The sequence below is a fragment of the Methylobacterium sp. J-030 genome (assembly GCF_022829545.1).
GTDB lineage: Bacteria > Pseudomonadota > Alphaproteobacteria > Rhizobiales > Beijerinckiaceae > Methylobacterium.
Genome location: NZ_JAKSYM010000371.1, coordinates 54,543 through 110,786 on the forward strand (window position 1 = coordinate 54,543; position 56,244 = coordinate 110,786).

The window sequence follows — 56,244 nt, forward strand, 5'->3', positions numbered from 1 at the left end:
CAGCGGGTGCTCGGAGCGGGTCTCCAGGCCGGCGGCGAGCGCCAGCAGCTCGTTCTCGGCGAGGCCGGGCCGGGCGACGAGATCGGTGAGGCGGGGGCGGCCCTCGGTCAGGGTGCCGGTCTTGTCGAGGGCGACGACCCGCACGTCGCGCAGGCGCTGGAGGGCGGCCCCGTCGCGGAACAGCACGCCCCGTGCCGCCGCCCGGCCGGTGCCGACCATGATGGCGGTCGGGGTGGCGAGGCCCATCGCGCAGGGGCAGGCGATGATCAGAACCGCCACGGCGTTGACGAGCGCCGTCCCCAGGGCGGGCGCCGGCCCCAGCAGCAGCCATCCGACGAAGGTCAGAGCGGCGAGCCCGATCACCGCCGGCACGAAGCGGCCGGTCACGCGGTCGACCAGCGCCTGGATCGGCAGCTTGCCGCCCTGGGCCCGCTCCACCAGGGCGGTGATCTGGGCGAGCACGGTGGCGCCGCCCACGGCATCGACCTTCAGGTCGAAGCTGCCGCGGCCGTTGAGGGTGCCGCCGACCGTCCGGTCGCCTGCGGCCTTGCGCACCGGGGCCGGCTCGCCGGTGACCATGCTCTCGTCGACGGCGCTCGTGCCGGCGACCACCACGCCGTCGGCGGCGACGCGTTCGCCGGGACGCACCCGGACCACGTCGCCGAGGCGGAGCCCGGCGAGCGGCACCTCCACTTCAACGCCGTCGCGCACCACCCGGGCCGTCTTCGGCGCGAGGTCCATCAGCCGGGCGATGGCCTGACCCGTCCGGCCCTTGGCCCGCGCCTCCAGGGTCCGGCCGAGCAGGATGAGCGTGACGATCAGCACGCTCGCCTCGAAGTAGAGATGCGCCGCCCCCGCGGGCAGGAGGCCCGGGGCCAGGGTCGACACCAGGGAATACAGGTAGGCGGCGCCCGCCCCCAGGGCGACCAGGGCGTTCATGTCGGGATGCCCGCGGAGCAGGCCCGGCACCCCGCGCAGGAAGAAGCGTCGGCCCGGCCCGGCGAGGACCAGGGTCGCCAGCGCCGCCTGGATGAGGGCCGCCGCGGACCCGGCGTGCAAGACATCGCCGGGCAGAACATGGCCGCCCATGTCGAGGATCACCACGGGCGCGGAGAGGAGCGCCGCCGCGATCAGGTCGCGGCGCAGCGCCCGGCCCTCCTCGGCGCGGCGGGCCGCGGGATCGACGGATGCGGCGGTATCGACGGGCCGCGCTTCGTAGCCCGCATCGTCTGCGGCGGCCACCAGGTCTTGGATCGCCACCAGCCCTTCGGGATGGCGGATCGCGGCGCGGCTCGTCGCGAGGTTGACGCTGGCGCCGTTCACGCCCGGCACCGCACCGAGCGCGCGTTCGACCCGGCCGACGCAGGACGCGCACGACATCCCTTCGATGACCAGAAGGGTCTGGGCCTCGGGCACCGGGTATCCCGCATCCGCCAGCGCCGCCGCGGCCTCGACCGGGCCGGCCTGCCCGCCGAGGACGAGGCTCGCCCGGCCGGTGGCGAGGTTGACGGCGATGTCGCGGGCTCCCGGCAACGCCGACAGCGCCCGCTCGACCCGGCCGACACAGGAGGCGCAGGACATCCCCTCGACGGGGAGGTTCAGCGCCAGGGGGGCCGGGGTGGATCGGAGCGCTGTGTTCATGGTCCCTCAGATGGGGATTCGTCGACACAACAGGTCAAGGGTCCGGTATGCGCGGCGCCCCTGTCGCTTGTTGTGCGTTCACCCGCCTTGGGCCAAGCTTCCGCAAACACCGGAATCAGGGATCATCATGGCCGAACCGTTGACCATCTACGGCGATCCGGGCTCCGGGAACTGCCTGAAGGTCAAGTGGGTGGCCGCCCATCTCGGCCTCCCGGCGACGTGGCGCGACGTGGACGTGCCGGGCGGCGGGACGCGCAGGCCCGAGTTCCTAGCGCTCAACCCCGCCGGCCGGGTGCCGATCGTGGTCTTCCCCGACGGCGCCGTGCTGTCGGAATCGAACGCCATCATCATCCACCTCGCGGAGGGCTCCGCCCTGATCCCGCAGGCGGCCTTCGGGCGCGCCCGCATGCTGCAATGGATGTTCTGGGAGCAGTACAGCCACGAGCCCTACATCGCGGTCCGCCGCTACCAGCTCCATTACCTCAAGCGGTCTCCGGACACGCTCGACCCCAAGCTCGCCGAGCGCGGTGCCGATGCCCTGCGGCTGATGGAGGGGACGCTCGTACGCTCCGCCTTCCTGGCGGGCGACGTCCTCAGCCTCGCCGACGTGGCCCTCGTGGCCTATACCCGCATGGCCCACGAGGGCGGCTTCAATCTCGCGGAGTATCCCGCCATCCGGGCCTGGATCGGGCGCGTCGAGGCGGGGCTCGGAATCGGACCCTATCCGGGCGCGGCCTGATCGGCGGCCGGCCGCGCAGGCGTCGCGCCATATTCCGGCAGGCTGACGCGCACCACGGTCCCCTGCCCGACCGTGCTCTCGATGGTGAGCCGTCCCCGGTGGCGGTTGAGGCTGTGCTTGACGATGGCGAGCCCCAGGCCCGTGCCGCCGCGCGCCCGGCTCGACGCGACGTCGACCCGGTAGAACCGTTCGGTCAGCCGCGGGATGTGCTCCGGCGCGATCCCCGGCCCGTCATCCGCCACCGACAGGACGATCCGCGGCCCGAGCCGGGGATCCTCCTCGCGGGTCAGCCCGACGCTGATCCGGCCACCGCCGTACTTCACGGCGTTCTCGATCAGGTTCTCGATCACCCGGACGAGTTCGTCGGGATCGCCGGCGACGCGATAGGGACCGTCGCCGTCCTCGAACCGGATCGCGGCCCCCCTCGCCTGGGCGGGCGGCCCCTGGGCATCGACCATCTGGCGGGCGAGCACCCCGAGATCGACCACGCCGGTGGGTGCCACATGCTCGCGCAGCTCGATGCGCGAGAGCGACAGGAGGTCATCGATCAGCCGCGTCATCCGCAGCGCCTGGACCCGCATGATCTCCAGGAAGCGCTCGCGCGCCGTGGCATCCTCGCGGGCGGGCCCCTGCAGGGTCTCGATGAAGCCGATCAGGGTGGCGAGGGGGGTACGCAGCTCGTGGCTCGCGTTGGCGACGAAATCGACCCGCATCGCCTCCAGCCGCCGGGCCGAGGTGAGGTCGCGCAGGAACAGGACCGCACTCAGGCCCGACCCGTCGGGCATCGGCAGGGCGCCGATCTGCACCTCGAAGGTCCGCTCCAGCGGCACCCGGGTCGAGAGGGCGACCCGTCGGGGCATGCCCGAACTCAGGACCGCCTCGATGCCGTCGAGGACTTCCGGGTCGCGGAGCGCGAAGGAGAGGGGTCGGGCATGGTGCAGAGCCGGCAGCAGCGCCCGGGCAGCGGGATTGGCCTCCACCACCAAGGTGCGCCGGTCCACGAGGATGACCGGATCGGGCACGTGGGCGAGCAGCGCCTCGGCCACCGCGTGGCGCTGCGTGGCCGCAGCGGGCCGCGGCGGCGATTTGGCCGGGCCGCGCCCGCCGAGCCAGCCGCCGAGGCAGATCGCGCCGAGTCCCGCAAGGATCAGCGGAAGGTCGAGGCCCCCGGCCAGCGCGACGGCGAGGCCGAAGACACACGCGGCGATCGTGGCGCCGGTCCAGGCCGGTGAATTGCGCAGGCGCTCGGACATGGCGGGCCGTCCGGTCCCGTCATCGCGGACCGGCCTCGTCGCGCCACGTCCGGCCCGAGGGGCCGGCGGTGCCCTCCGGAGGGCCGGGATCGCGCGCGCCGCCCGCGCGCTTCACGATCTCGTAGAGGCCGAGCATCGCCAGGGCGGTCACGAACGGCACCACGTAATAGCAGCCGCGGAACAGCAGCAGCGAGGTCAGCACCTCGTTGCGCGGCAGGCTCGACAGGGCGAGCAGCACGGTGGCCTCGAACACCCCGATGCCGCCCGGCGCGTTCGACGCGATGCCCAGCATGGCGGCGAGCACGTAGATCGCCAGGAAGGTGGTGAAGCCGAGGGTCGTCTCCTGCGGCAGCAGGACGTAGAGCACCGCCGCCGCCGCGCAGACATCGCCGATGCCGACCAGCATCTGGCCGATCGACACCGAGGCGCCGGGCAGCTCCAGCCGCCAGTGCTTGACGGTGATGCTGCGCTTCTTGGCCGAGACCCAGGCGAGGTAGCCCAGCACCAGGGTGAGCGCGACGAGCCCCACCGTCTGGTTGATCCGGATCGACGTGAAGGCGAGCCCGGCGAGCTGCCCGGCCTCGATGATCAGGCTGAGGCCCAGGACCACGCCCATGCCGAGCCAGAAGGTGAAGCCGGCGATCACCGTGAGCGCCGCGATCTTGGCGGTGGTCAGGCCCTGCCGGGCATAGATCCAGTAACGGATGGTGCCGGCGGTCAGCAGCGGGAAGCCCAGGGTGAAGCTCACCGCGTAGCTCGTGAACGAGGCGAGCGCGGTGATCCGATAGGGCACCTTGATCTTGAGCTGGCGCAGGGCCAGCGCGTCGTAGCCGGTGAGGAACAGGTAGCTGATGCCGACGAACAGGAAGGCGAGGCCGAGTTGCCTGGCGGTGGCCGCCGTGATCGCGGTGCGCACCTCGGCCCAGCTCACGCTCTGGACGAGCTTCCACAACACGCCGAGGGAGACCGCGAACAGCACGATACTGGCGGCCGTGCCGATCCAGGCATAGCGGCTGCGCCGGCTCTTGCGGCCTGCGGCTGCGGCCTCCTGCTGGACCGGTTCGGCCGGCTCGGCCGGCTTCCGGTGCTGTCCCTGAAAGTTCATGGAAACTTCATGCCGTTCGGCGTCCGCCCTACCGGCTGCGCGGCCCGGCCGAAGGCCATGGGCCCGCGCCGGATGGTCCCGGACCGCGGCCGGTTGCCTCGCATGTAGGCCGAACATCCGCGCAAGGCCAGGGAAGTTGCCGCCGGAACGGACGTTCTATGCTCAGGCGGTTGCCCCATCGAGCAGCGCGGCCGCCTCCGACAGGCCGCGCCGGATCCGGGCCGGCACCTCCGGCGACGTGCAGACATAGGTCGGACTGGGATGTGGGATCCGGATGACCGGCAGGCGGGGACGTAGGGCCGCGATCGCTGACGCCGCCTCGCCGGCGTAGCGGCCGGCCAGGACCGCCACGGCGAGGCGCGGCAGCAGGTCGAGGAGCGGTGCCAGGTAGGGCGTGGCCGCCGCGACCTCGGCCCGGCGGGGCGCCCGGTTGAGGGCACCTTCCTGGTGGATCAGCCACGGCACGGCGTTCCAGATCAAGGTGTCGGCCCGGGCGATGCCGGCCTCGGCGAGGAAGCGGAACAGGTTGGCGGCGGTGCCGTTCGCGCTGTCACGGGTGACGAAGCCGGTGCGCAGCACCGCCGGGCCGGGCGTCTCCAGCAGGAGCAGCATTCGCGCGCCGACCCCGCCGTCCAGCGGATCGGGTATGGGCACCGGGGCGCCGCGCTCGGCGGAGATCCGCACCGCGAGCGTCCGGATCGGCGCGATGTGAGGCGCCGCGATCAGCGCGCGGCGGGCCGCCAGGGCATCCGGATCGGCCAGCGATTTCGGCGCAAGCGGCTCAGCCGGCATCGAGGCCGGGGATCGCGGCGCCGAGCCGGCCCGAGAGGCGGAACCGCTCGATGCCATTCTCCCGGGCAAGCCGCGCGTCGAGGCCCGCCGGGCCGCCGAACTGGAAGCCGATCTGGCTGGCATAGGCCGCGCAGGCGGCGCGCTTCCGGGCCTGAGCATCCGGACCGAGGGTCACAGTCCGCCCGGGAAGCTCGGCGAACAGGGCGGCGAGCGGTTCCCGGGGCGCGGCCTCGCGCACCGTGTAGGGAAAGTCGCGCCACCACAGGATCGGGGTTCGCGGATCGAGGCCGCGCAGCGCCCGGACCGCCTGGACGTGGTCGACATGGCCGCCGATCGCCTGCGGCGCGAGGAGGAGATCGGGATTTTTCTCCGCGATCAGGTCCGCGATGGCGGGGGCGAGGTCGGCTGCAATGCCGTCATCGGCCCGTGTCTCGGAAAACAGCTCCGATGCCGCGCCGTAGCCCCGGTGCGGCGCCTCCCGGAACGGCAGGTGCACGGGCGGGGCGATGCCGAGCGCGGCAGCGGCCTCGGCGTCTTCGTCCCGGCGCAGCGCCATGTAGTCGATCTCGGCCGGCAAGCCCTTGTCGAGCTGGCAGGCGAGCGCGAAGCCCTTCGGATCGGCGACGCTGCCGGTGAACAGGGTCGCCATCACGACGCGCCATCCGCCCTGCGCGAGCCGCGCCAGGAGGCCGCCGCAGGAGAAGGCCGCGTCGTCGAGATGGGGGGAGAGGGCGAGCGCGGTGGGCATGGGGTGACCGGGCCTCAGAGCAGATGCGGCTCGGCGCGGAAGCGGCAGGTCGGATCGAAGGGGAGGTCCTCCGCGAAATCGGTGGCCGGCGCCTCGCCCCGCACCCGCGCGTAGACCTCCATGATCTGGCGCCCGACCGCATGCCACGAATAGACCCGCCGGCACTCCTCAAGGCCAGTGCGCGCGATGCGGCGCCGCAGATCGGCGTCGGTGATGATCCGGGTGAGCGCAGACGCCAGTGCCGGGACGTCGCCCGGGTCGACCAGCAGGCCGTTCTCGCCGTCGCGCAGGCAGTCCGAGACGCCGACCGCGTGGCACGAGACCGTAGCGAGGCCGGCCGCCAGCGCCTCCAGGATCGTGTTGGAAAAACCCTCGGCGTAGGTCGGCGAGACGAACACGTCGGCGCGGCGGTAGAGATCGGGCACGGAGCCGTAGTCGGCATAGCCCGTGAAGGCGATCTCGCGCTCCGAGAAGGCGTGCTCCGCGGCGAGCGCCTTGGCCGGGTCCACGTCGGGCCCGATCCCCGAGATGGTGGCGGCGAAGGGCGCGCCTTGCGCGCGCAGGAGCGCCAGGGCCTCGATGAAGTCGAGCACGCCTTTCCGGCGATCGACCCGGCCGTGGTAGAACAGGCGCACCGGCCCGGCATGGGGCGCCGGCAGCCCGTCGGGTGTCCCTTGCGCGAACCGATCGGTGTCGACCGCACCGGGCACGATGGTGAAGCGGGCCGGGTCCGAGCCGAGGCGCCCGCAGACCTCCTCCACGAAGGAGGCGCCGCCGATCAGCAGCGCGTTGGCGTGGGCCAGCACTTCGCACATGGCGACGCGGTGGGTCTCACAGCAGGAGCCGACCCAGTGGCCGTCGCCGCCCTGGATCGAGACCACGCACGGCACCCCGAGCTTGCGCGCTGCGAGCAGCACCGCCCAGCCGGTCGGGTAGCCGTACTGCGCGTGCAGGATGTCGAAGGGCTTGTTGGCGTGCTCTTGAGCGATGGCGTCCACCATGGTGGCGATGTCGCGCTCGAAATCGCCGGTGGTCTGCTCGCCGAGCTGCTCCAGGCCGATCACCCGCACCCCCGGCACAGCCGGCGGCGGCCCGCCGCCGTAGACCCGGGTACCGAAGGCATCGCCGCGGTACTGCGAGATCATCGTCACGTCGTGGCCGGCACCTGCGAGCTCGCGCAGGAGGTTCTGCGCGTAGACGCTCATGCCGGATATGGCGGGAAAGTAGCGGCGGCTGAGGAAGAGGATTCTCATCAGTAACCGCCCCTCAACGGGTCGTGCGGTTCAGCATTGGCACGCGCCCTCCCTCCCCCCTCTGCGAGGGAGGGTACCCTGCGCAGCAGGGGGGGAGAGGGGCGGCGCGACGTTGGCGGATGTGTCACCTGGCACGCTTCATCCGGAACCCGCGCTCCCCCCTTGCGGGACTTCGTCCCGACCCGACTCCCTTCGGGGGCCACCCTCCCCCGCAGAGGGGGTAGGAAGGATGCTCGTGACCGACCGTTCATCGGCAATGGGTTCAGACCGTACCGCTCAAGACCCGAGATCGATCCGACATCCTGGACCGACAGGGCTGCCGCCCTCACTGCCATTGCCGCCGCGTCTCCTGCTTGCCGGCCAGCACCGGCCCCGGACGGCGGCAGCCGCGGAGGTATTCCAGCGCCTGCGGGATCATCACGTCGGCCCGGTGGCTCTCGCGGGACAGCTCGACGCAGATCAGCTTGCCGAAGCCGACCTCTTCCAGCGCCTCCAAGACGCCCGGCACGTCCATGTCGCCCTCGCCGAAAGGCAGATGGATATGGCTGCCGCGCTTCATGTCCTCGATCGCCACGGTGCCGATCCGGTTGGAAAACTCCCGCACCGCCGCCGCCGGCTCACGCTCGCCGGTGACGAGGCAGTGGCCGGTATCGAGGGCGAGCTTCAGGCCCGGGATGGCGAGGGCGGCGTAATCGTCGAGCGTCTCGACCAGCATGCCGGGCTCGGGCTCCAGGCAGGGCACCACCCCGGATTCGGCGGCGAAGGAAGCGACCGCGTGCAGCCCCTCCTCCATCCAGCGCCGGGCCTCGCCGTGATCGACGCCGGGCTTCGGCACGCCCGCCCAGAACGAGACCGCCTCGGCGGAGAGCATGGCGCCGATCTCGATCGCCCGCTTGAGGAAGCCGACGCGCCGGGCGCGGCCCGCGCCGTCGGCCGTCACGAGTGTCGGCTCGTGCTTGGCGGAGGGATCGAGCAGGAAGCGCGCGCCCGTCTCGATGACGCAGGCCAGCTCCAGCTTCTCCAGCAGGCTCGCCACCCGGCCGGCCTCCGCCGACCAGGTCTCGGCGAAGGGATCGAGGTGGTGGATGTCGAGGGTCAGCGCGACGCCGTCGTAGCCCGCGGCCTTGATCAGGTGGAGCGCGTCGTCGAGGCGGTGGTTGGCCGCGCCGTTGGTGTTGTAGGCGAACCGGAGCGTCACGCCGCCCTCCCCTTCCGCTGGGCTAGGCGGAACGGCGCGTGGTGCGATTCCGGCTCGCGGTAGAGCGGATAGTGGCGCCCGACGATCCGCTCGGCCAGGGCCACGTCGAACAGAGGCTGGCCGCCGAACCGCTCCAGGGCCTCCGGGGTCAGGCGCACCGGACGCAGGGTCTCGCTCTCGGCGCCGAACTTGATCAGCGGATGGCCGCGGTCGAGGAGCTTCTTCGTGTTGCGCTCACCGATCCGGTAGTAGCTCATGGTCTCGACCTCGAGCCCCGGCACGATCGCCTTCACGACGCCGACCCCGCCGCCGGGGGGCGTGCAGTCGACGTAGAGCACGTCGAAGCCGGCCTCCAAGAGACGGTCGCAGGCGATCTTCCCCCTGGCATGGCCGTCGGCGGCCGGGGTGGAGGGCAGATCCGAGAAGCGCTTGGTGCTGCGCTGGGCATAGACGGTGTCGGCGAGGACCCCGCGCAGGTCGGCGGCCGGCATCTCGATCCATTCGAGCATCGCCTGGAGGGCGCGGCTCTCCTCCAGATCCAGACTGGGCAGCGCTTTTTGAATGAACGCGTCGACGTAGCCCGGCGGGGTCACGGTGGCGGCCATGTCGAGGGGGCCGTGGCCGAAGGCCTTGCGGACCCGGGCGGCCTGGAACTCCAGGAGCGCCTTGCGCAAGGCCCGATCCCGGTCCGGATCGCAGGCCTCGCCGCAGGCCGAGAGGGCGATCGGCGCCGGGGTGCGCGCCGGATCCTCGTCGTAGCCGACGACGTAGAGGTTGGTGAGGCCGAACTGGTCGGTGGCGAATTTCGGCAGCGCCCGGATGCCGAGCGCCTCCAGCCGGGCCAGCATCGCGGCGTTCTCCGGGCCGATGCCGTCGAGGTCGAGCATGACGCCCTGGTCCAACGCCCGGAACAGCAGGCCGTTGCCGTCCCGCTGGAGCAGTTCCAGCACGCCGTGTCCCAGGGCGAAGGGCACGTCGGGGCCAGCGCCGAGGCCGTTGGTGATCAGGTTGGTGAAGGGTTTGTAGCCCTCGGACAGCTCGAAATAGTCGGTGGCCGCGATGTCGAGCGGCATCAGCACGATCTCGCCCGTGGCGTGCCGGACCGTCGGCGTCCATTCGAGCACCGTGTCGCGGTCGACCGGGGAGCCGGCGGGCAGGCAGAGGGTCAGCGGATCGGCGACGGATTTCGCGCCGTAGACGCGGGCGAGGTCGTTGTAGCTCGCCCGCTCCTTGGCCCGTGGCAGGACCGCGAGCGAGGGCATCAGGTTCTCGGCGATCTCCGCGACGGCGCCGATCAGCGCCTCGTCGTCGGTTGCGCCGTAGCCGATGCCGGACGGCATGGCGCCGACGAAGAACGGATCGTCGAGGAACAGGGCAACGAACCAGACCGGCACGCCGGTGCGATCGAGCGGCGCCAGCGGGAAGCCGACGATGCGCCCCTCCGGCAGGATGTCGAGATAGGCCCTGACCGGATCGGGAAGCGTCTCGGGCAGGCCCTCGATCATCCGCTTGGCGCCGAAGCGGTAGGGACGCGGCGCCTTGATCCGCTCGTGGCGGGCGCGGTCGTCCTGGTCGTGGAAGGCGTCTGCGTTGCTCACGTCGTGTTTCCGTCTTCCTCGAACCGCCTGTCGCCTCGGTCCCACCCACCAACCTCATCCTGCGGTGACCGCGAAGCGAGCCTCGAAGGAGGGCTCCAGGCAGCCGCGCGATCCCTGGAGCCCTCCTTCGAGGCCTCCGCTGCGCTTTGGAACCTCAGGATGAGGGCGTGAGTGGGAGATGCCGGGGTTTGGTTCCGTAATCGAATATCCTGTCCGCTACCCCTGCCCGTAGGCACGGGCGACGAGGCGCATGGTGTGAAGGTCGCGGGACGCCGAGTAGGCGGCTCGCTCCTCGGGCCGCCGCAGGGCCGAGCCGAAGGCACGCACCTGCTCGGTGAAGGGCGAGCTGTCGGCGTCGAAGGCGAGCGGCTCCGCGCGGCCGCTCGCGCCGTCGATGAACGTCAAGGACCCGCCGGCGGTCTGGCCCATCGTGTCCTCGGCGACGAGCATGCCCTTCGTACCGACCACCTCAAGGCGACGGCGCGGCAGCGCGTCGGGGCAATTGTAGGCGACATGCAGGCTCGCCAGCGCGCCGCCCGCGGTCCGCCCGATCAGCAGGGCTCCGTCATCGACCGCGTAATCCTGGGCCTTGGTCTGGGTCAGGGCCGCAAGGTCGGCGATCGGCTCACCGAGCAGGAAATCCACCAGGTCGAGCCCGTGCGGGGCGAGGTCCATCAGGGCACCGCCGCCGGCCTGGGCGGCGTCGATCCGCCAGTTCGGCTGGCCGGCCTCCGACCAGTCGCGCCCGAGCCAGCAGGCGTAGACGATCCGCACCGCGGTCACGGTGCCGACCCGCCCGGCCTCGACCTGCGCGCGGATCGTCCGGTGGGCCGGATGATGCCGCTGGTCGAAGGCCGTCCCGTAGAAGACCTTTCGGGCCTCGACCGCCCGCGTGATCGCCTCGGCGTCACCGAGCGTCGCCGCCATCGGCTTCTCGCACAGGATCGCCTTGCCGGCGGCGGCCAGCGCCTCGACGGCGCCGCGGTGCAGATGGTTCGGCGTCGCCACGTAGACCGCCTCGACCTCGGGCTCGGCGATCAGGCCGGCGAGGTCGGGGTGACCGCGGGCGCCGGCCCGTTCCGCCGCCGCGCGGCTCGTCGGATCGGGATCGCAGACCGCGACCAGCCGGTGCCCGGCGGCGCGGATGCCGGGCTCCATATAATCGCGGGCGACCCAGCCGTAGCCGACGATGCCCCAGCCGACCGCGTCCATCACCAGCGCTCCGGCAGGTCAACGAACTCGCGCACGCGGACGCGCTGCGTCTCGCGTGGGTCGAGATTCTCCACGTAGGTCAGCTGCTCTGGGCCGGGGGAATGGAGCGGATAGGTCGCGCGGGGGGCGTATTCCGCCGCGTAGCGCTCCGAGGGCCAGCGGATGACGTAGCCGTCGCCCTCGGGCGCATAGAGTGGGTTGAGGCTCAGCACGGTGCCGGGCTTCGGCAGGGTCAGACCATCGACCAGGGCCCGCGGCGCCGGCCGCATTCCCGGCCCGCACACCACGGAAAAAGCCTCGCAGCTCCGCAGGGCGGCGGGCTCATGCGGGGCCGGCGCCCGGACTTCGACGAGCGCCCGGGTCAGCTCCGCGTCGTCGTACACCAGGGCGTCGGGGAACAGTTCGGCGATGTCCTCCGCCGTCACCGCCCGGCCGGCCGAGAAGCCCGGGCAGTCGCGGTTGTGGATGTGACTGAGCGCCAGCCAGCCGTCGTCGCCGGCATTCTGGCGCAGGCATTCGAGCAGGGCCGCCTTGTCGTCGAGGAAGTAGAAGGCGTCGTTGCAGGCAACGAGATCGACCGGCGCGCCCGGAATTGCCCAGTGCGGCGAGCCCGCGTCGAAGCAGACGAGCTGCGCTTTCTCGCCCACGACCCAGTGACGGGCCACCCACAGCTTGGCGAAGACCACGTCGGCCCCCGCGACCTTGCAGCCGCGCCGCTGCAACTCGCGCAGGTAGTGGCCGATGCCGCAGGCGAACTCGAAGACGCAGGCCGGCTCGTTCCAGTGCGCCTCCAGCAGCGACAGCCCGGCCAGGAAGGTCGGATCGCTCCAGCGGTGCAGGAAATAGTCGCCGACGCGCCCCCAGCCGAGCAGCGCGACCGCATCGCGCAGGGTTGCGGTGCGCCGGTCCTTGATGAGCCGGATGATGCCCGCAGGGTCGGCAGGCGGGCCGTTCCACCAATCGTCCTGATCGACCAGCAGCGCGGCCAGCGCCTCGTCGAGCTCGCCCGCGTCGAGATGGGCGAGCACCCGCTCGACCAGCACCTCGCGGTTGACCCGCAGGTACGGGATCCCGTCGATGACGGGCCAGCGCGCACCGGTCTCGGCGTCCCGCAGGGCGTGCGGGCCGTCGGCCTTCAGCGGATTGCCGGTGTCCGGCGCGAGGAGTTCGAACGGGATCATGGTTCTCGGGACTGCCCGGGCAGATGGGCCGCGGGGTCCGGCGATCAAGGCAGGGCGCGCGATCAAGGGATGCGCATGTCGGCGAGGACGCGATCGTGGAAGCCCTTCACCGGGCCGGCATGGACCAGCTCCCACTCGTCGAGCACCATCCCCATGGTGGTCGAGGCGCCGCGCAGGTGCTGGGCGATCTGGAGCACCCGGTCGATGCAGTCCGCCGCGTGGAAGGCGCGGCCCTCCCCGGTGGCATCGTCCGGCAGCACCGCGCGGGCGCGCTCGACGTGGGCCCGCAGGGGCTCGGCCAGTTCATCGAGCGCCCACGCGGTGGTGGTCGCCATGATCGGCCCGAGATGGTCGCCGAGCAGCATCTCGCCAGTGAAACCGGCATCCGGCATGGCGGCGTTGTGGAAATGGTGGGCCATGGCGGCCAGGAACACGGTGCCGGGATCCGCCCGGTAGAACGGGCTGAGGCACACGCCGTAGACCGCCACAATCAAGCAATGCTCAGCGTGGTTCTCCGGCGGCTCCAGCAGGATCCGGGCGCGGCCGGGACAGGTCACGCCGGCCCGCGGCTGCTGCGCCAGGGCGGCGACGAAACCCGGCAGCGGTCCGGGCTGCCCGGGCGCGCGGGGCGCAAGCCGCGCCCGGAGACGGGCTCTGAGATCGGGATCGAGGGCGTCGGTCACGGCATCGAAGCCTGCGACCAGCACCGCGGAGGCCGCCTCCTCCGGGAGGCCGGCCGCGGTCAGGAAGGCGGCGTCGAGGTCGCAGAGACGCGTCGCGGCGAGGGTGGTGGCGGTGATGTCGAGGGCGACGGCGTCGGGCGACGTGCCGCCGGTGAGAAGCCCCCACCCCTGGGCGAACAGCCGCTCCGCGATCGAGCCGGTGCGGCCGGCGGAACGGACACGCTTGAGGTCGTTCATCTCGATCAGGAGATCGCGCAACGCCTCGGGCGCGGCGGGCCCGGATCGGGATGGGGGATTCTCGCTCGACATCGTCTCTTTCAGGCCGCAGGAATTGATCCGGATGGAGACGCGTCCCCAAACCGCCGACCCGCGGGAATCAGTACCGGAATCCCCTCCCCCTTGTGGGGAGGGGTCATGGGTGGGGGTAGCCCGGAAGGCACCCCATCGCCTCGTCCTGCACCGTCCCCACCGCCAACGCCGATCCACAGGGCGAGGAGCGTATGCGAGGGGGCGTCGGCGCCCGTTCAGTGCACGCCGAGCCAGTCCCGCAGCATCTGCTCCTGCTTGCCGAAGGCGTGCTCCGGCCCGTGGCCGTTCTTCACCATCGGGGCCTTGAAGAAGGTCGAGAGCTGCTCCTGCACGCCGCCGTCGCCACGCTTGTGGGCGAGGTCGAGCACGCGGGCGATCTCGATCACTAGCGGCGCCGCCAGGATCGAGTCCTTGCAGAGGAAGTTCACCTTCACCTGCATCCGCTGGCCCATGAAGCCGGTGACGTCGATGTTGTCCCAGGCTTCCTTGTCGTCGCCGCGCGGGCGGTAATAGTGGATGTGCACCAGGTGGTCCTCGACCGGGTAGCCGAGGATCGAGTCCAGCACCGTGCCCTTGGTGTTGAGCTTCGATTGGAGCGAGTTCGGGTCGTTCAGGGCGAGGCCGTCGCGGTTGCCGAGGATATTGGTCGAGAACCAGCCGTCGACGTGCAGCGCGCGGGCCTTGAAGGCGGGGGCCAGCACCGTCTTCATCATGGTCTGGCCGGTCTTGCCGTCCTTGCCGGCGACCGGAACGTTCAGCTCCTTGGAGAGCTCCAGAAGCGCCGGGACATCGGCCGCTACGCTCGGGGTGAAGTTGGCGTAGGGGATCCCGCTCTTGATCGCCGCGTAGGCGTAGAGCATCGCGGGCGAGATCGCCTCGTCGCTCGAATCCAGACCCTTCTCGAAGGCGGCCGTGGAGTTGAGGGCCGGATCGTTGAGGTCGGGCCAGCGCTCGGTGGAGGCGAGGTTCACCACGACCACGTCGTCGAGGTTGCTCTCCTTCTGGAAACGCCGCAGGTCGTTGGCGATCACCGAGACCGCCTCGCGGTGGTCCTTGGCGACGATGCGGTTCTGGCCATCGATGTTCTTGCAGAACTTGGCGCTGCCCACCGCCGGCCAGGGCGTGATGCCCTTCAGCGCCGTGGCGCCGTCCTCGATGTCGTCCTTCGAGAGCACGCCGTGGCCGCTCGCGGCGGTGGCGAGGTCGTCGCCGTTCAGGTCCCAGCCGCCGAAGACCAGATCCTTGTAATCGGCCATGCCTGCCACGGAGAGGCCGGCGAGCGGCAGCCCGTCGAGCCGGTTCGAGCCGGATTTGATCATCTCGATGCCGGCGATGGCGGTGGTGGCGACGGCGCCACCCATGCCAACGAACGCGACACCGACGCGGCGACCGGACTGCATGCTCATTGGAAACTGGTGTCCTTAGTGCGGACGCGGGTGGCGTCTTGGCGGTTACGTCCTGGGACGGACAGTTCGACCCCCCCGGGGCCGTTCCTAACTGGCTCAGCGCTGCCGCGTTCCAAGCCGAATGCGACAACTTCGCCCCGTCATCACGCGGCTATCACGCACGCAGAGCCTCTTTCGGCGCAAGAGAACTCACCAAAACAAGACCTTGGCGCCGTCCTCGTCTGTAACGGCTCCGGAACCGCTTCGGTACCGGCGGCGGCGATCCGCGTCCTTAAGGCGCCCCTAATCCGGGCGGTTAACCCTTCGTTGACCGTGCCACGCTTGGATCACGGGGTCGTCCCATTCTGGTCACGGCCGGCGCCGATACGGCCGCCGCTCAAAAGAGCCCGGCCGCCAGACGCCGGGCCGACGCAAGGACCAATCTGAAAAGGACCGAAGATGGGGGTTTTCCCGGAGCCGGCGCGTTGCGCCGACGACGTGAGCCGACTCGTGCCGAACGCGAGCCGTTTCGAGGATGAAGCCGTGGCGTGGCTGCCGCGGGCCGGCCGCAAGACGGCGCGCCGGTCGTCGCGCCATGCGCACCGGAACCGGCTGCGTCAGGTCACCGGCAAAGTTACGGGAACCGTGGCGCTGGGGCTCATCGCCGGGTTCGGCCTGCCGCAGGCCGCCTTCGCGCCCGCCTATTTCGCACCCCCGGCCCAGGCCCACGACCGGGTCGACATCAGCCCGCGCGCCGCCCAGGCCCTCGCGGCCGGGACCCCGGTGCAGGAGACCGGGACGCCAGATCCCTCGGCCCAGGACATGGTCCTCCGCTCGAGCCTCGATCAGGATCTGCCGCAGGACGCGTCGCAGGAGACGGCAACGGCGGTGTCGCCCCGATGGAACGGCCTGCCCGTGCCGGAGCAGGAGCCGGCGACGACGGAGCTGATCCAGGACGACCTCGCGGCCCTGCCTCGGGTCACGCAGGAGCAGGGCGAGGACGCCGTGCGCTTCGGCGAGCGGTCCGTACCGCGCAAGGTGGTCGACACGATCGTCAAGGCCTCCGACGAGGCCGGCGTCGACCCCGTCTACATGATGGCGCTGGCTGACAAGGAATCGAGCTTCGACACCGACGCCAAGGCTGCGACCTCCTCGGCGCAGGGTCTGTTCCAGTTCGTCGCCCGGACGTGGCTGGAGATGATCCGCGATTACGGCGCCCGTTACGGGCTCGCCGAGGAGGCCGCCGCCGTGAAGGGCCGGGGCTCCGCGATCACGGTGGCGGGTCCCATGCGGTCGCGGGTGCTCAGCCTGCGCAACGACCCGCGCGTGGCGGCGCTGATGGCCGCCGAGCTGATCAAGCGCGATCGCGAGCGGATCGAGGCCCGGGTCGGCCGGGCTTTGACCACGACCGAACTCTACCTCGCCCATTTCCTGGGCACGGCGAGCGCCGGGCGCTTCCTTTCGCTCTCCTCCGACAAGCCCGACGAGGTGGCGGGCCGTGCGTTCCGGAGCGCCGCCCGAGCCAATCGCGGCCTGTTCACCGAGGCGGACAACGGCAAGCGCCGGAGCCTGACCGTGTCGGAGTTGCACGAGCGGCTCGACGGCATGATCGACCGGCGGCTCAGCCGCTATCAGGGCGTCGCCGCGGTGGCGGAGGCGCTCGACAAGGCGCAGGCACAGACCGATGTCGCCGGTGAGGATACGGCCCCGGCGACCGGCAATCGCCGCATCGAGGTGACGGAAGCGCTGCCGCCGAACGGGGTGTGACGACCGTCCGACCGACGCCCCTCCCTCCTCCGCGGGGGGCGGGAATCACGCCGAACCCGCCCCCTCAATGCCCGCCAGCCGGCGCCCCGCCGCCGAGCCTGACGCTCTTCAGGCTCAGCGCGATCGGCACCGCGCAGGCGGCGACCAGCCCCAGCACCCAGAACACGTCGATATAGGCCCAGTAGGCGACCTGCGTGCTCAGCACGCTGCCGATCCAGGCCGTCGCCTGGTTCTGTGCCTCGACGCCGGCATAGCCGTGCTCCGAGAAGTACTGCGTCGCCTGCCGCATCGTCTCCTGATAGGCGGGCGCGGACGGGGTGATGCTCTCCACCAGCCGGCTCTGATGGAACTGGCTCCGATAGGCCAGGATGTTCTGGGCGAGCGAGACACCCATCGAGCCGCCGACGTTGCGGGCCACGTTGATCAGCGCCGAGGCCTGATCGGTCTGGTCCTTGCGGATCCCCTCGTAGGAGGCCGAGGTGATCGACAGGAACACCATCGGCAGGCCGATGCCGATATAGATGCGCGACCACGCGAAGAACGCGAAGGTCGTTGTGCCGTTGAGCCGCGTCAGGTCGTACATGCCGAGCGCCACGATCAGCATGCCGGTGGCGATCAGCCATTTCGGCTGGATGTAGGCGGAGACGCGCCCCGTCATGAACATCATCACCACCGTAACGATCCCGCCCGGGCCCAGGACCAGCCCCGACAGGGTGGCGGTGTAGCCGTAATAATCCTGCGTGATCTGCGGGATGAACTGCGTGGTCGAGATCAGGATCGCGCCGGTGAACATCATGACGATGAAGCAGGATCCGAACTGGCGGTTGCCGATCAGGCGCAGGTCGACCGCCGGGTTCTTCTTGTTCAGGAGCCACGGGATCATGGCGATGAACGAGACGATCATCAGCAGGCCGGAGACGTTCATCAGCGTGGAGGTGCCGAACCAGTCCTTCCGCTGCCCCTCGTCGAGGATCACCTCCAGGGAGCCGAGGAACAGGGCGACCAGCAGGAAGCCCACGATGTCGAAGCGGATGCCCTTGCGCACCAGGGCGCGGCGCTCCTTCTTGGCCGCATCGCTGTCCTCGATCAGCCAGTACATCAGCCCGAGGGCGATCACGCCGACGGGGCCGTTGATCAGAAAGCACCAATGCCAGGAGGCGTTGTCGGACAGCCAGCCGCCGAGCGTCGGGCCGATCACCGGGGCGACCACGATGGCGACGCCGTAGAGCGCGAAGGCCTGGCCGCGCTTCTCGGGCGGGAAGGAATCCGCCAGGATCGACTGCGCGAGCGGCGCCATGCCGCCGCCGCCGAGCCCCTGGAGCACGCGGAAGAACAGGAGCGATTCCAGGCTCCAGGCGAAGCCGCACAGGATCGACGAGATCGTGAACAGCCCGACCGACCACATGAAGAAGGCCTTGCGGCCGTAGCGCTTGGCCAGGAAGCTCGAGGCCGTGAGCGTGATCGCGTTGGCCACGAGGTAGCTCGTCACCACCCAGGCCGCCTCGTCGGGGCCGACCGCGAGACCGCCCGAGATGTAGCGGAGCGCCACGTTGGCGATGGTGGTGTCGAGCACCTCCATGAAGGTCGCGAGCGCCACGACGCCCGCGATCAGCCAGGGATTGTGCCCGCCCGGCGCCTTCTTCGAGGCCGTCGTGCCGGACGATGCCGTGCCGGCCACGGCGCTCACCGCACCGTGACGCTGGGGACGATCGACATGCCCGGGCCGATCGAGACGTCCGTCGGCCAGTCCTTGACCACGATCTTCACCGGGATGCGCTGGGTCACCTTCACGTAGTTGCCGGTGGCGTTCTGCGCCGGCAGCAGGCTGAAGGCCGTGCCGGACCCCGGCTGGACCGAGGCCACGGTGCCGCGGATCTTCCGGCCCGGATAGGCGTCGATCGCGAGATCGACCGGCTGGCCTGGACGCATGTCGTTGATCTGCGTCTCCTTGAAGTTCGCGGTGACCCAGATGTCGTCGGGCACGAACATCGACAGGGTCTGACCCGCCTGGGCGAGCTGGCCGATCCCGCCGGTGAGCCGCACGACGCGGCCCGCCTGGACCGAACGGACCGTGGTGTATCCGAGGTTCAGCTCGGCCTGCTCGACCTGGGCCCTGTCGCGGGCGAGCTGTGCCTGCGTCGAGGCCTTCTGGGCCTCCAGCGCGCCGATCTGCTTCTGCGCCGCGACCACGCTAGCATTGGCGCTCTGCAGCGAGGCCTGACGCTGCTGGAGGGTCGAGGTGGCCGATTGCGATTGCTGGATCGAGCCCGAGCCGCGCTCGGCGAGGTCCTTGTAGCGGGCCGCATCCTCCTGGGCGAACTTCAGGGCCGCCTCGGCGGTGGCGACCTGCGCCTTCGACACGTCGATATTGGCGTTCTGAGCCTGGATCTGGGCATCGATATTCTTGATTCCGGCTTGATCGGCCTCGATCTGCGCCTTCGCCTGATCGAGGGCGATCGCGTAGTCCCGCTGGTCGATCTGGAACAGGATCTGGCCCGCCTCCACGTGCTGGTTGTCGGTGACCGGCACGTCGACGAGATAGCCGCCGACCTTGGGTTGGATCGAGATGCTGCGGGCATCGACGAAGGCATCGTCGGTGTTCTCGTACGGGTGCATGTAGAGCAGCCAGTAGAAGAAGATGCCGACGCCCAGAGCGATGACCGCGAGCGCGCCGAGCAGGAAGGCCCAGGGATGCCGCCGCAGGATATTGGGGCGGCGCTGATCGCCGTCCGCGTCGTCCTCCCCCGCCTCGTCCTGCGTTTCCCCGCCCGCGTCCTGGGCCGGCTGATCCGCGTCCTCCGAGCCCGGCTTCTTCCGGGCGGTCTCGCGGTTCCGTTCGGACCGTCCGAGATCCAGCACATCGCGATCCGGCGCCACGCGCTGCGCGGAATCGCGTTCACCGGCACCGGCCCGGTCCTCGGACGGCCGCGCGCGCGCCTCGGCCTCTGAGACCTGCCGCTGATCATCAAACATGGGGAGTCATCGCCCGATGGGCCGGCCACCTCGCGGCGACCGGGCGCTGCACATCGCCCGCCTCGACGTGCAAAAGCCGGCCACGAGCCCAAGGTTCCATGACGGGGCGTCCGCTCACAGGAACGGTTGCCCGGGTGCGGCGTTCTGCGCCGGAAACCTCTGCCGTTCACGGCTTTGTTCCGGAGTCCCGCCATGACCAGCAGTCCCCAACCGCCGCGCGGACCGACGACCACCTCTGCCGGCGGCATTCCACTGGTCGGCGTCGCGCGCCTCGATGCCATGAGCGCGGCGCTCGCCCGCAACTGGTGGCTCGTCGCCCTGCGCGGCGTCGTGGCGATCCTGTTCGGCGCCCTCGCCTTCCTCGCGCCGGGCGCGTTCGTGCTGTCCCTCGTCCTGTTCTTCGCCGCCTACATCTTGACCGACGGCATCGTCGCCATCCTGGGCGCGATCCGCGCCGCGCAGCATCACGAGCGCTGGGGCTTCCTGCTCCTGGAGGGGATCGTCGACATCGTCGTGGCGGTCGCCGCCGTGCTGGTGCCCAGCGCCGCCGTGTGGGCCTTCGTGCTCCTGCTCGCGGCCTGGGCGCTGGTGACCGGAGGGCTGATGATCGCGGCGGCCTTCCGCCTGCATCTCCATTACGGGCGCTGGTGGCTGGGGCTCGGCGGGCTCGTCTCGATCCTCTTCGGGATCGCGCTCCTGATCGAACCGGGCATGTCGGCCCTGGTGCTGACGTGGTGGATCGGCAGCTACAGCTTGGCCTTCGGCGTGCTGCTGCTGATCCTTGCGTTCCGGCTCCGCAGCCGGCACGGCCCCGCCGGGCCGCCGTCGACACTGCCCGGGCGGTGATCCCGCGGGACACGGGACTGCGTCGTGGCGACGGAAGGACAGGGAGCCCGATGAGGCCTAGAACGAAGTCTCGTCCGGCATGATCGGCCCTGGAAACCGCACGCGATGACGCCTGATGCGCCTGAGAGCGCCCCGGCCGACAGGCCGACAGTCCAGAATACCGGACGGGACCGGGATGCCGGGGCGCCGGATCCGCGCTCGGCGGCCCGGGATGCGCGACGCGCCGCCGGCGACCTCATCCGCAGCCTGTGGTCCCTGATCGTGGCGGGCGGCCTGGGCATCGCCGGTGTGGGGCGTGCCGCAGCGGTCCGGTCGCGCGGCCTGCTGGAGCGGCGGCGCAGCGCCGGCCCGGCGCCCGCATCGCCGGAAACGGCCGCGGCCCCGCCGCGTCCCGGCACCGCGTTCCCGCTCGCCGCGCGCCTGCGCGGCCGGCCGATCCTGCTCACCATCGGGGCCGCGATCCTGCTGCCGGTCCTGGCGCTGTTCCTCTACCTGCTCGCCGCCTTCCTCACCCTGCCGCCGCTGGGCGGAGCCGTGGTCGAGAGCGGCCAGCGGGCGATCACGGTCGAGGCCGATGACGGGCGGGTCTTCGCCACCCGGGGCAGTTTTCGCGGGCAGAAGCTCACCGCGGCCGACCTGCCGCCGCACCTCGCCCAGGCGATCGTGGCGATCGAGGACCGGCGCTTCTACAGCCACTGGGGCATCGACCTGCGCGGGCTCGTCCGCGCCGCGTACCGCAACGTCCTCGGCGGCGGCGTGCGCGAGGGCGGCTCGACCATCACGCAGCAATATGCCCGGCTGACCTCCCTCAACCAGGAGAAGACGCTCTGGCGCAAGGTCCAGGAGGCGATCCTGGCCCTCCGGCTCGAATCGACCATGAGCAAGGACGAGATCCTGCTCGGCTATCTGGACACCGCTTATTTCGGCGCCGGAGCGTACGGCGCCGACGCGGCGGCGCGGCGCTATTTCGGCAAACCCGCCAAGGCGTTGAACCTGCCTGAATCGGCCATGCTGGCCGGGCTGGTGCGCGCGCCCTCGCAGCTCGCGCCGACGCGCAACCTCGGCGGCGCAAAGGAGCGGGCCGACGTGGTGCTCCAGGCCATGGTGGAGACCGGCGCGATCACCCAGGCCGAGGCCGACGCGGCCCGCCGCCAGAGCGTGACCCTGAAGTCGCCCCCCGAGGCCCCGCCGGGCACCAACTACTTTCTCGACATGATCGCGGGCGACGTGAAGCGGCTCGCCGGCAAGGACGGCGACCTCACCGTCCGCTCGACCCTGAACCTCGATCTCCAGAGCCTCGCCGAGGGCGTCGTGGCCCGGCGCCTCGACAAGGACGGGCGCCGCCGCAAGGTCGGCCAGGCCGCCATGGTGGTGCTGTCGAAGGACGGCGCGATACTCGCCATGGTGGGCGGGCGGGACTACGAGGACAGCCAGTTCAACCGCGCCGTCCAGGCCAAGCGCCAGCCGGGCTCCCTGTTCAAGCTGCTGGTCTATCTGACCGCCTACGAGCAGGGCTACACGCCGGATTCCATCATGGTCGACCGGCCGGTGCAGATCGGCGACTGGGAGCCGGAGAACGACGATGGACGCTACCGCGGGTCGGTGCCGCTGCGGACCGCCTTCGCGCTCTCGATCAACACGGTGGCGGCCCAGCTCGGCCAGGAGGTCGGCATCCCGGCGGTGATCGCCACCGCGCGCAAGCTCGGCATCCAGTCCGACCTGCCGAACGTGCCGAGCCTCGTGCTCGGCTCCGGCGCGGTGAGCCTGCTGGAGATGACCCGGGCCTACGGCTCGGTCCTGTCCGGCCGCACCCCGCTCCAGGCCTACGGCATCCAGGCGATCCGCGGGTCCGCTCCGCAGCCGCTCTACATCCAGACCGACCCCGCGCCGACCCCGGGCCTCGCCCAGGAGCCACGCACGATGATGCTCGACTCGCTTCAGGCCGTGGTCGAATCCGGGACCGGCAAGGCGGCGCGGGTGCCGGGCCAGATCATCGGCGGCAAGACCGGCACGAGCCAGGATTTTCGCGATGCGTGGTTCGTCGGCATGACGCCGGACCTCGTGGTCGGGATCTGGGTCGGCAACGACGACGACAGCCCGATGAACCGGATGTTCGGCGGCGAGATGCCCGCCGGCATCTTCCACGATTTCGTCCAGCGGGCGGCGGAGAAGCTCGCCAAGGGCAAGCCGCGCCCCTCGGCCGAGCGGGCGGAGCCGGCCCGGGCGGCCGCGCCCGCCGCGGTCCCGGCCGCCGCCGCAGAGGTGCGCGGCGTCCCGGAGGTGATCGACACCGGGACCCTCAATCTGCGCGGACGCGTCGTGCATCTGCTCGGCGTCGACGGCGAGCGCGGTCACCTCGCCCGGCAGCTCGCGAGCTACCTGCGGCGACGGGAGGTGGTCTGCACCGGCCTGTCCGACGGCGCCACCGCCCGCTGCCAGATCGAGGGCGACGACCTGGCCGGGCTGATCCTGGCGGCCGGCGGCGCCCGCGCCACGGAGGACGCGCCGCCGGACCTGCTCGGCGCCGAGGAACAGGCGCGCGCCGAGCGCGTGGGTTTGTGGGGTCGCTGACGGCTCAGCCGCGTTGGAGCTTGGCGAGGGTCAGCGGGTCCGGTTCGGCCTCGAAATACGTCGCCAGCGCCTCGGCGAAGAGGGGCTCGTCGGGCGCAGCGGCGGCGAACAGCGTCATGCTGGAGCGGAACTTCACGTCGTCCGGAGAGCCGAAGATCGCGTGCGCCGAACGGCCGGACACCCGGTTCACCGCCGCCGTGCAGGCCCGCAGGCGCTCGCCCAGCGTCGGATGCTCGAGATAGGCTCGCGCCTCCTCCAGGGAGCCGATCGCGTAGCGCCGCGCCATCGGGCTGGAACCGAGGCCCGCGATCTGCGGAAAGATGAACCACATCCAGTGGCTCCGCTTCTCCCCCGCTTCCAGCTCCGCCACGGCGCGCGCGTAGATTCCCGCCTGAGCCTCGACGAACCGATCGAGATCGTAGGGTTCCGCCATCACCTCCGCTCCCGTCGCGGGCTTCGCGACGCGCGATCGGTGACGCGCCGGCCGCCCCGGTGTAAGCGCTGCCGATGCTCGGTACGCTCGTCGCCTTCATGGTCGCGAACCCCGCGACCAGTCACGCTCTGACGGCCATCCTCGAGACCGTCGGAATGGCAGCCGCCCTGACCCTGCTGCGCGCCCCGCGGCCGGAGGGCACCGCCGCGCTCCTCGTCTCGACCTACTATTACGGCCGGGAGGCCGGGCAGCGCGAGCACGACATCAAGCATATGGGCTGGGACGCCGTCCAGGCGCATCTCGGCGCTGAGTTCCTGTACGGCTGGTCGCTGCCGAACCTTGAGCAGTGGGTGGCGCCGACCTGCGCGGCCTGGGCAATCGCAGGCGCGATCGTCTGGCTTCGCGCACGAATGGGGCGGGGCGTCGGCGTGCTCCGATGATCCAGCCCGGACCGGCGCTCAGGTCCACGCGAACGGACCGTCCGAGGGGCCGATCTCGCTCCTGTCGCCGAGGAGCCGCCGCCCCGAGGCGATGATCTGGACCGTGTCGCGGCTGCTGCACTGGCGCCGGGCCAGGGCCTCCAGGTCGCGCAGGTAGTCGATCACCGGGCTGCGCTGCTTCTCGCCCTGCCCGATCATCGGCTCGACCTTGGCGGTCACCGTGCCGGCGACCGTGTCCCAGAACTCGGGTGGGCAGCCCGCGGGTTCCCGGATTGAAGGCTCGTGCATCGCTCGTCCCCTCCTGCCGCAGAGGCTGGGCTTCTCGGGCGATTGACTGCGATTCGCATTCACTCATGTTGGAGGCCGCAACACGATCGGGCGATCACCCCGACGCGCTCGCGCCATCGTCATCCGGGATCCCCGGAGATCCCATCCCACGACGGGCAGGACGGGGGCTGCCTTCGTGCGTTTGCTCCCTGACGGATACGCGGGGGATCACCATGGCGGCCGATAATTCGCCGACTCAAGACCGATCGGTTCAACGCGGTCAGACCGGACGACAGGGGGAGACACGCCTCCGCTCGATCGCCAAAGCCGTGAGCTGGCGCGTCGTCGGCAGCCTCGACACGCTGCTGCTGTCGTACCTGTTCACGGGAAACGTCCTCGTCGCCGGCTCGATCGCGTCGACCGAGACCGTGACCAAGACGGTGCTCTACTACCTGCACGAGCGCGGCTGGGAGCTGGTTTCGCTCGGCCGGGCGTGAGGGGCAATCGGGCGCGGAAAGTCCGGCCTTCAGTCCAAAGCCCCCGTGGCTGGGGTCCACGGGGGCCTCGGTCTCCGGACGATGGGCGGGGGCGCCCGTTCCGGTTACTTGATCAGGGCGAGGAGCGCCTTGCCGGCCTTGGTGTTCAGCTCCATGGCGTCGAGGGTGCCGTCGCCGTCCGGATCCGCCATCTTGAAGCGCTCGGCGACCGCTGCGAGGTACTCCTTCTTGTCGAGGGTGCCGTCGCTGTCCGGATCGGCCTGCTTCACGCCGGCCGCGCTCAGGCGGCCCTTCAGCTCGCGGGCGTCGAGGGTGCCGTCGGAATCCTTCTCGAGCCGGTCGAAGGTCGCGGAGGCCACCGCCTCGACTTCCTTCATGTCCACCGTGCCGTCATTGTCGGTGTCGATCATCTTGACGGCGCTCGCGCCGCCCGCCGTCTTCGCCAGCGCGGCCGGGACCGACAGGCTGGACACGGCGAGGACCATCGCGGCGAAACCGCTGAGAACACGTAGGGTCATTGCCAAATTCTCCCGAAACTTGATGCGCGATCTTCCTAATCTGCGATCCGCTTCGCTGCAAGTGCGAAATCGCCGGGCCGTCGATGAGCGGGTGCGCGCGACAGCATCTGCCATGTGAAAAGGGGCCGGCGGATGCCGGCCCCTCTGTCCTTTGAAGTCGTCGGACTCGCCGTCGGCGGACCGAATCAGTAGCCGTAGCCGCGGCGGACCACAGGCGGGTCGTCGTACCGCTGGCGGCGATAGAGGCGATCCTCATCGTCGGCGCGGTCGCGGCGGTATTCTTCGCGACGGACGTCCCGCTCACGCTGGGCGCGGGAGCGCAGATCGACCCTGGGACCGTCCGGCCCGATATCGATGCGCTGCGCCGCTGCGGGAACGACGCTCGCGAGGGAGGTGGCCAGGACGGCGCCGGCAAGCGGGGTCTTCATGGGACACGCCTTCGTGCGTTGCGGTCTAAACACATCGCCACGAGGATCGTTTCCCGAAAACCCCAATCGTGCCGGCGGCGCCCAGGTATCGACCGCGCTCAGGCCAGTGTCGCCAGGTCCTGGAACCAGTGCTGAGCCTGCACATAACTCTTTACCCGCGGCGAGAGCGCATGCGGATTGGTGTCGTGTACCACCCAGACCTGGACGGCATCAGCGACGACGATTTCGTGGATGCGCGCCAGTAACCTGTTCTGCTCGTCGGTATCGAGGCTGGCCTTCACCCTATCGCAGAGAGCGTCGACCTCGGGATTGCGATAATGGCTCCAGTTCACCCCGTTGGGGGCGATCTGCCTCGAATCGTAGAAGCGCAGGATCGCGTAGAACGGGTCCGAGGTGACGTAGGCGATGTTGCCGGCGCTGACCCCCTTGAGGCTCGGATCCGCCGCGCCCTGGCGCCAGGCCGTGTAGGCGACCTCCAGCTCGACGGTCTTGAACGTGACGTCGATGCCGATCTCGGCCCAGCTCTGCTGCACGTACTCGTTGATCGGCAGGGACAGCATCTGTCCGGTGCCGCCGGTCGGGATCAGCACCGTGGCCTTCACCGGGTTCTTCACCGAGAAGCCCGCCTCCTCCACGAGCTTGCGCGCCGCATCGACGTCGGTCCTGATCTGGAAGTCCGGCTTGCCGAACCACGGGCTCGACTGCTGAACCTGCCCCACGGCCGGCTGCGCCAGCCCGCCCATCAGCTCGACGACGCCGGCGCGGTCGATCGCGAGGTTGGCGGCCTTGCGCAGGCGCAGGTCGCGCCAGGGCGAGCCCTCCAGCATCGAGAGGTGGTAGTTCCAGACATGCGGCGTGTCGTTGCCGACGACGCGCATGCCGGCGGCCTTCAAGCGCGGAACCGCGTCGGGAGCCGGCGCCTCGATCAGGTCGACGGATCCGGAGAGCAGCGCGTTCACCCGGGCGAGATCCTCGGGCACGCAGGTCAGCGTCAGCTTGGCGAGCTTCGGCACCCGCTTCGGGTTCCAGTAGCCGGCGTTCGGCAGGAGGTCGAGGCGGACCCGCGGGACCAGCTGGCCCATGCGGAACGGCCCGGTGCCCGAGGGCGCGAAGGCGAACTTCGCCCAGTCGCGGCCGACCTTCTCGTACTGTGCCGGCGAGGAGATCAGGAACCAGAGCATCTGGTAGGGGAACAGGCTGTCGGGTGCCTTGGTGGTCACCTGGACGGTCCGGGCATCGAGCTTCTTGTAGCTCGCGACGCCGGGCAGGCGCGGGCGGACCTGCGCGGCCTGGCGCTGGTCGAAATGCGGGGCCTCCTTGTTGAGCACCTTGTCGAAGTTCCAGATCACCGCATCGGCATCGAAGGCCGAGCCGTCGTGGAATGTCACGCCCTCGCGCAGGTGGAAGGTCCAGACCTTCGGGTCCGCCTTGTCGGCCTCCCAGGAGGTGGCCAGCCCGGGGATCATCTTGCCGGGCCGGTCGGCGACATCGAGTTCCCAGGCGACCAGCGGATCATAGAGAGTCAGGCCGGTGAACTGGTAGCCGCCGGCGCCCCGGTCCGGCTGGCCGGTGGTGAGCGGCAGGTCGGTCATCGAGATGCCGTAGGTCAGGCTGCCCTGCACCCCGGTCTGCGCACCGGCCCGGTCCGTCGCCCCGAAGGCGGCCAGCGCGGCGCCTCCCACCATCAGCGCGCGGCGTGTCGGCTTGATCGAGTCCATCGTGTCTCTCGGCTGGAAGCAAGGGCGCCGCGCGGAGCGGCGCCCGCTTTCCAGGCACGCGACGGCGTTCCCTCGACCGCGACCCCATGCTGCATACAGTATCATGCACGCATCATGCCCAGCCGGTCGGGCCGCTGTTACGCCTGCCAGACCTGCCCCGGCCTCAGGGCCAGAAACCGCTCCGGCGGGAGGCCGGCGGCCCCGAGGGCCGCCGTCAGCGCCTCGGCGGGGCGCTCGATCCCCTCGTCGGTGAGCTGGAACGTGCCCCAATGGTGGCCCAAAGCCTGCTCGGCCCCGAGGAGGCGGAAAGCCTGCACGGCCTCGGCCGGGTCGACATGCTGGGCGCGCATGAACCAGCGCGGCTCGTAGGCGCCGATCGGCAGGGTCGCCAGCCGGGGCGGACCGAACCGGGCGCGGATCTCCCGGAACAACGAGCCGTCGCCGAAGCCGGTATCGCCCACGTGGTAATGCACGCCCCGGGGCGAGGTGATCACGAAGGCGCACCACAGGGCCATCCGCCGGTCCCGGACGCCCCGGGCCGACCAGTGGTTGGCCGGCGTCAGGTGAACCTGCAGCCCGTCGCCGAGATCGACCGACTGGCCCCAGTCGCGGGTCTCGACATGCATCGTATCGTCGTAGCCGCGCAGGATCGCGTCGTTGCCGAGGGGCGTCACGATCAGCGGCTGGTGCGCCTGCCAGATCCGCGCGACGGCCGGCCCGTCGAGATGGTCGTAATGGTTGTGGGTGATCAGCACCACGTCGATCGGCGGCAGGTCGCCGAGGGCGATGCCTGGCGGGTTGACGCGCTTCGGCCCGGCGATGCGGACCGGGCTCGCGCGCTTGGCGAAGACGGGATCGATCAGGATGTTGCGGCCGGCGACCTGCACGAGGTAGCTCGCGTGCCCGATCAGCACGACCCTCAAGGCCCCGACGCGCTCGGGCGGGTGGTCCGCCGGGAAGGGACTCGGAAAGCTCTTGGGCCAGGGCTCGCGCTCGCGCTTGGCCTGCCAGCGGAGCACGTCGGGCAGCGACTTGTCGGTCGCCTGATCCGGCAGGAAGAAGCGCAACCCGTCGAAATGGTCCGAGACCGGGCCGCGATAATAGGGGTTCCGGCCGCGACGGTGGGCGGCGTATCCGACCCCGCCGAGCGTCATCACCGTGGCCGCACTCGCGACCGTGAGCAGGCTGCGCCGTTTCATAACCCACGAGATGGCGGGTGGCGGGCGCCGGTCAAGTTCCGGGGCCTTGCGGCGGCGAGCCTCAGTCCACCGCTTCGGCGGCGAGCGACAGCCGCGCCCGGTAGACGACCTTGCCGACACCGTCCCGCACGCAGGCCACGTAATCCTGGCGCTCGACATCCGGCAGCATGTCGCGGGCGATCGCCGACATGATCCGGGTGACCTTGGCGCGGGCGGCCGGCAGGTCCGGGAGGTCGAAGCCGACCTCATCGCGGATCGGCTGCGAGCCGTCGTGAAGATCGATGAAGAATCGGGGCATCGGCGCGAAGCGTCTCGATAAGAGGTACTGCGCTGGTATGATTGCTCTAGTCATGGTTAATAGGAACTTAATTTTGGTTCTGTTCCGGTTTCGATGGCAGGCCAATTTGCGGGCCGGGAGCGCCGAGAACGCTCATCTCGACGAGAACGGCTCACCAACCCGCAACCTCTTCCTGAGGCGCCGGAGCGTTCCGAAGGCCTCCGGGTCGCTCCGGGATCCCTGGCGCCCTCCATCGAGGCCTGCTGACGCGGCAACCTCGGGATGAGGGGTTTGAACGGGATCAACGGAGGCTTCGCCCCACCCCGCCCTCACGAACGCCAGCGCAGCTCCCGCCGCTCCAGCGGGTTGACGAACGCACGCCCGTCGCGGGCCGCTTCCAGTGCCTCACGCTTCAGGCGGAAGTACCATTGCGAGGGCAGATCCCCCTGGCCGAACAGCACCATGGTGGGCTTGCGGTCGAGGCCGGCCTGCGCATGCTGCAGCACCTGCTGGTCCTGCGTCAGGAACTGCCGCATCAGCGGCCGTGCGACCGGCCTGAGCAGGTTGAGCGCCGGCATGCTCCAGTAGAGGGCGTTGGTCAGCAGCGTGCGGTCCGGCGTCAGCGGCGTCGCGAAGGTGTAGTTCGCCACCCGCTTCGCGCCCGCGCGGATCCGCTCCAAGCGGACGCCCGGCAGCCGAAACTCGATCTCGACCTCCGGCACGCCACCGAGCAGCCGGTAGACCGGCGAACTCGTCGTGGTGGCGTGGCTGGTCATGACGAAGCCGTGGGGCACCGGCTGGAAGGTCTTCACCTTCTCGCGGAGCTGCTTCGAGGGCCGGAACCACCACGAATCGTGGACGAAGGCGACGTGGCCGGGATCCACGAGGCTCAAGGTCGTGAGGTCGAACGAGGCTTCGACCACGAGTTCCACGACCAGCGATCCGGCGGGCGTGAAGTCGAGCTCCGGCACCGCCGGGACGTCGCCGCCGGTCGGGCCGGTATGCGGGTTGACCCAGAGGAAGCCGGCGCTCTCGCGGACGGGGAAGCGCTGGACCTGGATGCGCGAGAAATCGGCGGCGTCGTGCTCGGAGAGGGTCGGAACGTCGCGGCAGCGCCCATCCGTACCGAAGCGCCAGCCGTGGAACGGGCACATCAGCGTGTCGCCGTCGAACCGGCCCCTGGACAGGGCCATGCCGCGGTGGGGGCACCGGTCGCGCAGCGCGAAGGGGATGCCGTCCGGGGCACGGCCGAGCACGATCTGCTCGCCGTTCAGTTCCGCGGCGCGCAGGCCCGCCTTGCCCAGGCTGCGGGATCGACCGACGCAGTACCAAGCATCCCCGAGCGGCTGGCGCATCGCGGCGGGATCGAGGGCGGCCTCGTCGGCGGGACGCAGTGGAGTGGTGAAGGGCGCGTTCAAGGCGGCTCGGGCGGCGGGCGGGGAGCCTCATCATACGCCGGGCGGCCGATGCGGAAAAGCGCGGGCCAGCGGCTCAGAACCGTGGGAGGACAAACGGGCGCAGGTCCGGGGCTTCACAAGCCGGGCGCGGCCGCCTACCTTCGCGTCATCCGCAACCAACGAAAGGAGGTGATCCAGTGTCTCATTGTCATCAGCCGTGTGTCTCGGCTCTTCGGACCTGGACCGTCGCCTCCGGCGCGTCGCTCTAAGACGCGTCAGAGACCCGATCTCGGGACAGTTCCGCCGGACATGACGGTTCGGCAATGGAAGGGCCACCCACTCGGGTGGCCCTTCGGCTTTTCAGGGTCAGCGCTTCTGCGCCTGGAACAGCGGCTGGGCCAGCGCTTCGGTCCGGGCGCGCCACAGGTCGCGCTCCTCGCGCAGGGCGTCGCGCTCGCCGACCAGGGCAGAGCGCTCGGCCTGCATCGACGCGCGCTCCGCCTTGAAGCGCTCGCGCTCGGCGCGAATCTCCGCCTGCTCCGCCCGTAGGTCGTCGAGGGAGCCGATCTCGTCCTGGATGTGGGCGCGTAAGGTGCGGATCTCCTCCGCGAGGATCGCCTGCAGCTCGTCCTGACGCTCGGCTTCCAGGCGGAGCTTCGCCTTCAGCATCAGGTTCTCGGCCATCAGCTCGGAGATGTCGGCATCCTCGGACTCGGCCGCATGCGTGGGCTCGGACCGGCCGACGACCCGCGGCGACCACGCGCTCTCGGCGGCACCGTGGCCGGCCTTCGGGTCGGGACGGGGTTTCTCAGCCGGGCTGTGGGTCTTCATCGCCGAGAGCCAGTCCCGGAGCGGCCCGGGCGCGGGGCGGCCGCCGGACTCGGTCGGCAGGGAGCGGGCGGGTTCCGACATGGGCGGCATCCTGAACGAGATCGTCCCGCAGACAATCCGAACATGCTTAACGAGTGGTAAAGCGAGCCGCCGCCGCGACGGCGGCTCCGCCACGGAAATTGACTTTCCGCCCCGGCGCGGCTACGCCCCGCCCTCCCGATCCGAAGCAGATCGACCGAAGCCAAGCCGACCGGCCCCCCGAGGCCGGAGGTCAACGCCCGACAGCGCGTCCGCGCCCTCGGGCGCGATGGGCGTTGGCCGATCCGCGAGGGCGGGCCCCGCCGGCCGAGGCACCCGCATGACGCCAGATCAGCACACGTTGCACATCGAGGACGCGATCAACGAGACCTGCCCGTGGTCGGGCAAGCCGATCTCGGCCGATTCGCTCACCCTCTACAACGGTGCCGTGGTGGGCTTCTGCAACCCGGAGTGCCGGGACAAGTTCGCCAAGGCCCTGCGCAGCTTCGAGGCCGATCTCCAGGCGCGCCGGGTCGAGCGCGCCGGGCTCGAACAGTAACGGTGGGGCGTCAGAGCATGTTCGAAGGCCTGTCCGACCGCCTCTCCGGCATCCTCTCGGGGCTGACGCGCCGCGGCGCGCTCACCGAGGCCGACGTCACCGCCGCCATGCGCGAGGTGCGCCGCGCCCTGCTGGAGGCCGACGTCGCCCTCGAAGTTGTGCGCGGCTTCACCGACAAGGTGCGCGAGAAGGCGGTCGGCGCCGTCGTGCTCAAGTCGGTGACGCCCGGCCAGATGGTCGTGAAGATCGTCAACGACGAGCTCGTGGCGATGCTCGGCACCGATGCCGAGACCGTGGATCTCAACGCCCCCGCCCCGGTGCCGATCCTGATGGTCGGCCTGCAGGGCTCAGGAAAAACCACCACCACCGCCAAGATCGCCCGGCGGCTCACCGAGCGCGAGAAGCGCAAGGTGCTGCTCGCCTCCCTCGACACCCGCCGCCCGGCCGCCATGGAGCAGCTCGCGGTGCTGGCCAAGCAGGTCGGCGTCGAGAGCCTGCCGATCATCGCCGGCCAGTCGGCGGTCCAGATCGCCAAGCGCGCGATGGACGCCGCCCGGTTCGGCGGCTTCGACGTGGTGATGCTCGACACCGCCGGCCGGACCACGGTGGACGAGGCCCTGATGGCCGAGGCCGCCGAGGTGAAGGCCGCGACGAAGCCCCACGAGGTGCTGCTCGTCGCCGACGCGCTCACCGGTCAGGACGCGGTCAACACCGCCCGCGCCTTCGACGAGCGCCTCGGCGTCACCGGCATCGTGCTGACCCGCATGGACGGCGATTCCCGTGGCGGCGCGGCGCTCTCCATGCGCGCCGTCACCGGCAAGCCGATCAAGCTCGTCGGTACCGGCGAGAAGGTCGACGCGCTGGAGGAGTTCCACCCGGCCCGGGTCGCCAACCGCATCCTCGGCATGGGCGACATCGTCTCCCTGGTCGAGAAAGCCGCCGAGACCATCGACCACGAGCAGGCGCTCCGCACCGCGGAGAAGATGCGCAAGGGCAAGTTCGACCTCGAAGACTTGTCCATGCAGCTCGGCCAGATGGAGAAGATGGGCGGCATCGGCGGCCTGATGGGCATGCTGCCCGGCATGGGCCAGATCAAGAAGCAGGTCGAAGGGGCCAACCTCGACGAGAAGATGTTCAGGCGCCAGCGCGCCATCATCTCGTCGATGACCCCGCAGGAGCGCAAGAACCCGGATCTCCTCAAGAACTCCCGCAAGAAGCGCATCGCGGCGGGCTCGGGCGTCGACGTCTCGGAGATCAACAAGCTCCTGAAGATGCACCGGACCATGGCCGACATGATGAAGGCGATGGGCTCCGGCAAGCGCGGGATCGGGCAGGCGCTCGGCTCGATGTTCGGCCTCGGCGGCGGGGGCGGGATGGGCGGCGGCATGCCCGGACTCCCCCCCGGCATGCCGGAGCCTACGCCCGAGCAGATCGCGCAGCTCGAGAAGCAGTTCGGCGGCAAGCTGCCGCCGATGCCGCCGGGCCTCGGCGGCGGGGGCGGCATGCCGAAGCTTCCGGGGCTTCCCGGCCTCGGCGGCCCGCGGCTGCCGGGTCTCGGCGGGTTCATGCCGGGGAAGAAGAAATGAACGTGCTCGCGGCGCAGGCCGTCGATCCCGAACTCGCCCGCCTGCGCGACAGCATCGACAATTTCGATGCGGCGCTGATCCATCTCCTCGCCGAGCGGTTCCGCTGCACGCAGCGGGTCGGCGAGCTCAAGGCCCGAAAGGGGATCCCCCCTTCCGATCCGGACCGGGAGGCCCGCCAGGTCGCCCGGCTCCGCACGCTCGCGGTCGACGCCAAGCTCGACCCCGATTTCGCCGAGAAATTTCTGGCCTTCGTGGTCAAGGAAGTCATCCGGCACCACCAGTCGATCGCGGCGACGCACGAGTCGGCGACCGACACCGAGAGAAAGTCGTAAGAAAATGGCCCTCAAGATCCGCCTCACACGCGGCGGCGCCAAGAAGCGCCCCTACTACCGCATCGTCGTCGCCGACGCCCGCGCCCCGCGCGACGGCCGCTTCATCGACAAGGTCGGCGCCTACGACCCGATGAAGGCCAAGGACGATCCGGCCCGGATCGTGCTCGACAATGATAAGATCCAGGGCTGGCTCGCCAAGGGCGCGCAGCCGACCGACCGCGTGCTGCGCTTCCTCGACCAAGCCGGCCTGGCCAAGCGCCCGACCCGCAACAACCCGCAGAAGGCCGAGCCCGGCGAGAAGGCCAAGGAGCGCGCCGCCAAGCGGGCCGAGAAGGCCGCCGCCCCGGCCGAGGACGCCGCAGCGTAAGGCGTTTCCCATGGCGCGCCGCCCCGCAGGACCATCCCCCCGCGACGGCGGCCGCCGGGGCCGCATGAACGCGGCTGTCGGCGCGATCGCGCCCGATGCCGCGACCTCGCCGAAGGCGCCGACCCCCAAGCCGGCGCCACCGCCCGCCGACCCGAATCTCGTCCTGATGGGCGAGTTCGGGCGAGCGCACGGGCTCACCGGCGAGGTCCGCCTCAAATCCTACGCGGCCGAACCGCGGGCGATCGCCGGCTACGGCGCCCTGCTGACCGCGGACGGCCGAACCCTGACGCTCGCCGAGGTGCGCCCCGCGCCGGGCACCTCCCCCGACATGCTGATCGCCCGGGTGAAGGGCGTCTCCGGCCGCAGCGCTGCCGAGGCGCTGAACCGCGTCGCCCTGTTCATCCCCCGCGACCGCCTCGCCGCCCCCGAGGACGAGGATGAGGTCTACGCCGCCGACCTGATCGGCGCCACGGCCGTCGACGAGACCGGCACCGTCATCGGGACGATCGTGGCCGTGCCGAATTACGGCGGCGGCGATCTCCTGGAATTGCGCTCGCCGAACGGCGGCGCGACGGCGCTCCTGCCCTTCACCAAGGCGTTCGTGCCGGTGCTCGACGTGGCGCAGCGCCGCGTCACCGTGGTGGCGCCGCAGGATCTGTTCGCCCCGCCGGGGGAGAAGCCGGCCGACGATCCGGGCTGATCCCTACGGCGTCGACACCGTCACCGCGGCCCGGGCGATCACCAGCGGTTCCGCGCTCATCGCCAAAGGCCCGTCGAAGGGGCGCTCATGCAGGGCGATCAGGCCGAGGGTGGTGACCATCGCCAGCGAGAAGGTGGTCAGCACCGTCGCCTGGGCGGCGGGATGCTCCGTGTGGACGAGCCCCAGGGCCACGAGCGTGAGCGCCGCCAGGATCAGCAGGGTCAGCCACTTGGTCCCGTCGCTGGTGCTCTGGCTCAGAGCCAGCCGCTCGCCGCGGTCGCCCCGCAGCGCCATGGCGGCGCCGACCAGCGCGCTGTGGGTCGGCGCGCCCGCCTCCGCGGTGATCTTCGGATCGGACACCGATTCCAACAGCCTCCGCAGCCCGGCCCCGGCCTCCGGGGCGTAGCCGCCCTCGCTCATCCGTGGCCATTCCCGCTCGATCACCGCGTCGAGATAGGCGACGAGGGCCGCCCGGATATTGCGCATGTCGGAAGCCGAGGCGAGGCTGAGATCGTAGAGCGCCAGGGCGTCGGCGCGCTCGGCCTGGAGGGCGCGGGCGGCCGAGCGCTGGCGCTCCCAGGCATCGTTGGCCACGAATCCCGTGAGCAGGGCCAGCAGGGTCGCGAGCGCGGTGAAGTAGGTGGGCACCATGCCGGCGCCGAGGCGGCGCATCAGCGGACGCGTCCGGCGCCGATGCGACAGTCCGTACAGGACAACGCTGAGGAGGCCGAACAGCAGGGCCAGCACCGCGAAGATCGCCCAGAGCGGTTGATCGAGCCAGAGTCCGAGGAGCATGCGGCGGCCTGCATCGTGGGCGACGGGCCGCGATGGTGACAACCTTGGGCTGAGAAAGGGTGAAGGCGGGCCGTGGATCTCAGGCCGGTGCCGGCACGCGCGTCCCGCGCGCGTTGAGGACACCGATACTCGACGCCAGTTTCCCGGCCGCCAGCCGGATCTCGTCGGCGACCGGCGCCTCGCCCCTGCCGTCCAGGGCGAGCCGGCATCGATCGAGGGACTCCTCCAGATCGCGGGTCAGCACGTGATCGCCGAGGGAGGAGAGCAGCCGGCGAACCGTGTCCGTCAGCGCCGGCAGCCGCTCGACCGGCACATCGTCGATCAGCGTCGCGAGGGTCCGCCACACCTCGGCGGCAAGGGTGTTCTGCATGCTTTCCGACGCGACGACACCGATCGCGGCGATCGCCAGAATGGCATCGTCCACCGCCCCATCCGCGTAGATGATCCGGGATGCGGCGCGTTCCGGGATCGGATCGGCGCGGCTCCAGCGCGCGATGAGATCGCGCAGGCAATGGCAGACGAGGATCGCCGGCTGCGGGTTCTGCTTGGATGTCGAAGCGGTCGTCCAGGCGATCGAGGAGAGCTGCTCGATCCCGAAGCCGGCATCGCTGTCGATGGTCCTGCGGGGCTCGATCTTGATGGCTGCGGCGATCGCCTCGTCCAGGGCGCCCCGCGCGTCGGCCGGCACGGGGCGGGCGGCGTGGATACGGTAGAGCGGATCGCGGAAGGCCAGATTGGTGCCGGTGCGCGCCAGGATCTCGATGTCGACGTCGTGCGCCGCCGCCGACCGCTCGATGGCCGGCAGATCCATGCCGCAGACCACGCCGTAGGCATCCGTGCGGATGATCTGAGACCATGACAGGCCGTCATGGGGCATCCGGCGCGTGCGCGCGATCAGGCTCCGGTCGACCGCGCGCGCCTTGAGCGTATGGTCATGGATCGCGGTGATCACCGAGGGCGGGCGCATCTGATCGATGGTGCTGTAGATCAGGATCACCACCATGCAGAGGGCGGCCCCGGTCATCAGGAGCGACAGCAGGGCCCCGAGGATCGGCTTGTGGGTCGGGGTGGCGCTGCCGAGCGTCAGCAGCACGAAGACGCTGAGCCCGACGAAGAATCCGAAACTGAACTTGTTGGAGCGTCGCTGGATGAACTGGTCGTAGACGTGGGTCGAAAGGGTCGAGGCCGTCTGCTGTACGGCGATCAGCAGGAGCGAGAAGGTGATCGACGTCACGGTGATCATGCCGGACGCGAGGGTGCCGAGCAGGCTCGCGATCGCTGCCGTGTTGCCGAGTCGATGCGCCAGCCACGGGAAGGCCGGCGGACCGGGGCGATCCCAGAGGACGTCATCCAGAAGATAGCTCAGCGCGAACAGACCGAGATATCCGGCCACGACGAGGAGCGGGAGGCCGATGAATTCCCGCATCGAGCGCCGAACGAGCGTCAGGACGCTTTCGAAGGCGCGGCGCGCGGATCTCATCGGGCCGGGTCGAGAAGGGGCTCGCCGGCATGCGTCACGCGGGCGACCTCCTTGGCGTACCGGAGCGCATCATCCGGAAGGGCGGTCATCGGCGTCCGGGATGACGTTCCAGGCTGACGGCGGGGCCTTCGATCGTTGGGATCGGACACGGATGTTAGCGCTTCATGTCCTTCGGCAAGTGCTCGATCGGATCGACCTTGCCGCTGCTTCCGCCACCCTGAACGGAACCACCCGCGATGACATCGGTGGACGAACTGATGGCGCTCGGCGGCGCGACACGACCGGTCGGCTGGTTCGCCGGAGCGGGCGCATTCCCGGCATCATGTGTTCCAGGGGGCAGCGTCGCCGGCGTCGGCTGATCGATCCGGCTACCGACCGATTGCGCATGCGCAGCACCCGATAGGGCAAGCAGGACGAGGCTGAGCCCACCGGCGGTGGCGAGGAGGCGCGACGGGAGCCGCACAGGGGGTATCGACAAGGGGATGATCTCCGATGGCGTTGGCACTTTGACCGGCCACGCGCGGATGTCGCGCGCGGCCGATGTGACGGGGGCGGAGCGGCAGGCCGCCGGATCGGCGGGCCCACGCTTCCATGGGCCGGGAGGCAGCTTACTTGACGCCGCTCGGCTGACCGGTTGGCCCCAGGCCCGTTCCGCGACCGTTCGGCGCCGACGATGAGGCCGTCCCCGCACCCTTGTTCCGCACGGTCCGCCGGTTCGCCCGCATGCGATGGCGGGTCATCTTGGACCAGGTCGTTGGCATGCCGTGCAGGCCAATCGTCCGATCGAGGACGGTCGCGGACGCGAGACCCGTGAAACTCATCGCCGCGAGCGTCAGGCCCGCTGCCAAACCCGTGAGTCGAAGGGACATGATTGCTACACTCAGATGCTGGAAACATTCTGGAAACAATGCCCCAACCTTGGGCTGGCCAGATATGTTCCGCGGTAGGCCACGCCTGCCTCCCGCCGCCGGCGATCGTCAGGCAACCTTACCGATGTGTCGCTTGGTCCCTGCATGGGCGGATCGTCTCCGGCGCGGGTTGCCGATCGGGGGCGGGTGCGGCGAACACCGCGAGATAGGCTCCACCCTTCAACGGGTGGAATCCGGTCTCCCGGTAGCCCGCGGCCTTCAATTCGCAACGCAGGAGCGCCGGCGGGGTGCCGTGGCGGGAGGGGATGTCGTCGGCGTCGACGATGCCGACGCGGCCGCCCGGACGCATCGCCGGGGCGAGGTTATGGAGCAGTCCGAAGGGCTGGGTAATCTCGTGATACATGTGCACGAGGATCGCGGCGTCCACGGAGTTCGCGGGCAGGCGCGGATCGTGCGGCTCGCCCCGCACCACGGTGACGTTGGCGAGCGCGGCTACGCGCTTCTCGAGGCTGGCGAGGTATTCGGGCGTCACGTCCTCCGCCAGCACCCGGCCGCCCGGGCCGACGAGCGGGCTCAGCCGCACCACGTAGTAGCCGCTGCCGGCCCCGATATCCGCCACCGTCTCGCCGGCCTTGAAGCCCATCCCCCGGGCGACCGCGGCGAATTCGCCGTCCCTATCGCGCTCGGCCTCGGAGGACCAGCGCGGCGCGACGATCTCGGCCACTGGCCGGTCGGGTTTCGGAAACGCCTCCGCCGGGGCGCCGGGGGGCGCCAGCGGTTCGGCCGCGCGGGCCGGCCCGGCGAGGATGAGGGCGAGAAGGGCCAGGATCCGGATCATGGCCGGTAACACGCCGGAGGCCGGATCGGTGCCGCCGGCGTTGACCGTGCCGCACCCCGCGCGCGATCAAGCGCCATGATGCGCACGGACACGCCCTGGCGGGCCACGATCCTCACCCTCTATCCGGAGATGTTCCCCGGCCCCCTCGGCGTCTCGCTGTCGGGCGATGCCCTCGCCCGGGGCACCTGGAGCCTGGACGCCCGCAGCATCCGGGAGCACGGCCTCGGCCGCCACCGGGCGGTGGACGACACCCCGGCGGGGGGCGGTGCCGGCATGGTGCTGCGCTGCGATGTGCTGGCCGCCGCCATCGACGCTGCGAGCCCGGCCGGCGACCCGCGCCCGCGCCTGCTGATGTCTCCCCGCGGCCGGCCGCTCACCCAGGCGCGGGTGCGCGCCCTCGCGGGAGGGCCCGGCGCGGTGATCGTCTGCGGCCGGTTCGAGGGCGTGGACGAGCGGGTGATCGCCGGGCGCGGCTTGGAAGAGGTCTCGATCGGCGATTACGTGCTCTCGGGCGGCGAGATCGCCGCCCTGGTGGTGCTCGATGCCTGCGTGCGGCTCCTGCCCGGCGTGATGGGCAAGACGGAATCCGGCGTCGAGGAGAGTTTCGAGGGCGGCCTCCTCGAATACCCGCACTACACGCGCCCCCGGGACTGGGAGGGCCGCGTGATCCCCGACGTGCTGTCAAGCGGCAACCACGCCGCCATCGCCCGATGGCGGCGGGACGAGGCCGAGCGCATCACCGCCGAGCGGCGGCCGGATCTCGCCGCCGCTCAGGCCGCTTCCAGATCGATCACCGGGCCGTCCCGGTCGTAATCCAGGTGATCGCGTCGCAGCGGCTGCGGAATCGGCCGTCGCAGGCGGCTCGGGAGCGCGATGTGGGCCGTTAAGGCGCCAATAACCACAAGAAGAGCGGACCAGGCCGCCACTAACGCGGCGCTGTGCATAGACATCAGTGTACCTCAAACGCTACGCGGCACAGCATTAAGCCTAACGGCCCAGGCTTAATCGACTGTTCCACGGCTCCGGACGTCCTGTCCCGGCCGGGGCCATCCCGTGAAGCGTGCAACGCTGGCAAGCGCTTGCCAGACGACTGGTTTCGGCGCATGCGCGAGCCCGGGATCTCCTCCCCGCCGAGGAGCGCCCGTCTGCAGGATGGATTCGCGATGACCAGCCGCCCGACGCAGCGCCCGCGCGTGCCCCATTTCTCCTCCGGGCCCTGCGCCAAGCGCCCGGGCTGGACCCCGGCGGCCCTGGCCGGTGCGGCGCTCGGCCGGTCGCACCGCTCGCCGCTGGGCAAGGCCAAGCTCGGCCGGGCGATCGACCTGACGCGCTCCGTCCTGCAGGTGCCGGCCGATTACCGGATCGGCATCGTGCCGGCCTCCGATACCGGTGCCGTCGAGATGGCGATGTGGACGATGCTCGGGCCGAAGCCCGTCGAAGTCGCCGCCTGGGAGGCGTTCGGCAAGGAGTGGGTGACGGACGCGCTGAAGCAGCTCAGGATCGATCCGACGATCCACCAGACGCCCTACGGTGTGCTGCCGGACCTCGCGGCGATCGACACGCGGCACAGCGACGTGGTCTTCACCTGGAACGGCACCGCGGCCGGCGTGAAGGTGCCGGACGGCGCCTGGATCGCGGCCGACCGCGAGGGCCTGACGATCTGCGACGCCACCTCGGCGGCCTTCGCTCAAGCCCTGCCCTGGGACAAGCTCGATGTCGTGACCTTCTCCTGGCAAAAGGTGATGGGCGGCGAGGCGGCGCACGGGATGCTGATCCTCTCGCCGCGCGCGGTGGCGCGGCTGGAGAGCCACACGCCGTCCTGGCCGCTGCCGAAGGTGTTTCGCCTGACCAAGGACGGCACGCTGATCGAGGGCATCTTCAAGGGCGACACGATCAACACGCCCTCCATGCTGGCGGTGGAGGATTACCTCGACACCCTAGCCTGGGCCGAGCGGATCGGCGGCCTGCCGGCCCTGCACGCCAGGGCGGATGCGAACGCGAGGGCGATCTACGACTGGGTGGCGCGCACCCCCTGGATCGCGCCGCTGGCGGTCGATCCGGCGACCTACTCGAACACGGGCGTCTGCCTCGTGATCGCCGATCCGGACGTGCTCGCCCGGGGCGACGCCGCGGTCTCGGCCTTCGCGGCGGGGATCGTGGACCGGCTCGACCGGGAGGGCGTCGCCCTCGACATCGGCGCCTACCGCGACGCCCCCGCGGGCCTGCGGATCTGGTGCGGCGCCACGGTGGAGACCGCCGATCTGGAGGCGCTGACGCCCTGGCTCGACTGGGCCTTCGTGGAGCAGAAGGCCGTGCTGGCCAAAGCGGCGTAGGACCGTTCGCTTTGCCGTGCCAATTGGGGTCGCGGATACGCGACCCCGTATTGAGGGAATCTTGTCGCGCCCCTGGATTCGCGCGGTGCCTGGGCGCGCTTCAGGAGCCTCGCCATGACACGCCACGCCGTCGTCCGCTGTGCCTGGGATCCGGACGCGGCGGTCTGGTACGTCTCCGAAAGTGCCGTCCCGGGCCTCGCTACGGAAGCCGAGTCGCTCGACGGACTCAGGCGCAAGCTCCCGGGGATAATTCAAGATCTGCTGGAAGACCTGCAGGACGGGGATCTCGACGTTGACCTCATCGCCTACGCGCATGATCGTGCGCGCGTCGGGGCGGCGTGACCGATGATACGCCCGATCTCAAGAAACTGCTCCATGCCAGCGGTTACCGATTCTTCCGCATGGGTCGCGGCGACCCTGAGATCTGGCAGCACGCGGAGACCGGCCGCAAGGTCGTCGTCGATGGCAGCGTCAAATCCCGTCATACGGCAAACGGCGTCCTGAAGCAGGCCGGCCTTCCGATGGCATCTTGAGAGCCTATTCGACGAAGGCGGCGTATCCTGGCGCGTGCACTGAAGGATCGGCCGCACCGCGATTGCCTCCCCGGACGAGAAACCCCGGCCCACGCGGAGCCGGGGTGTCTCGTTTGGTGGGCGCGACCCCGCAGGGCCGCGCCCGCCCGTCTCAGTAGTTGTAGGCGCGCTCGCCGTGATCGGCGATGTCGAGGCCTTCGCGCTCCTCCTCCTGCGTCACCCGCAGGCCGATGGTCAGGTCGACCAGCTTGTAGAGGATCGCCGAGCCGACGCCCGACCAGAGGAGCGTCAGGCCGACCGCCTCGGCCTGCACGATGAACTGGCTCATCATGTCGTAGGCACCGACCACCATCTCGCCCGGCTTCGTGCTGTAGTCGGGGATGCCGACGCCGCCGAGGCTCGGATCGACCAGGATGCCGGTCGCCAGGGCGCCCAGGATGCCGCCGACGCAGTGCACGCCGAACACGTCGAGCGAGTCGTCGTAGCCGATGGCGTTCTTCACCGTCGAGCACATCACGAAGCAGACCACGCCGGCCACGAGGCCGAGCACGATCGAGCCCATCGGGCCGGCGAAGCCCGAGGCCGGGGTGACGGCCACGAGGCCCGCGATCGCCCCCGAGACCATGCCGAGCAGCGACGGCTTGCCCTTGAGCGCCCACTCGGCGAACAGCCACGCCACCGCGGCCGCGCAGGTCGCCACGAAGGTGTTGAGCATCGCGAGCGCGGTGGTGCCGTTGGACTCGAGGTTCGAGCCGGCGTTGAAGCCGAACCAGCCGACCCACAGGAGCGAGGCGCCGATCATCGTCATGGTCAGCGAGTGCGGGGCGAGCAGGTCGCGGCCGTAGCCGATGCGCTTGCCGAGGATCAGGCAGCCGACGAAGCCCGCGATCCCGGCGTTGATGTGCACCACGGTGCCGCCGGCGAAGTCGAGGGCGCCCTTCTGGAAGAGGAAGCCGGCATCCTTGTTGACGGCGTCGAGGGCCGCCTGAGCGGTCGCCTTCGAGGCGTCGTCGGTGGCGGCGGCCAGCGCCTTGGCGGCGTTGCCGACGGCATCCGGGCCGCCCCAGTACCAGACCATATGGGCCATCGGGAAGTAGATGAACGTGACCCAGAGGATCATGAACACCACCAGAGCCGAGAACTTCATCCGCTCGGCGAAGGCCCCGACGATGAGCGCCGGAGTGATCATCGCGAACGTCATCTGGAAGCAGATGTAGACGTATTCGGGGATCACGACGCCGTTCGAGAAAGTCGCCACGGTGGAGTTGGCGTCGACGCCCTTCAGGAAGGCCTTGGAGAAGCCGCCCACGAAGTCGTTGATGCCCGCGCCGTTGGTGAAGGCGAGGCTGTAGCCGTAGAACACCCAGAGCAGGCCGACAATCGCCACGATGGCGAAGACCTGGGTCAGGACCGAGAGCATGTTCTTGGTGCGCACGAGGCCGCCGTAGAACAGCGCGAGGCCGGGCACCGACATCATCAGCACGAGGGCCGAGGAGATCAGCATCCAGGCCGTGTCGCCCTTGTTGGGGATCGGGGATGGCGGCGGCGTGGCGGCTTCCGGTGTCGGCGTCTGCGCGAGGGACGGCTCGATCAGGAGGGCGGCGATCACCACCCCTCCCAAGCCGAGCATGAGGGCATGACGAAGTTTCATGGGCACGTGGCTCCCGGTCTCAAATCCGTGTTGTTCTGAAAGACTCTGCGGTTCGCTGGCCCGGGGGCGCCGGGCCGCGGATCAGAGGGCGTCGGCGTCGGTCTCGCCGGTCCGGATGCGCACCGCCTTCTCAAGCGGCATCACGAAGATCTTGCCGTCGCCGATCTGGCCGGTGCGGGCCGCCCCCGCGATGGCGTCGATCACGCTCGACGTCAGGTCCGTGGCGACCGCCACCTCGATCTTCAGCTTGGGCAGGAAGCTCACCGCGTACTCCGCGCCGCGGTAGATCTCGGTGTGGCCCTTTTGACGGCCATACCCCTTCACCTCCGTCACCGTCAGGCCGTGCACGCCGATTCCGGTGAGCGCGTCGCGCACCTCCTCGAGCTTGAACGGCTTGATGATGGCCATCACGATTTTCATGGGCGACGCCCCCTTCGAAAAGTCTGGGAACCGTTGCCGTCGCCCAATCCGCGAGCGACCCGGCCGGGATCGCCCGCGGATCGGGATGGCCCGCGGTCGAACGCCGCTATTCAAGGAGCGTGCCAGATAAGCTTAACCGGGAACCTTTTCCTGGCGTCCGGATCTGCCCATGATTTGACCGCTGGCGATCAAACGATGCGCAGCCCACCGCGGAAACATGCCTGCATTCCAGGCAGGATGCTCAAGATGATGCATGTGCGCCCGTTGCAGATCCGCAACGAGTCGGCGACGCCGCGTTTTAATCCCGGACGGGACGAATGAGTCCTTCCTGTGCCACGGAGGCCACAAGGTCGCCGGCCCGATCGAAGATCTGGCCGCGGGCGAAGCCGCGGGCACCGCCGGTGGCCGGGCTGTCCTGGGCGTAGAGAAGCCAGTCGTCGATCTTCACCGGCCGGTGGAACCACAGGGCATGGTCGAGGCTCGCCGCCTGGATGGTGGGATCGAATACCGAGCGCCCGTGCGGGATCAGCGACACGTCGAGCAGGGTCATGTCGGACGCGTAGGCCAGCACCGCCCGGTGGAGGGCCGGGTCGTCCGGCAAGGTCGCAGCCGCGCGCAGCCAGACGTTGAAGACCGGCTCGGGCGGCCGCCCGCCCTTGTCGGCGGACCTGTAGCGGTTCAGGTCGACCGGCCGCAGGGCGATCGGCCGCGCGCGGCCGAAATAGGCGGCGATCGCCTCCGGGATGCCGCTTCCGCCGGCTTCCGCCAGGGCCTTGCCGTCCAGAAGCCCCTCCGGCCCGGCCACGTCCGGCATCGCCGGCTGGTGGACCAGCCCCTCCTCCGCCACTTGGTACGAGACCGTGGTGGCGAAGATCGCCCGCCCGTGCTGGATCGCCTTGACCCGGCGGGTGGTGAAGCTGCGCCCGTCCCGGATGCGCTCGACCTCGTAGACGATCGGCGTGCGCGGATCGCCCGGCAGCATGAAGTAGGCGTGCAGGGAATGGGCCGGGCGGTCGTCCGGCACGGTCCGGGTGGCGGCGACCAGTGCCTGCGCCACCACCTGTCCGCCAAAAACCCGCCGCCAGCCGGTCTTCGGGTTCTGGCCGCGGAACAGGTCGACCTCCAGGCGTTCGAGGTCGAGGATGGCGATGAGTTCGGCGACGGCATCCGTCATCGCGTCGGTGTTGGCATCCGTCATGGCGCGCGGGGTTTCCGTTCGTTGCCCGCGTGCGACATAGGCCTTTCGAACGAACCAAGCCAACGCCTCCCGCGCGGGAGCCACACCGGAGATCCGCCAGCATGACGGCCGAGACGCCCCGCCCCGGCAGCCGCTCCCTCCTGATCGCCGGCGGCGGCCTGCCCAGCCTCGCCCTGGCACTCGCCCTCAAGCAGGCCCACGGGCCGGCGCTCGCCGTCACGGTGATCGATCCGGCCGGCGCCGACCCGGCGCGTCATCGCGGCCGGGCCTACGCCCTGGCGGCCGGCGGCCGACGGATGCTGGACCGGCTCGGCGTCTGGAACCGGCTTACGGACGCGGCCGAGCCCGTCACCGCGATGGTGATCAGCGACAGCCGCCTCGCCGACCCGGTGCGCCCGGTCTTCCTGACCTTCGGACAGGAAGCGGAGGACGAACGGGACGACGGCGAGCCCTTCGCCCACATGATCGAAGCCGAGCCCCTGGCCGAGGCGCTGGCGCAGGCCTGCCGGGGGGCGGGCGTCGCCTTCACCACGGCCGGCGTGGTGCGGGCGACCCCGGAGGCCGTTGCGATCCACGCGGAGCTGACCACGGGCGAACGCCTGCGCGGCGACCTGCTGGTGGCCGCCGACGGGGCGCGCTCGCGCCTGCGGGAGGCGGCGCGGATCGGCTGGGTCGGCTGGTCCTACCCGCAGGTCGGCATCGTGGCGACCATCGGCCACGCCCGGCCCCACGGGGGCCGCGCCGTCGAGCATTTCCTGCCCGCGGGCCCCTTCGCGATCCTGCCGCTGCGGGACGGCGGCCCCCTGGGCCACCGCTCCTCGATCGTCTGGACCGAGCGCGCCGAGGCGGCCGACGCCCTGCTCTCCGGTGAGCCCGACGAGGTGCTGGGTGAGATCGAGCGCCGCTTCACCCTCGACCTGGGTGCCCTGGCGCTGGAGCGCGGGCCGAGCCGGCATCCTCTGGCTTTTGGCCTGGCCCGGAGTTTTTGCGCCCAGCGTCTCGCCCTGCTGGGCGACGCGGCCCACGTGATCCACCCGATCGCCGGCCAGGGGCTCAATCTCGGCCTCGCGGATGCCGCCGCCCTCGCGGAGGCGATGACCGGCGCGCTGCGTCTCGGCCTCGACCCCGGCAGCCCCGACGTCCTGCGCGACTACGAGCGCGCCCGGCGCTTCGACAGCTTCGCCATGGCGGCGGCCACCGACGGGCTGAACCGCCTGTTCTCGAACGACGCCCTGCCGCTGCGGCTCGCCCGTGACCTCGGCCTCGGCATCGTCGATCGGCTGCCGGGGCTGAAGCGGTTCTTCATCGGCGAGGCCGCCGCCGCGCGCGGTTCGCGGCCCCGGCTGATGCGGGGAGAGGCACTTTAAGGTTTGCCTTCAATCAGCTTGGCCTTCGCGATGTCGGACGTGGGTGGCTTCATGACTGTCCGCTTCGAGGCAGAAACCTACGGACGCGGACGTCGCCCTCCATCCCGCATCCGCAGTTCACCAACCACCTTGCCCAGGAAGGTTGCCCATGACGAGGTCGCGGTCTCAGCAGATCGCCTCGTCCACCGGTTCCGTGTCCAAATACATGCTACGCTGCAGCGAGAAAGCCTGCGCTCCCGCACGGCCGTGATTGATCAATGCGGGTGATTCCTTGGTCGATCTGCGTATTCACCACCGGACGACATATCGTTATCGCAAGCCGGTCAACCTCGGACCGCACCGGCTGATGATGCGGCCTCGGGAGAGCCGCGACCTTCGATTGCTGGCGAGCGACGTTTCGGTCTCGCCAGACGCCACCGTCACGTGGGCCTACGACGTCGCCGGCAATGCCGTGGCGACGGCGACGTTCGGGGCCCCGACCGAGCGTCTCGTCGTCGAGAGCATATCGCGGGTCGAGCTATCGGCCGCGGCTTATCCGGTTTTTGCCATCGCGGCGTCCGCCATCACGTTCCCGTTCCGGTACACCGACGACGAATGGACCGACCTCGGCAGCTTGACGGTTCTGCAGTATCCCGAGGGAACGCCGAGCGTACGCACGTGGGCGCAGAGGTTCGTGGCGTCCTACCCGACCGACACCCTATCGCTGCTCAAAGACCTGAACACCGGGGTCGGCAGCGCCATCGCCTATCAAGTTCGCGAAGACGAGGGCACGCAGGCCCCGAGCGAGACCCTGGCCCTCGGGATGGGCTCGTGCCGGGACCTGGCAACCCTGCTGGTCGAGGCGGTGCGGAGTCTCGGCTTCGGAAGCCGGGTCGTTTCCGGCTATCTCCACGATCCGTCACGAACGTTGCTCGGTTCCGCCGATGCCGGGTCGACCCATGCCTGGGCAGAGGTCTTCCTGCCCGGCGCAGGATGGATCACCTTCGATCCAACGAACGGCAAAGTCGGCGGCGCGAACCTGATCCCGGTTGCGGTTGCACGCGACATCAGGCAGGCGATGCCGCTGGTCGGAAGCTTCGTCGGACCCGCGGACGCCTTCCTGGACATGGCCGTGGCGGTCAGCGTCGACGGCTAGCCGCGGTGCCCGGGAAAGCACCTCCGCGACTGTCCACATGGATCCGCACCCGGTGCCAGCAGGTGCAAAGGTAGCCTTTGTGGTTCCAGGTGTCGTCCGGCAGCGCCGGTTGCGTCTGGCCGGCCATGTCCCAAGCGCGAACGGCGAGTTCCTGCTCACCCGGAGCCAGATCGAGTTCCACGCTCCAGAACGTCCAGGCGAACGGCGCATCCGGCTCGTGCTCCAGATCAGCCTGCGTCCAGGACCGGCCACCGTTCCCGGAGACGTCGACGCGCACGATGGCCCTGTCGCCGCTCACCGCGTAGCCGCGAACCCGGTTCCGTCCGGCCTTGAGGGCGGCTCCGCGTTCCGGCTCACAGATCGCGGCGTTGAGCGGCATCGTGTCGATGGTCAGTCCCTTGGTCGGGTCCGCCGTCTCCGCGGTGACGTCGGGCGGGTACAGCTTGTAATCCTCGGCCTGGATCGGGTTGTCGGACGGGTGGTCCTGCACGGCGAGGTGCCGGAGCCATTTCGGGCTGCGCACGCCGGCGAAACCCGGCACGACCGCGCGGACCGGGAAGCCGTGCTCGGGGAGCAGGGCCTCGCCGTTCATGGCGTAGGCGAGCAAGGTTTCGGGCGCCATCGCCTTGCGGAGTGGGATCGAAGCTCCGTACGGGCGGCCGTCCACCATGTCATGGCTCTCGAAGGCCACGTGGAGATCCGCGCCATCCGCGACACCCGCCTCGCGCAGGATGTCCCCGAGCCGGACCCCGGTCCAAGCGGCCGTCGCGATAGCACCGGCATCCCACGGATCGCCGGATACCGGGGCAACCGCGTGCATGTCGGCGCGCCGATTGCCGGCACATTGCATCGTGGCCATGACCGTGGCTTCCGGGAAACGGGTCCGCAGGTCGCGCAGCGAAAGGTCCAGCGTGACACCGGCTCCGCCATCGACGCTCAGGCGCCAGGTTTCTGGGTCGAGGTCCGGTAGATCGCCGTGCGAGCGGACGTAGAAGTCCTCCGCCGGAGTCCGGTAGGAGGCGCGCAGTCGGCCCAGGGGCGGTTCGGCGTTGTAGGGCTGATCGCCATGGACGATCAGGCGAGCCTTTCGCTCGGATAGACTCGACATCGAGGCTCCCGTTCGGGTGAGGATACGGGAGTGAACGCGCCGACGGCGGTAAGGCTCAATCGACGCCCCTGAGACCAATGCGGCGAAGCCGCCGGACGACCGACGAACGGCTGCTTCGGGGAAGCGCCGACAGCGCTCCAGGCGCCTGTGTCGGGTCGCGAGCAGGCACCTTACGCTCGAGCGGATCGGGCTCACACCCGCGACGCAGACGGCCCGGGCGCTCAGCCAGCGACGAGGGCGCGGGCCCGGCGAATCCAGCGCAGCGAGGCCTCGACCAGCGGAGGCTCGCGATGCTTGAGGATCGCCGACTTCAACAGCGTCTTCGGCACCTCCCAGAGCTGGACGGACCCGACCGGGAAATGCGCGACATCGCCCGGGGTCAGGTGGTGCCGCTTGCCGTCCGCCTCGGTGATGAAGACGTCGCCGTCGAGGATCGTGACGATCTCGTCGCTATGGTGGGTCCAGCGGAACGTGCTCGCCGTGGTGCGCCAGAGATAGACGTTCGCGCTCCCGTCATGGGTCTCCGAGACCGCCGCGACCTCGGTCACGGGGTTGCCCGCGACGACCCAGTCCGCCGGGATCGGCGCCGGTCTGAAAGCGGCGATCCCGGGCCGCATCGCGATGCCGGCGACCGGGCGCCCACCCTCGTGCAGGCGGATTTCCGCATAGGCGCCGGCACAAGCCAGGAGCAGGGCAGCGGCGGCGAGGATCCTCTTCACAGTCAGCTCCGGCATGCGGCGGACAGGGCCCGCTCGTCGGGCGGCAGCATTGTCGGCTATTCCGCTGTCCGTGAGAATGTCCTTATAGGCATTTGTACCGTGCGGACCGGTGTCTTTTCTAATTTTGCTTAATCGAATGTCGCGCCGATCTGGTCTTCACCGAATAGGAAGGCTTCGATGTCGGCCTCGCCGGGACGCGAGCAGGCAGCAGCATTCGTGCGGCTCGATCGCGTGGTGGGGACGGTCTGCGCGTGTCTCCCTCCCCCGTTGCGGGGGGCGGGAGATCAGCCCGCCCCTACGCCCTACCCCCGCCTTTCCGTGATCCAGCGCGTCGCGGCGGCCCGGGAGGCGACCACGTCGGTGTCGGTGCGCAGTTGCGGCGAGTAGGCGGGATCCTCCGACAGCACGTCGTGCCAGCGGCGCAGGAAGCGCGCGGTCTGCGAGCCGGGGGCGAAGCTGGTCTGGCGGGACGCGCTCTCGTGGTGCGCCATCTCGGCGAACGGCGTGTAGACGATGCGGTAGCCGAGCTGGCGCATCTTCAGGCACAGGTCGACATCGTTGAAATCGAGGGCGAAGTCCTCGTCGAAGCCGTTCACGGCGTCCAGCACGGCCCTGCGGGTCGCGAAGAGGGCTCCGGTCACCGCCGAGCAGTCGCGCTGCGTCAGCGCCCAGTCGCCGTAGGTGGGCTCCGCCGCGTCGCGGTTGTACCAGGGATGGGCGAACACGTCGAAGATGCCGCCGGTCATGCCGGCATGCTGGATCTTCCCGCTCGGGAACAGCAGCCGGCCGCCGACGCCGCCGACGCCCCGGTCGAGCGCGAAGGTCAGGAGGGCCTCGATCCAGCCGGGCCGGCGCACCACGAGGTCGTCGTTCATCAGGATGACGAGGTCGGTCTCGGCGGCCCGCCAGAGGGTGTTCATCTTGGCCGCGTAGTTGAACCGCTCCCCCGGCGCCCGCGTGGTCGTCAGGCGTGTCACCGCGAACCGGTCGGAGCGGCCGCGATAGATCGCGTCGTCGGCCACGTCGTCGCCGATCAGCACCCGGATCCGGTCGGCCGGGTAGGTGCTGCGGCCGAGGCTGTCGAGCAGGTTGATCACGTGCGGCTTGGCGCCCTCCACCGGGCGGCCCGCATCGTCCTTCGGGCGGCTCTGGTTGGTCGGCACCACGAGGGTGACGGGCGGGCGCGGATCGAGCGTCCGGCGGATCTCCAGCGTATCCGGCGTCAGGCCGGGGGCCGTGCGCAGGGGGACGCCCGTCGTCTCGAACCAGCGGTCGAGGCCGTGGGCGCGGGCCGTGCGCGTCGCCTTCGGCCGCTCCAGCGGTGAGGCGATCAGGGTCTCAGGCGTCCGGTCGATGCCGATGCCGGCGGAGATCGCCTCCAGCAGGAACCGGAACCACGTGGCGCTGGCGTAGCGCTGACGGAAATCCGGTTTGAGGCTTTTGAAGACGGCCGCGCGGATCAGGAGCGGGAAGCCGATATAGTCGTCGGCCATCAGCAGGGCCGGATTGAAGGCCGGCTTGCAATGGACGCTCCGGACCTGTCCGGCCCCGTCCACCACGGCGTCGTCGGCGTAGACGATGCCGAGATCGGGCCGCTCCGCCAGGGCGCGCGTGAGCCGCGCCACGAGGTCGGGGCGCAGCTCCGAGGCCGCCGGGGCCACGAACACGGCCCGGCAGGCGGGCAGTGTCCCGGCGGCGATCTGGTCGAGCCGGCGCTCGTCCACGGGGCGGAACTGGGCGTCGAGGGACAGCGGCAGGATCGCGTCCGGCCACGCGAGCGTCCCCCAGGAGGCCGACGGGGCCGGGACCGGCTTCTTCTTCAACACGGGTCGCGTCTCCGGGGCGTCAGTTTCGTTCGGCGGCCAGGAGACGATCGAGGCTCGCCTCCATGGCGGCCGCCACCGCACCGGTGGACAGCCGCTCGCGGATGCGCGTCCGGGCCGCCGCACCGATCCGGGCCGCGTCCCCGCCGGTCACCGCCCGGGCCGCGTCGGTGAGTGCCCGGGTGAGGTCGACCTCGTCCACCTGGCCCCACTCGGCGCCGCGCAGGTACGGTCCGTAGGTCTGGTCGAGGGCGGTGACCTCGGCCTTCACGGGGAAGCCGCAGGTGGCGTCGAGGAAGTCGCGGCAGCCGCCGTAATCGGTGGCGACCACGACCTTGCCCATCTCCATCGCCTCGGCGATCGTCAGGCCGAACCCTTCGGAGGAATGCGACGAGGCGTAGACCGCGCAGAGTTCGAACAGGGCGCCGAGCTCGTTCTGGGAGAGCGGCTGGTCGATCACCACCACGTCGCCGGACGTGCCGACGAGGTCGAGGAGCTTCCTGCCTTCGTCCGGCAGGTCGAAGACGTGCTTGGTCTTGAGCACGAGCTGCCAGCCCGCCTTCCCCAGCCCCGCCGCCCGGAAGGCCCGGATCAGCGCGTGCGGGTTCTTGCGGGCGAGGTAGCTCGACCCGTCGAAGGCGTAGAGGATCACCCGCTTGGCCGGATCGATCGCGAAGGCCTTGCGCAGGTTCGCCTTGGCGGCGGCGCTCGCGGGCTCCCCCGCCTCGTTCTCGACCACGTAGGGCACGACATCGACCGGGATGTCGGTGATCTGCCGGAAGATCGCCGCGCAGAACTCGGTCGGCGCCCAGATCGCGTCGAGCCCGTCGACGGTGGGCAGCCAGCCGCCCGGCACGTGGGAGGTCTCCCACACGAACAGCCCGATCTTGAGCCGGGCCTGCGCGGCGATGTCCTGCTGCGCGTCGCTCATGAGCGAATGCCAGCTGTCGCCGTTGAAATGCACCAGGGCGACATTTGCCGCGCCCGAGAAGGTCCGGGCCTGCCAGGCCGGCGCCACCCGGGCGTGGACGTGGAACGGCCGCTCCATCGGATGGACGTTCAGCGCGAAGGGCGCCCGGTGGAGCGCGCGGGCGTAGCTGCGGGCCGCGACGCCGAGGCCGTTGGCGTAGTTCATCGGCGCGATGTACGAGACGCGCAACGGCCGCTGCGGCCCCCGGGGCCTTCGCAGATCCGCCCAGATCCTGGCGCCCGGATACGAGTAGGTCACGTCGAGCCGGTCGAGATCGAAGCCGCGCTCCGCGATCGCCTCCCGCACCGCCGTCCCGCCGATCGCGGCGTGCTCGCCGAGCAGCGAGCGCTTCACGAACGGGAAGCCCTGGGCCAGCATGTTCTCCCAGTCGAACAGGGTGCGGTTGTTGCGCGGGTCGTTGACCAGCGACATGTGCTTGTTCTGCGCCGAGAACAGGCTGCGCATCCCAAGCCCCGCCGCCCGCATCCGCTGCGAGAAGGTCAGCTCGTACTCGGTGATCACCGAATTCTTGTCCGGCCAGTTCGCGACCGACAGGAGGAAGTGGTTGAACGCGTAAGACGAGAGGCAGCGCCGCTTCAGCGCCAGGAAGAAGCTCTGGAGGTGATGCGAGTAGTAGAAATTGTCGGCGAGCCCGATCACCGCCTCGGGGAACGCGTCGATCTTCGTGAGCAGCGCGGCGAAATCGCTTCCCGACAGGGGGCCGACGAGGCTGTCGTTGGCCAGATACAGGGTTTCCGAGTCGAGGAGATCGACGTCCTCCAGCAGGACATGCGCCCAGGCGGCGAAATCGAATCCCTTGTTCTCGCGCAGATAGACGGAGGCGCACAGATCCAGGATCGCCTGCGGCACGGCGTTCTTGTGCTGGTCGGCGGCGATGATCAGGACGATGTCGGCCCCGTTCTCCGCGAAGGCCTTCAGGTAGGGCTCCACGTGGCCGCGGATCCGCCCCTCCGGGCAGTGGGTGATGAACAGGGCCGTACGGGTGTGCCGGCGCGGCTCGCGCTTCAGGCAGGCGAGGCGGGCATCGGACGCCTCCGGCACCGCGGCACCGGGGACGCGGCGGGTGAGCCGCCCCGCCTCCAGACCGGTCAATACGTAATCGACCAGCGGGTTGAGCCCGAGGGCGGCGACCTTCGGGTAACGGGCGAGATACCAGGGCGCGTCGAAACGCGGCGACGGGCTGGTGCTGCGCCCGCCATCCGCGAGGAAGTGCACCAGCGGGTTCCGCCCATCCGGGTCATCGGTCGAGGGGGTCGCCAAGTAGGTCTCGGCGTACCAGCGCGTGTCGAACCAGGGGCTGGGATCGAGCCCCTCGTCCGCCCCGTGCTCGAGGTAATGGACCAGGGGGTTGAGGGCATCGGCCCGCACGGCGGCGGATTGGGCAGCATACCAGTCGGGATCGAACAGCGGGTGGGGTGCGTAGCGGCGGTAGCCGCCCGCCATCACGTAGTGCTCCAGGGGCTCGAGCCCGCTGGTCTCGGCCTCGCGACAGCGGGTGCGGTAGAACTCCGCGTCGAAGACCCCGGCGCGGCGGATCAGGTCCACGTGCCGCGACAGGCCGGCGAACTCTTCGGGGTTGCGCAGGTAGCCCTGCTTCCGGCCGGTCTCGTAATAATGGGCGAGCGCGTTGCCGCCCGCTGAGCGGGCATCCGGGTAGCGGGACAGATACCAGGCGGTGTCGAACAGCGGCGACGGGTCGGTGTCGGGGTGGGCCAGGAAGTGCAGGAACGCCCGGCCGCGCTGCTCCGCGCCGCCGAGATAGCGCTCGGCGTACCAGTCCGGATCGAACAGCGGATTGGGGCGGATCCCCGCCGCGGCGCCGCGGTCGCGGTAGTGAAGCACCGGGTTGATGCCCTCGCCCCGGAGCCCGGGGACGGAATCGAGGTAGAGGTCGCCGTGGAACAGCGGATGCGGCCAGCGCCCCTCGCGGCCGCCATGGACCGCGTAGTGCACCACCGGATCAATCCCCTCGCCGACCACGTCGGGGTAGCGCCTGGCGTACCAGGCCGGATCGAACAGGCCCGAGGCCCTGACCGCCTGGATGAGATCCGCCTGCCGAGGCTCGCCGCGGCGGCGGCCGAGGCGCCGGGTCAGCGGACGTGCGAGCGATTGAGCCGCCCCGGCGAGGCCGGCCTTCTCCGACGATCCGGCGGCGAACACATCTCGAAGGCGCATGGTCAGGTCCGGATACGCGGGAAGCCCGTGCAGCTGCCCACGCCGCGATCCGCGAGAGACATCAGGGGAAATCGGCCGGTCCGGCGGTCGCGGGCGGGACCGCCCCGGCTTGGGCGCCTTCCTAATGGTCCGGGTCGCCGACGCCAAGAGCCGGGGCGAGCAGAGCCGCTTCGCCGCGCGTTCCGGTGCTCGGTCCCGGATCAGGTTTCGCTGTCGCTTCACCTGTCCGGGAAAGGGGCGGTGCAGGATGAAACGCTCCCCTTTCCCGGGCGCCTGGAGCGTCGGCGGAATGCGACCCGGGAGCCAGCACGGGACTCGCCGCGAAGGGGTTCCCCGGAGTCGAGCCTCCGGGCGTGCCGCCCAAAAAGCGTGCGGCGATCCCGACCTTGCCAGCCCGGTACCATCCGCCCACACTATCCGGATTGATCCGCGGGCCTTTCCGGACGCCCGTGCAGGAGATGGATAGCGGCATGACGCAGGGGATCAGCCCGGCCACCACCCTCGACGACGGCATCGTGGCGACCGCGGAGAGCTGCCTTGCCGCCGTCGGCGCGGCGCGGGACGCGATCCACGGGGTGATCTTCGGGCAGGAAAAGGTCGTCGATCTCGCCCTCGTGACCATCCTGGCCGGCGGCCACGGCCTGCTGGTCGGGCTGCCCGGGCTCGCCAAGACCAAGCTGGTCGAGACCCTCGGCACCGTGCTCGGCCTCGACGCGCGGCGTGTGCAGTTCACCCCGGACCTGATGCCCTCCGACATCCTGGGCACCGAGATCCTGGAGGAGGACGCCGAGCGCCGTCGGGCGTTCCGGTTCGTGCAGGGACCGGTCTTCACCCAGCTGTTGATGGCCGACGAGATCAACCGCGCGAGCCCGCGCACGCAGTCGGCCCTGCTTCAGGCCATGCAGGAGGGTCACGTCTCGGTGGCGGGCGCCCGGCACGACCTGCCGCGCCCGTTCCACGTGCTCGCCACCCAGAACCCGATCGAGCAGGAGGGCACCTACCCGCTGCCCGAGGCGCAGCTCGACCGGTTCCTCCTGGAGATCGACGTCGGCTATCCCGACCGCGCCGCCGAGCGCCGGATCCTGATCGAGACCACCGGCGTGGACGAGGTGCGCCCGCGGGCCGTCATGTCCACCGAGCAGTTGCTGACCGCCCAGCGCCTCGTGCGCCGGCTGCCCGTGGGTGAGGCCGTCGTGGAGGCGATCCTCGACCTCGTGCGCGCCGCGAGGCCCGACGGCGGCGACGCCCTGGTGAAGGACAAGCTCCTCTGGGGACCCGGCCCCCGCGCCAGCCAGGCGCTGACGCTCGCCGCCCGCGCCCGGGCGCTGATCGAGGGCCGGGTCGCGCCCTCGGTCGCCGACGTGAAGGCGCTCGCCGAGCCGGTGCTCAAGCACCGGATGGCGCTGAGCTACACCGCCCGGGCCGACGGCGAGACCATCGAGGGCCTGATCGCCAAGCTCGCGGAGAAGCTCTGACCTTGGTTGGAACCCACGCCCTCGAGTCGGGCAGGCGCACCCCCGGCCGGCGCGAGAGCGAGGGCGCGACCGCCCTGTCGGAAAAAATGCCCCGCCTCGTGCTGGAGGCGCGGCGCGTGTCGAGCCTGCTGGCCCATGGCCTCCACGGCCGTCGCCGGGCCGGGCCGGGCGAGAGTTTCTGGCAGTTCCGCCCCTTCATCACCGGAGAGGCCGCCGCGCGGGTCGACTGGCGCCGCTCGGCCCGGGACGACCGGCTCTACGTGCGCGAACGCGAATGGGAGGCGGCCCACAACATCTGGCTCTGGATCGACCGCTCGGCCTCCATGGGCTTTTCTTCGGACTTGGCCTCGGCGCCGAAGGTCGAGCGCGCGCTCATCCTCGGGCTGGCGCTGGCCGACGCCTTCGTGGAGGGCGGCGAGCGGGTGGGCCTCCTCGGGCTGACCCGGGCCAGCGCGTCCCGTGGGATCGTCGAGCGGCTGGCACAGGCGCTGGTCGCCGACACGGCCGGCCTGA

The 56,244-nt window shown here is 70.5% G+C and carries 53 protein-coding genes (2 of these 53 running past the window's edge); 19 read left to right on the plus strand and 34 right to left on the minus strand.

Annotation, left to right across the window (positions count from 1 at the left end; translation table 11 throughout):
* Positions 1-1,641 carry the 5' portion of a heavy metal translocating P-type ATPase gene (locus MKK75_RS30150; RefSeq protein WP_244046163.1) on the minus strand. Its footprint begins 840 nt before the window's first position, so the window shows 1,641 of its 2,481 coding nt (coding positions 1-1,641); it begins with the start codon at positions 1,639-1,641; the stop codon falls past the left edge of the window.
* Positions 1,642-1,768: 127 nt separating this feature from the next.
* Here MKK75_RS30150 and MKK75_RS30155 point away from each other — a divergent pair, with 127 nt between their 5' ends.
* Positions 1,769-2,380, plus strand: a complete 612-nt coding sequence (locus MKK75_RS30155) for a glutathione S-transferase family protein (protein ID WP_244046164.1) — start codon at positions 1,769-1,771, stop codon at positions 2,378-2,380.
* Here the strand turns inward: MKK75_RS30155 and MKK75_RS30160 are convergent.
* The 11 genes from MKK75_RS30160 to MKK75_RS30210 form a co-directional block, all read right to left on the minus strand.
* The gene (locus tag MKK75_RS30160) at positions 2,362-3,633 is read right to left on the minus strand and encodes an ATP-binding protein (protein ID WP_244046165.1); all 1,272 of its coding nucleotides are present in this window, start codon (positions 3,631-3,633) and stop codon (positions 2,362-2,364) included. The genes MKK75_RS30155 and MKK75_RS30160 overlap by 19 nt on opposite strands.
* Before the next feature lie 19 nt (positions 3,634-3,652).
* A complete protein-coding gene (locus tag MKK75_RS30165) occupies positions 3,653-4,738 on the minus strand; it encodes a lysylphosphatidylglycerol synthase domain-containing protein (RefSeq protein WP_244046166.1) in 1,086 nt (361 codons plus the stop codon).
* A gap of 162 nt (positions 4,739-4,900) precedes the next feature.
* Entirely contained in the window at positions 4,901-5,530 is a 630-nt protein-coding gene (locus tag MKK75_RS30170) for a uracil-DNA glycosylase (protein WP_244046167.1), read from the minus strand.
* Entirely contained in the window at positions 5,520-6,278 is a 759-nt protein-coding gene (locus MKK75_RS30175; protein WP_244046168.1) for a PIG-L deacetylase family protein, read from the minus strand. The genes MKK75_RS30170 and MKK75_RS30175 overlap by 11 nt, the downstream gene beginning before the upstream one ends.
* A 14-nt stretch (positions 6,279-6,292) precedes the next feature.
* Positions 6,293-7,531, minus strand: coding sequence for a glycosyltransferase family 4 protein (locus tag MKK75_RS30180; protein WP_244046169.1), 1,239 nt, complete (start codon positions 7,529-7,531; stop codon positions 6,293-6,295).
* A gap of 325 nt (positions 7,532-7,856) precedes the next feature.
* Complete coding sequence (locus MKK75_RS30185; protein ID WP_244046170.1) at positions 7,857-8,729, minus strand: sugar phosphate isomerase/epimerase family protein; 873 nt, start codon at positions 8,727-8,729, stop codon at positions 7,857-7,859.
* Entirely contained in the window at positions 8,726-10,327 is a 1,602-nt protein-coding gene (locus MKK75_RS30190) for a YcaO-like family protein (RefSeq protein ID WP_244046171.1), read from the minus strand. The genes MKK75_RS30185 and MKK75_RS30190 overlap by 4 nt, the downstream gene beginning before the upstream one ends.
* Positions 10,328-10,543: 216 nt before the next feature.
* Entirely contained in the window at positions 10,544-11,539 is a 996-nt protein-coding gene (locus MKK75_RS30195; RefSeq protein WP_244046172.1) for a Gfo/Idh/MocA family protein, read from the minus strand.
* Entirely contained in the window at positions 11,539-12,720 is a 1,182-nt protein-coding gene (locus MKK75_RS30200; protein WP_244046173.1) for a class I SAM-dependent methyltransferase, read from the minus strand. Before MKK75_RS30200 ends, MKK75_RS30195 begins: the two co-directional genes overlap by 1 nt.
* Before the next feature lie 62 nt (positions 12,721-12,782).
* A complete protein-coding gene (locus MKK75_RS30205) occupies positions 12,783-13,712 on the minus strand; it encodes an HD domain-containing protein (RefSeq protein ID WP_244046174.1) in 930 nt (309 codons plus the stop codon).
* A 215-nt stretch (positions 13,713-13,927) separates the two neighbouring features.
* Entirely contained in the window at positions 13,928-15,118 is a 1,191-nt protein-coding gene (locus MKK75_RS30210; protein ID WP_244046175.1) for an inositol-3-phosphate synthase, read from the minus strand.
* 438 nt (positions 15,119-15,556) lie between these two features.
* Here MKK75_RS30210 and MKK75_RS30215 point away from each other — a divergent pair, with 438 nt between their 5' ends.
* On the plus strand, positions 15,557-16,864 hold the full coding sequence (locus tag MKK75_RS30215) for a transglycosylase SLT domain-containing protein (protein WP_244046176.1): 1,308 nt from the start codon (positions 15,557-15,559) through the stop codon (positions 16,862-16,864).
* 64 nt (positions 16,865-16,928) lie between these two features.
* Here the strand turns inward: MKK75_RS30215 and MKK75_RS30220 are convergent, their stop codons facing one another.
* Both MKK75_RS30220 and MKK75_RS30225 read right to left on the minus strand, forming a co-directional pair.
* Positions 16,929-18,551, minus strand: coding sequence for a DHA2 family efflux MFS transporter permease subunit (locus MKK75_RS30220; RefSeq protein WP_409567631.1), 1,623 nt, complete (start codon positions 18,549-18,551; stop codon positions 16,929-16,931).
* Positions 18,548-19,837 (minus strand): HlyD family secretion protein, encoded by a 1,290-nt coding sequence (locus MKK75_RS30225; protein WP_244046178.1) that lies wholly within the window; start codon positions 19,835-19,837, stop codon positions 18,548-18,550. Before MKK75_RS30225 ends, MKK75_RS30220 begins: the two co-directional genes overlap by 4 nt.
* A 192-nt stretch (positions 19,838-20,029) precedes the next feature.
* On the opposite strand from MKK75_RS30225, the gene MKK75_RS30230 reads away from it, so the two are divergent.
* Both MKK75_RS30230 and MKK75_RS30235 read left to right on the plus strand, forming a co-directional pair.
* Entirely contained in the window at positions 20,030-20,683 is a 654-nt protein-coding gene (locus MKK75_RS30230; protein ID WP_244046179.1) for an HdeD family acid-resistance protein, read from the plus strand.
* 105 nt (positions 20,684-20,788) lie between these two features.
* Complete coding sequence (locus MKK75_RS30235; protein WP_244046180.1) at positions 20,789-23,254, plus strand: PBP1A family penicillin-binding protein; 2,466 nt, start codon at positions 20,789-20,791, stop codon at positions 23,252-23,254.
* A 4-nt stretch (positions 23,255-23,258) separates the two neighbouring features.
* On the opposite strand, the gene MKK75_RS30240 is transcribed toward MKK75_RS30235, so the two are convergent.
* Positions 23,259-23,687: a DUF1810 domain-containing protein gene (locus MKK75_RS30240; protein ID WP_244046181.1), complete on the minus strand. Its 429-nt coding sequence runs from the start codon at positions 23,685-23,687 to the stop codon at positions 23,259-23,261.
* A gap of 74 nt (positions 23,688-23,761) precedes the next feature.
* Here MKK75_RS30240 and MKK75_RS30245 point away from each other — a divergent pair, with 74 nt between their 5' ends.
* Positions 23,762-24,127 carry a hypothetical protein gene (locus MKK75_RS30245; protein WP_244046182.1) on the plus strand — a complete coding sequence of 122 codons (366 nt, stop codon included), beginning with the start codon at positions 23,762-23,764 and terminating at the stop codon, positions 24,125-24,127.
* Between the two features lie 18 nt (positions 24,128-24,145).
* On the opposite strand, the gene MKK75_RS30250 is transcribed toward MKK75_RS30245, so the two are convergent.
* Complete coding sequence (locus MKK75_RS30250) at positions 24,146-24,415, minus strand: hypothetical protein (protein WP_244046183.1); 270 nt, start codon at positions 24,413-24,415, stop codon at positions 24,146-24,148.
* A gap of 308 nt (positions 24,416-24,723) precedes the next feature.
* Here MKK75_RS30250 and MKK75_RS36225 point away from each other — a divergent pair, with 308 nt between their 5' ends.
* Positions 24,724-24,891 carry a DUF2061 domain-containing protein gene (locus MKK75_RS36225; RefSeq protein WP_244046184.1) on the plus strand — a complete coding sequence of 56 codons (168 nt, stop codon included), beginning with the start codon at positions 24,724-24,726 and terminating at the stop codon, positions 24,889-24,891.
* 104 nt (positions 24,892-24,995) lie between these two features.
* Here MKK75_RS36225 and MKK75_RS30260 read toward each other — a convergent pair whose 3' ends face one another.
* The 7 genes from MKK75_RS30260 to MKK75_RS30290 form a co-directional block, all read right to left on the minus strand.
* Positions 24,996-25,409, minus strand: coding sequence for an EF-hand domain-containing protein (locus MKK75_RS30260; RefSeq protein WP_244046185.1), 414 nt, complete (start codon positions 25,407-25,409; stop codon positions 24,996-24,998).
* Positions 25,410-25,594: 185 nt separating this feature from the next.
* Entirely contained in the window at positions 25,595-25,837 is a 243-nt protein-coding gene (locus tag MKK75_RS30265) for a hypothetical protein (protein WP_244046186.1), read from the minus strand.
* A 98-nt stretch (positions 25,838-25,935) separates the two neighbouring features.
* Complete coding sequence (locus MKK75_RS30270) at positions 25,936-27,555, minus strand: ABC transporter substrate-binding protein (protein WP_244046187.1); 1,620 nt, start codon at positions 27,553-27,555, stop codon at positions 25,936-25,938.
* 137 nt (positions 27,556-27,692) lie between these two features.
* Positions 27,693-28,754 carry an MBL fold metallo-hydrolase gene (locus MKK75_RS30275; protein ID WP_244046188.1) on the minus strand — a complete coding sequence of 354 codons (1,062 nt, stop codon included), beginning with the start codon at positions 28,752-28,754 and terminating at the stop codon, positions 27,693-27,695.
* A gap of 61 nt (positions 28,755-28,815) precedes the next feature.
* Positions 28,816-29,052: a DUF6894 family protein gene (locus MKK75_RS30280; RefSeq protein ID WP_244046189.1), complete on the minus strand. Its 237-nt coding sequence runs from the start codon at positions 29,050-29,052 to the stop codon at positions 28,816-28,818.
* 308 nt (positions 29,053-29,360) lie between these two features.
* The gene (locus MKK75_RS30285) at positions 29,361-30,386 is read right to left on the minus strand and encodes a Rieske 2Fe-2S domain-containing protein (protein ID WP_244046219.1); all 1,026 of its coding nucleotides are present in this window, start codon (positions 30,384-30,386) and stop codon (positions 29,361-29,363) included.
* A gap of 408 nt (positions 30,387-30,794) precedes the next feature.
* Positions 30,795-31,340: an ATPase gene (locus tag MKK75_RS30290; protein ID WP_244046190.1), complete on the minus strand. Its 546-nt coding sequence runs from the start codon at positions 31,338-31,340 to the stop codon at positions 30,795-30,797.
* Between the two features lie 277 nt (positions 31,341-31,617).
* On the opposite strand from MKK75_RS30290, the gene MKK75_RS30295 reads away from it, so the two are divergent.
* Genes MKK75_RS30295 through rimM form a run of 5 tightly spaced genes read left to right on the plus strand, consistent with a single transcriptional unit; the run spans position 31,618 to position 34,821 of the window.
* Positions 31,618-31,836, plus strand: coding sequence for a glutathione S-transferase (locus MKK75_RS30295; protein ID WP_244046191.1), 219 nt, complete (start codon positions 31,618-31,620; stop codon positions 31,834-31,836).
* A 17-nt stretch (positions 31,837-31,853) separates the two neighbouring features.
* Entirely contained in the window at positions 31,854-33,422 is a 1,569-nt protein-coding gene (ffh, locus tag MKK75_RS30300; protein WP_244046192.1) for a signal recognition particle protein, read from the plus strand.
* Positions 33,419-33,754, plus strand: a complete 336-nt coding sequence (locus MKK75_RS30305) for a chorismate mutase (protein WP_244046193.1) — start codon at positions 33,419-33,421, stop codon at positions 33,752-33,754. Before ffh ends, MKK75_RS30305 begins: the two co-directional genes overlap by 4 nt.
* Positions 33,755-33,758: 4 nt before the next feature.
* Complete coding sequence (gene rpsP, locus MKK75_RS30310) at positions 33,759-34,121, plus strand: 30S ribosomal protein S16 (RefSeq protein WP_244046194.1); 363 nt, start codon at positions 33,759-33,761, stop codon at positions 34,119-34,121.
* Between the two features lie 10 nt (positions 34,122-34,131).
* Positions 34,132-34,821: a ribosome maturation factor RimM gene (gene rimM, locus MKK75_RS30315; RefSeq protein ID WP_244046195.1), complete on the plus strand. Its 690-nt coding sequence runs from the start codon at positions 34,132-34,134 to the stop codon at positions 34,819-34,821.
* A 3-nt stretch (positions 34,822-34,824) separates the two neighbouring features.
* On the opposite strand, the gene MKK75_RS30320 is transcribed toward rimM, so the two are convergent.
* From MKK75_RS30320 to MKK75_RS30335, 4 genes are all read right to left on the minus strand, one after another.
* Positions 34,825-35,616 (minus strand): DUF4239 domain-containing protein, encoded by a 792-nt coding sequence (locus MKK75_RS30320; protein WP_244046196.1) that lies wholly within the window; start codon positions 35,614-35,616, stop codon positions 34,825-34,827.
* 79 nt (positions 35,617-35,695) lie between these two features.
* The gene (locus MKK75_RS30325; protein ID WP_244046197.1) at positions 35,696-37,096 is read right to left on the minus strand and encodes a DUF2254 family protein; all 1,401 of its coding nucleotides are present in this window, start codon (positions 37,094-37,096) and stop codon (positions 35,696-35,698) included.
* Positions 37,097-37,250: 154 nt separating this feature from the next.
* Entirely contained in the window at positions 37,251-37,559 is a 309-nt protein-coding gene (locus MKK75_RS30330; protein WP_244046198.1) for a hypothetical protein, read from the minus strand.
* A gap of 524 nt (positions 37,560-38,083) precedes the next feature.
* Positions 38,084-38,803: a class I SAM-dependent methyltransferase gene (locus MKK75_RS30335; RefSeq protein ID WP_244046199.1), complete on the minus strand. Its 720-nt coding sequence runs from the start codon at positions 38,801-38,803 to the stop codon at positions 38,084-38,086.
* Between the two features lie 75 nt (positions 38,804-38,878).
* Between MKK75_RS30335 and trmD the strand changes: the two genes are divergently transcribed.
* The 4 genes from trmD (at position 38,879) to MKK75_RS30355 (ending at position 41,669) form a co-directional block, all read left to right on the plus strand.
* Positions 38,879-39,616 (plus strand): tRNA (guanosine(37)-N1)-methyltransferase TrmD, encoded by a 738-nt coding sequence (gene trmD, locus MKK75_RS30340; protein WP_244046200.1) that lies wholly within the window; start codon positions 38,879-38,881, stop codon positions 39,614-39,616.
* A 350-nt stretch (positions 39,617-39,966) separates the two neighbouring features.
* The gene (locus MKK75_RS30345) at positions 39,967-41,136 is read left to right on the plus strand and encodes a phosphoserine transaminase (RefSeq protein WP_244046201.1); all 1,170 of its coding nucleotides are present in this window, start codon (positions 39,967-39,969) and stop codon (positions 41,134-41,136) included.
* Between the two features lie 114 nt (positions 41,137-41,250).
* Positions 41,251-41,478 (plus strand): DUF1902 domain-containing protein, encoded by a 228-nt coding sequence (locus MKK75_RS30350; RefSeq protein ID WP_244046202.1) that lies wholly within the window; start codon positions 41,251-41,253, stop codon positions 41,476-41,478.
* Complete coding sequence (locus MKK75_RS30355; RefSeq protein ID WP_244046203.1) at positions 41,475-41,669, plus strand: type II toxin-antitoxin system HicA family toxin; 195 nt, start codon at positions 41,475-41,477, stop codon at positions 41,667-41,669. The genes MKK75_RS30350 and MKK75_RS30355 overlap by 4 nt, the downstream gene beginning before the upstream one ends.
* 151 nt (positions 41,670-41,820) lie before the next feature.
* On the opposite strand, the gene MKK75_RS30360 is transcribed toward MKK75_RS30355, so the two are convergent.
* The 3 genes from MKK75_RS30360 to tesB form a co-directional block, all read right to left on the minus strand.
* Positions 41,821-43,320, minus strand: coding sequence for an ammonium transporter (locus MKK75_RS30360; protein WP_244046204.1), 1,500 nt, complete (start codon positions 43,318-43,320; stop codon positions 41,821-41,823).
* Positions 43,321-43,401: 81 nt separating this feature from the next.
* Positions 43,402-43,740 carry a P-II family nitrogen regulator gene (locus MKK75_RS30365; RefSeq protein ID WP_091718767.1) on the minus strand — a complete coding sequence of 113 codons (339 nt, stop codon included), beginning with the start codon at positions 43,738-43,740 and terminating at the stop codon, positions 43,402-43,404.
* Positions 43,741-44,038: 298 nt separating this feature from the next.
* Positions 44,039-44,938: an acyl-CoA thioesterase II gene (tesB, locus tag MKK75_RS30370; RefSeq protein WP_244046205.1), complete on the minus strand. Its 900-nt coding sequence runs from the start codon at positions 44,936-44,938 to the stop codon at positions 44,039-44,041.
* Between the two features lie 101 nt (positions 44,939-45,039).
* Between tesB and MKK75_RS30375 the strand changes: the two genes are divergently transcribed.
* Together MKK75_RS30375 and MKK75_RS30380 are read left to right on the plus strand one after the other, a co-directional pair.
* Positions 45,040-46,305 carry an FAD-dependent monooxygenase gene (locus MKK75_RS30375; protein ID WP_244046206.1) on the plus strand — a complete coding sequence of 422 codons (1,266 nt, stop codon included), beginning with the start codon at positions 45,040-45,042 and terminating at the stop codon, positions 46,303-46,305.
* 271 nt (positions 46,306-46,576) lie between these two features.
* Positions 46,577-47,440: a transglutaminase family protein gene (locus MKK75_RS30380; protein ID WP_244046207.1), complete on the plus strand. Its 864-nt coding sequence runs from the start codon at positions 46,577-46,579 to the stop codon at positions 47,438-47,440.
* Here MKK75_RS30380 and MKK75_RS30385 read toward each other — a convergent pair.
* The 4 genes from MKK75_RS30385 to MKK75_RS30400 form a co-directional block, all read right to left on the minus strand.
* Positions 47,424-48,548, minus strand: a complete 1,125-nt coding sequence (locus MKK75_RS30385; RefSeq protein WP_244046208.1) for a molybdopterin-dependent oxidoreductase — start codon at positions 48,546-48,548, stop codon at positions 47,424-47,426. The two genes, MKK75_RS30380 and MKK75_RS30385, sit on opposite strands and share 17 nt — an antisense overlap.
* 221 nt (positions 48,549-48,769) lie before the next feature.
* Positions 48,770-49,267 carry a cupin domain-containing protein gene (locus MKK75_RS30390; protein ID WP_244046209.1) on the minus strand — a complete coding sequence of 166 codons (498 nt, stop codon included), beginning with the start codon at positions 49,265-49,267 and terminating at the stop codon, positions 48,770-48,772.
* 302 nt (positions 49,268-49,569) lie between these two features.
* Positions 49,570-51,093, minus strand: a complete 1,524-nt coding sequence (locus tag MKK75_RS30395; protein WP_244046210.1) for a glycosyltransferase family 2 protein — start codon at positions 51,091-51,093, stop codon at positions 49,570-49,572.
* Positions 51,094-51,112: 19 nt separating this feature from the next.
* Entirely contained in the window at positions 51,113-54,256 is a 3,144-nt protein-coding gene (locus MKK75_RS30400; RefSeq protein WP_244046211.1) for a rhamnan synthesis F family protein, read from the minus strand.
* Positions 54,257-54,726: 470 nt separating this feature from the next.
* On the opposite strand from MKK75_RS30400, the gene MKK75_RS30405 reads away from it, so the two are divergent.
* A complete protein-coding gene (locus tag MKK75_RS30405) occupies positions 54,727-55,731 on the plus strand; it encodes an AAA family ATPase (protein ID WP_244046212.1) in 1,005 nt (334 codons plus the stop codon).
* Positions 55,732-55,733: 2 nt separating this feature from the next.
* A protein-coding gene (locus MKK75_RS30410; RefSeq protein ID WP_244046213.1) for a DUF58 domain-containing protein crosses the window boundary here: on the plus strand, positions 55,734-56,244 show its 5' portion. It continues 401 nt past the right edge of the window; the window shows 511 of its 912 coding nt (coding positions 1-511); the start codon lies at positions 55,734-55,736; its stop codon lies beyond the right edge, outside the window.

Bases quoted from the DNA above. Each gene is read 5' to 3' on its own strand.
- MKK75_RS30195 (WP_244046172.1), bottom strand. From the start codon at position 11,539: ATGGACGCGGTCGGCTGGGGCATCGTCGGCTACGGCTGGGTCGCCCGC.
- MKK75_RS30165 (WP_244046166.1), bottom strand. From the start codon at position 4,738: ATGAACTTTCAGGGACAGCACCGGAAGCCGGCCGAGCCGGCCGAACCG.
- MKK75_RS30260 (WP_244046185.1), bottom strand. From the start codon at position 25,409: ATGACCCTACGTGTTCTCAGCGGTTTCGCCGCGATGGTCCTCGCCGTG.
- tesB (WP_244046205.1), bottom strand. From the start codon at position 44,938: ATGACGGATGCCAACACCGACGCGATGACGGATGCCGTCGCCGAACTC.
- MKK75_RS30375 (WP_244046206.1), top strand. From the start codon at position 45,040: ATGACGGCCGAGACGCCCCGCCCCGGCAGCCGCTCCCTCCTGATCGCC.
- ffh (WP_244046192.1), top strand. From the start codon at position 31,854: ATGTTCGAAGGCCTGTCCGACCGCCTCTCCGGCATCCTCTCGGGGCTG.
- MKK75_RS30180 (WP_244046169.1), bottom strand. From the start codon at position 7,531: ATGAGAATCCTCTTCCTCAGCCGCCGCTACTTTCCCGCCATATCCGGC.
- MKK75_RS30400 (WP_244046211.1), bottom strand. From the start codon at position 54,256: ATGCGCCTTCGAGATGTGTTCGCCGCCGGATCGTCGGAGAAGGCCGGC.
- MKK75_RS30350 (WP_244046202.1), top strand. From the start codon at position 41,251: ATGACACGCCACGCCGTCGTCCGCTGTGCCTGGGATCCGGACGCGGCG.
- MKK75_RS30295 (WP_244046191.1), top strand. From the start codon at position 31,618: ATGACGCCAGATCAGCACACGTTGCACATCGAGGACGCGATCAACGAG.
- MKK75_RS30325 (WP_244046197.1), bottom strand. From the start codon at position 37,096: ATGAGATCCGCGCGCCGCGCCTTCGAAAGCGTCCTGACGCTCGTTCGG.
- MKK75_RS30225 (WP_244046178.1), bottom strand. From the start codon at position 19,837: ATGTTTGATGATCAGCGGCAGGTCTCAGAGGCCGAGGCGCGCGCGCGG.
- MKK75_RS30175 (WP_244046168.1), bottom strand. From the start codon at position 6,278: ATGCCCACCGCGCTCGCCCTCTCCCCCCATCTCGACGACGCGGCCTTC.
- rpsP (WP_244046194.1), top strand. From the start codon at position 33,759: ATGGCCCTCAAGATCCGCCTCACACGCGGCGGCGCCAAGAAGCGCCCC.
- MKK75_RS30200 (WP_244046173.1), bottom strand. From the start codon at position 12,720: ATGATCCCGTTCGAACTCCTCGCGCCGGACACCGGCAATCCGCTGAAG.
- MKK75_RS30250 (WP_244046183.1), bottom strand. From the start codon at position 24,415: ATGCACGAGCCTTCAATCCGGGAACCCGCGGGCTGCCCACCCGAGTTC.
- MKK75_RS30360 (WP_244046204.1), bottom strand. From the start codon at position 43,320: ATGAAACTTCGTCATGCCCTCATGCTCGGCTTGGGAGGGGTGGTGATC.
- MKK75_RS30205 (WP_244046174.1), bottom strand. From the start codon at position 13,712: ATGTCGAGCGAGAATCCCCCATCCCGATCCGGGCCCGCCGCGCCCGAG.
- MKK75_RS30275 (WP_244046188.1), bottom strand. From the start codon at position 28,754: ATGAAACGGCGCAGCCTGCTCACGGTCGCGAGTGCGGCCACGGTGATG.
- MKK75_RS30235 (WP_244046180.1), top strand. From the start codon at position 20,789: ATGACGCCTGATGCGCCTGAGAGCGCCCCGGCCGACAGGCCGACAGTC.
- MKK75_RS30405 (WP_244046212.1), top strand. From the start codon at position 54,727: ATGACGCAGGGGATCAGCCCGGCCACCACCCTCGACGACGGCATCGTG.
- MKK75_RS30240 (WP_244046181.1), bottom strand. From the start codon at position 23,687: ATGGCGGAACCCTACGATCTCGATCGGTTCGTCGAGGCTCAGGCGGGA.
- MKK75_RS30285 (WP_244046219.1), bottom strand. From the start codon at position 30,386: ATGCGCCAGCCGCTCGGGGATGCTTGGTACTGCGTCGGTCGATCCCGC.
- MKK75_RS30290 (WP_244046190.1), bottom strand. From the start codon at position 31,340: ATGTCGGAACCCGCCCGCTCCCTGCCGACCGAGTCCGGCGGCCGCCCC.
- rimM (WP_244046195.1), top strand. From the start codon at position 34,132: ATGGCGCGCCGCCCCGCAGGACCATCCCCCCGCGACGGCGGCCGCCGG.
- MKK75_RS30265 (WP_244046186.1), bottom strand. From the start codon at position 25,837: ATGAAGACCCCGCTTGCCGGCGCCGTCCTGGCCACCTCCCTCGCGAGC.
- MKK75_RS30335 (WP_244046199.1), bottom strand. From the start codon at position 38,803: ATGATCCGGATCCTGGCCCTTCTCGCCCTCATCCTCGCCGGGCCGGCC.
- MKK75_RS30160 (WP_244046165.1), bottom strand. From the start codon at position 3,633: ATGTCCGAGCGCCTGCGCAATTCACCGGCCTGGACCGGCGCCACGATC.
- MKK75_RS30320 (WP_244046196.1), bottom strand. From the start codon at position 35,616: ATGCTCCTCGGACTCTGGCTCGATCAACCGCTCTGGGCGATCTTCGCG.
- MKK75_RS30305 (WP_244046193.1), top strand. From the start codon at position 33,419: ATGAACGTGCTCGCGGCGCAGGCCGTCGATCCCGAACTCGCCCGCCTG.
- MKK75_RS30270 (WP_244046187.1), bottom strand. From the start codon at position 27,555: ATGGACTCGATCAAGCCGACACGCCGCGCGCTGATGGTGGGAGGCGCC.
- MKK75_RS30365 (WP_091718767.1), bottom strand. From the start codon at position 43,740: ATGAAAATCGTGATGGCCATCATCAAGCCGTTCAAGCTCGAGGAGGTG.
- MKK75_RS30215 (WP_244046176.1), top strand. From the start codon at position 15,557: ATGGGGGTTTTCCCGGAGCCGGCGCGTTGCGCCGACGACGTGAGCCGA.
- MKK75_RS30385 (WP_244046208.1), bottom strand. From the start codon at position 48,548: ATGTCGAGTCTATCCGAGCGAAAGGCTCGCCTGATCGTCCATGGCGAT.
- trmD (WP_244046200.1), top strand. From the start codon at position 38,879: ATGATGCGCACGGACACGCCCTGGCGGGCCACGATCCTCACCCTCTAT.
- MKK75_RS30155 (WP_244046164.1), top strand. From the start codon at position 1,769: ATGGCCGAACCGTTGACCATCTACGGCGATCCGGGCTCCGGGAACTGC.
- MKK75_RS30280 (WP_244046189.1), bottom strand. From the start codon at position 29,052: ATGCCCCGATTCTTCATCGATCTTCACGACGGCTCGCAGCCGATCCGC.
- MKK75_RS30345 (WP_244046201.1), top strand. From the start codon at position 39,967: ATGACCAGCCGCCCGACGCAGCGCCCGCGCGTGCCCCATTTCTCCTCC.
- MKK75_RS30230 (WP_244046179.1), top strand. From the start codon at position 20,030: ATGACCAGCAGTCCCCAACCGCCGCGCGGACCGACGACCACCTCTGCC.
- MKK75_RS30210 (WP_244046175.1), bottom strand. From the start codon at position 15,118: ATGAGCATGCAGTCCGGTCGCCGCGTCGGTGTCGCGTTCGTTGGCATG.
- MKK75_RS30170 (WP_244046167.1), bottom strand. From the start codon at position 5,530: ATGCCGGCTGAGCCGCTTGCGCCGAAATCGCTGGCCGATCCGGATGCC.
- MKK75_RS30245 (WP_244046182.1), top strand. From the start codon at position 23,762: ATGCTCGGTACGCTCGTCGCCTTCATGGTCGCGAACCCCGCGACCAGT.